General features: G+C 61.0%; 54 protein-coding genes and 1 riboswitch (1 of these 55 cut by a window edge). Of the genes, 14 read left to right on the forward strand and 40 right to left on the reverse strand.

The annotated features are described in order from the left end of the window. Positions 1-206: 206 nt before the first annotated feature. The 4 genes from QA646_RS17400 to QA646_RS17415 all read left to right on the forward strand — a co-directional run bounded on the left by QA646_RS17400 (position 207) and on the right by QA646_RS17415 (position 3,593). Positions 207-1,064: a sugar phosphate isomerase/epimerase gene (locus QA646_RS17400; protein ID WP_283056622.1), complete on the forward strand. Its 858-nt coding sequence runs from the start codon at positions 207-209 to the stop codon at positions 1,062-1,064. 403 nt (positions 1,065-1,467) lie between these two features. After that, on the forward strand, positions 1,468-2,259 hold the full coding sequence (locus tag QA646_RS17405; protein ID WP_283056623.1) for an EAL domain-containing protein: 792 nt from the start codon (positions 1,468-1,470) through the stop codon (positions 2,257-2,259). Positions 2,260-2,377: 118 nt separating this feature from the next. Continuing rightward, positions 2,378-3,001 (forward strand): helix-turn-helix domain-containing protein, encoded by a 624-nt coding sequence (locus QA646_RS17410; protein WP_283056624.1) that lies wholly within the window; start codon positions 2,378-2,380, stop codon positions 2,999-3,001. 91 nt (positions 3,002-3,092) lie between these two features. Beyond that, positions 3,093-3,593: a MucR family transcriptional regulator gene (locus QA646_RS17415; RefSeq protein ID WP_283056625.1), complete on the forward strand. Its 501-nt coding sequence runs from the start codon at positions 3,093-3,095 to the stop codon at positions 3,591-3,593. 76 nt (positions 3,594-3,669) lie between these two features. On the opposite strand, the gene QA646_RS17420 is transcribed toward QA646_RS17415, so the two are convergent. After that, the gene (locus QA646_RS17420) at positions 3,670-5,271 is read right to left on the reverse strand and encodes an inorganic phosphate transporter (RefSeq protein ID WP_283056626.1); all 1,602 of its coding nucleotides are present in this window, start codon (positions 5,269-5,271) and stop codon (positions 3,670-3,672) included. A gap of 270 nt (positions 5,272-5,541) precedes the next feature. Between QA646_RS17420 and QA646_RS17425 the strand changes: the two genes are divergently transcribed. Further along, positions 5,542-5,850, forward strand: a complete 309-nt coding sequence (locus tag QA646_RS17425; RefSeq protein WP_283056627.1) for a hypothetical protein — start codon at positions 5,542-5,544, stop codon at positions 5,848-5,850. A 140-nt stretch (positions 5,851-5,990) separates the two neighbouring features. Here the strand turns inward: QA646_RS17425 and QA646_RS17430 are convergent, their stop codons facing one another. The 3 genes from QA646_RS17430 to QA646_RS17440 form a co-directional block, all read right to left on the reverse strand. Next, positions 5,991-6,473, reverse strand: a complete 483-nt coding sequence (locus QA646_RS17430; RefSeq protein ID WP_349254262.1) for a hypothetical protein — start codon at positions 6,471-6,473, stop codon at positions 5,991-5,993. A gap of 187 nt (positions 6,474-6,660) precedes the next feature. Beyond that, a complete protein-coding gene (locus QA646_RS17435) occupies positions 6,661-7,401 on the reverse strand; it encodes a CbtA family protein (protein ID WP_283056629.1) in 741 nt (246 codons plus the stop codon). A 12-nt stretch (positions 7,402-7,413) separates the two neighbouring features. Next, complete coding sequence (locus tag QA646_RS17440) at positions 7,414-7,623, reverse strand: CbtB-domain containing protein (protein WP_107106508.1); 210 nt, start codon at positions 7,621-7,623, stop codon at positions 7,414-7,416. A 55-nt stretch (positions 7,624-7,678) separates the two neighbouring features. Next, positions 7,679-7,751, reverse strand: a riboswitch (cobalamin riboswitch). A gap of 99 nt (positions 7,752-7,850) precedes the next feature. Here QA646_RS17440 and QA646_RS17445 point away from each other — a divergent pair. Continuing rightward, on the forward strand, positions 7,851-8,414 hold the full coding sequence (locus QA646_RS17445; RefSeq protein ID WP_283056630.1) for a histidine phosphatase family protein: 564 nt from the start codon (positions 7,851-7,853) through the stop codon (positions 8,412-8,414). Between the two features lie 105 nt (positions 8,415-8,519). Here the strand turns inward: QA646_RS17445 and QA646_RS17450 are convergent, their stop codons facing one another. The 5 genes from QA646_RS17450 to cyoA all read right to left on the reverse strand — a co-directional run bounded on the left by QA646_RS17450 (position 8,520) and on the right by cyoA (position 13,582). Next, positions 8,520-9,299, reverse strand: a complete 780-nt coding sequence (locus QA646_RS17450) for an SURF1 family protein (protein WP_283058905.1) — start codon at positions 9,297-9,299, stop codon at positions 8,520-8,522. An 80-nt stretch (positions 9,300-9,379) separates the two neighbouring features. Then, a complete protein-coding gene (gene cyoD, locus QA646_RS17455) occupies positions 9,380-9,781 on the reverse strand; it encodes a cytochrome o ubiquinol oxidase subunit IV (RefSeq protein ID WP_283056631.1) in 402 nt (133 codons plus the stop codon). Continuing rightward, positions 9,778-10,407 (reverse strand): cytochrome o ubiquinol oxidase subunit III, encoded by a 630-nt coding sequence (gene cyoC, locus QA646_RS17460; RefSeq protein ID WP_283056632.1) that lies wholly within the window; start codon positions 10,405-10,407, stop codon positions 9,778-9,780. Before cyoC ends, cyoD begins: the two co-directional genes overlap by 4 nt. Positions 10,408-10,412: 5 nt before the next feature. Next, positions 10,413-12,416, reverse strand: a complete 2,004-nt coding sequence (gene cyoB / locus QA646_RS17465; RefSeq protein ID WP_283056633.1) for a cytochrome o ubiquinol oxidase subunit I — start codon at positions 12,414-12,416, stop codon at positions 10,413-10,415. Between the two features lie 47 nt (positions 12,417-12,463). Further along, positions 12,464-13,582 carry a ubiquinol oxidase subunit II gene (gene cyoA / locus QA646_RS17470; protein ID WP_283056634.1) on the reverse strand — a complete coding sequence of 373 codons (1,119 nt, stop codon included), beginning with the start codon at positions 13,580-13,582 and terminating at the stop codon, positions 12,464-12,466. Positions 13,583-13,976: 394 nt separating this feature from the next. On the opposite strand from cyoA, the gene QA646_RS17475 reads away from it, so the two are divergent. From QA646_RS17475 to QA646_RS17490, 4 genes are all read left to right on the forward strand, one after another. Continuing rightward, complete coding sequence (locus QA646_RS17475) at positions 13,977-15,314, forward strand: MFS transporter (protein WP_283056635.1); 1,338 nt, start codon at positions 13,977-13,979, stop codon at positions 15,312-15,314. A 212-nt stretch (positions 15,315-15,526) separates the two neighbouring features. Next, positions 15,527-16,543: an iron ABC transporter substrate-binding protein gene (locus QA646_RS17480; RefSeq protein ID WP_283056636.1), complete on the forward strand. Its 1,017-nt coding sequence runs from the start codon at positions 15,527-15,529 to the stop codon at positions 16,541-16,543. Between the two features lie 127 nt (positions 16,544-16,670). Beyond that, entirely contained in the window at positions 16,671-18,272 is a 1,602-nt protein-coding gene (locus QA646_RS17485; RefSeq protein WP_283056637.1) for an iron ABC transporter permease, read from the forward strand. Beyond that, a complete protein-coding gene (locus QA646_RS17490) occupies positions 18,269-19,327 on the forward strand; it encodes an ABC transporter ATP-binding protein (protein ID WP_283056638.1) in 1,059 nt (352 codons plus the stop codon). The genes QA646_RS17485 and QA646_RS17490 overlap by 4 nt, the downstream gene beginning before the upstream one ends. 178 nt (positions 19,328-19,505) lie before the next feature. Here the strand turns inward: QA646_RS17490 and QA646_RS17495 are convergent, their stop codons facing one another. From QA646_RS17495 to QA646_RS17535, 9 genes are all read right to left on the reverse strand, one after another. After that, the gene (locus QA646_RS17495; protein WP_283056639.1) at positions 19,506-21,299 is read right to left on the reverse strand and encodes an adenine deaminase; all 1,794 of its coding nucleotides are present in this window, start codon (positions 21,297-21,299) and stop codon (positions 19,506-19,508) included. Continuing rightward, complete coding sequence (locus QA646_RS17500; protein ID WP_283056640.1) at positions 21,296-22,219, reverse strand: nucleoside hydrolase; 924 nt, start codon at positions 22,217-22,219, stop codon at positions 21,296-21,298. Before QA646_RS17500 ends, QA646_RS17495 begins: the two co-directional genes overlap by 4 nt. A 4-nt stretch (positions 22,220-22,223) precedes the next feature. Then, the gene (locus QA646_RS17505; RefSeq protein WP_283056641.1) at positions 22,224-23,252 is read right to left on the reverse strand and encodes an ABC transporter ATP-binding protein; all 1,029 of its coding nucleotides are present in this window, start codon (positions 23,250-23,252) and stop codon (positions 22,224-22,226) included. Further along, complete coding sequence (locus QA646_RS17510; RefSeq protein WP_283056642.1) at positions 23,245-24,024, reverse strand: ABC transporter permease; 780 nt, start codon at positions 24,022-24,024, stop codon at positions 23,245-23,247. The genes QA646_RS17505 and QA646_RS17510 overlap by 8 nt, the downstream gene beginning before the upstream one ends. Beyond that, a complete protein-coding gene (locus QA646_RS17515; RefSeq protein ID WP_283056643.1) occupies positions 24,021-24,851 on the reverse strand; it encodes an ABC transporter permease in 831 nt (276 codons plus the stop codon). Before QA646_RS17515 ends, QA646_RS17510 begins: the two co-directional genes overlap by 4 nt. Before the next feature lie 74 nt (positions 24,852-24,925). Next, positions 24,926-25,948: a polyamine ABC transporter substrate-binding protein gene (locus tag QA646_RS17520; protein WP_283056644.1), complete on the reverse strand. Its 1,023-nt coding sequence runs from the start codon at positions 25,946-25,948 to the stop codon at positions 24,926-24,928. Then, entirely contained in the window at positions 25,945-27,024 is a 1,080-nt protein-coding gene (locus QA646_RS17525; RefSeq protein ID WP_283056645.1) for a LacI family DNA-binding transcriptional regulator, read from the reverse strand. Before QA646_RS17525 ends, QA646_RS17520 begins: the two co-directional genes overlap by 4 nt. Positions 27,025-27,206: 182 nt before the next feature. After that, positions 27,207-28,595: a M20/M25/M40 family metallo-hydrolase gene (locus QA646_RS17530; protein ID WP_283056646.1), complete on the reverse strand. Its 1,389-nt coding sequence runs from the start codon at positions 28,593-28,595 to the stop codon at positions 27,207-27,209. Positions 28,596-28,708: 113 nt separating this feature from the next. After that, positions 28,709-29,125: a MarR family transcriptional regulator gene (locus tag QA646_RS17535; RefSeq protein ID WP_283058906.1), complete on the reverse strand. Its 417-nt coding sequence runs from the start codon at positions 29,123-29,125 to the stop codon at positions 28,709-28,711. 446 nt (positions 29,126-29,571) lie between these two features. Between QA646_RS17535 and polA the strand changes: the two genes are divergently transcribed. Beyond that, positions 29,572-32,574: a DNA polymerase I gene (gene polA, locus QA646_RS17540; RefSeq protein ID WP_283056647.1), complete on the forward strand. Its 3,003-nt coding sequence runs from the start codon at positions 29,572-29,574 to the stop codon at positions 32,572-32,574. Positions 32,575-32,781: 207 nt separating this feature from the next. On the opposite strand, the gene phnN is transcribed toward polA, so the two are convergent. From phnN to phnG, 14 genes are all read right to left on the reverse strand, one after another. Beyond that, complete coding sequence (phnN, locus tag QA646_RS17545; protein WP_283056648.1) at positions 32,782-33,384, reverse strand: phosphonate metabolism protein/1,5-bisphosphokinase (PRPP-forming) PhnN; 603 nt, start codon at positions 33,382-33,384, stop codon at positions 32,782-32,784. Beyond that, positions 33,381-34,520 (reverse strand): alpha-D-ribose 1-methylphosphonate 5-triphosphate diphosphatase, encoded by a 1,140-nt coding sequence (locus QA646_RS17550; protein ID WP_283056649.1) that lies wholly within the window; start codon positions 34,518-34,520, stop codon positions 33,381-33,383. The genes phnN and QA646_RS17550 overlap by 4 nt, the downstream gene beginning before the upstream one ends. 16 nt (positions 34,521-34,536) lie before the next feature. Then, positions 34,537-35,223 carry a DUF1045 domain-containing protein gene (locus tag QA646_RS17555; RefSeq protein WP_283056650.1) on the reverse strand — a complete coding sequence of 229 codons (687 nt, stop codon included), beginning with the start codon at positions 35,221-35,223 and terminating at the stop codon, positions 34,537-34,539. Positions 35,224-35,409: 186 nt separating this feature from the next. Next, positions 35,410-36,756: a phosphonate ABC transporter, permease protein PhnE gene (gene phnE, locus QA646_RS17560; RefSeq protein ID WP_283056651.1), complete on the reverse strand. Its 1,347-nt coding sequence runs from the start codon at positions 36,754-36,756 to the stop codon at positions 35,410-35,412. Between the two features lie 8 nt (positions 36,757-36,764). Beyond that, complete coding sequence (gene phnE / locus QA646_RS17565) at positions 36,765-37,745, reverse strand: phosphonate ABC transporter, permease protein PhnE (protein ID WP_283056652.1); 981 nt, start codon at positions 37,743-37,745, stop codon at positions 36,765-36,767. A 248-nt stretch (positions 37,746-37,993) separates the two neighbouring features. Beyond that, entirely contained in the window at positions 37,994-38,899 is a 906-nt protein-coding gene (phnD, locus tag QA646_RS17570; RefSeq protein WP_283056653.1) for a phosphonate ABC transporter substrate-binding protein, read from the reverse strand. A 92-nt stretch (positions 38,900-38,991) separates the two neighbouring features. After that, the gene (phnC, locus tag QA646_RS17575; RefSeq protein ID WP_283056654.1) at positions 38,992-39,846 is read right to left on the reverse strand and encodes a phosphonate ABC transporter ATP-binding protein; all 855 of its coding nucleotides are present in this window, start codon (positions 39,844-39,846) and stop codon (positions 38,992-38,994) included. Positions 39,847-40,144: 298 nt separating this feature from the next. After that, positions 40,145-40,762 carry a DapH/DapD/GlmU-related protein gene (locus QA646_RS17580; protein ID WP_283056655.1) on the reverse strand — a complete coding sequence of 206 codons (618 nt, stop codon included), beginning with the start codon at positions 40,760-40,762 and terminating at the stop codon, positions 40,145-40,147. Next, positions 40,759-41,466, reverse strand: coding sequence for a phosphonate C-P lyase system protein PhnL (gene phnL, locus QA646_RS17585; protein ID WP_283056656.1), 708 nt, complete (start codon positions 41,464-41,466; stop codon positions 40,759-40,761). Before phnL ends, QA646_RS17580 begins: the two co-directional genes overlap by 4 nt. A 4-nt stretch (positions 41,467-41,470) precedes the next feature. Beyond that, positions 41,471-42,247, reverse strand: a complete 777-nt coding sequence (phnK, locus tag QA646_RS17590; RefSeq protein ID WP_283056657.1) for a phosphonate C-P lyase system protein PhnK — start codon at positions 42,245-42,247, stop codon at positions 41,471-41,473. Next, positions 42,244-43,125 (reverse strand): alpha-D-ribose 1-methylphosphonate 5-phosphate C-P-lyase PhnJ, encoded by an 882-nt coding sequence (locus tag QA646_RS17595; RefSeq protein ID WP_283056658.1) that lies wholly within the window; start codon positions 43,123-43,125, stop codon positions 42,244-42,246. Before QA646_RS17595 ends, phnK begins: the two co-directional genes overlap by 4 nt. Further along, positions 43,122-44,231, reverse strand: a complete 1,110-nt coding sequence (locus QA646_RS17600) for a carbon-phosphorus lyase complex subunit PhnI (RefSeq protein ID WP_283056659.1) — start codon at positions 44,229-44,231, stop codon at positions 43,122-43,124. Before QA646_RS17600 ends, QA646_RS17595 begins: the two co-directional genes overlap by 4 nt. Positions 44,232-44,235: 4 nt before the next feature. Further along, entirely contained in the window at positions 44,236-44,865 is a 630-nt protein-coding gene (gene phnH, locus QA646_RS17605; protein WP_283056660.1) for a phosphonate C-P lyase system protein PhnH, read from the reverse strand. Beyond that, positions 44,862-45,341, reverse strand: coding sequence for a phosphonate C-P lyase system protein PhnG (gene phnG, locus QA646_RS17610; RefSeq protein ID WP_283056661.1), 480 nt, complete (start codon positions 45,339-45,341; stop codon positions 44,862-44,864). The genes phnH and phnG overlap by 4 nt, the downstream gene beginning before the upstream one ends. Before the next feature lie 101 nt (positions 45,342-45,442). Between phnG and phnF the strand changes: the two genes are divergently transcribed. Then, positions 45,443-46,177 carry a phosphonate metabolism transcriptional regulator PhnF gene (gene phnF / locus QA646_RS17615; RefSeq protein WP_283058907.1) on the forward strand — a complete coding sequence of 245 codons (735 nt, stop codon included), beginning with the start codon at positions 45,443-45,445 and terminating at the stop codon, positions 46,175-46,177. A 209-nt stretch (positions 46,178-46,386) separates the two neighbouring features. On the opposite strand, the gene QA646_RS17620 is transcribed toward phnF, so the two are convergent. From QA646_RS17620 to QA646_RS17655, 8 genes are all read right to left on the reverse strand, one after another. After that, positions 46,387-47,022 (reverse strand): 2,3-bisphosphoglycerate-dependent phosphoglycerate mutase, encoded by a 636-nt coding sequence (locus QA646_RS17620; RefSeq protein ID WP_283056662.1) that lies wholly within the window; start codon positions 47,020-47,022, stop codon positions 46,387-46,389. Between the two features lie 123 nt (positions 47,023-47,145). Beyond that, positions 47,146-47,970 carry a 4-hydroxy-tetrahydrodipicolinate reductase gene (dapB, locus tag QA646_RS17625; protein ID WP_283056663.1) on the reverse strand — a complete coding sequence of 275 codons (825 nt, stop codon included), beginning with the start codon at positions 47,968-47,970 and terminating at the stop codon, positions 47,146-47,148. Between the two features lie 15 nt (positions 47,971-47,985). Further along, the gene (locus QA646_RS17630; RefSeq protein WP_283056664.1) at positions 47,986-49,779 is read right to left on the reverse strand and encodes an ABC transporter ATP-binding protein; all 1,794 of its coding nucleotides are present in this window, start codon (positions 49,777-49,779) and stop codon (positions 47,986-47,988) included. 115 nt (positions 49,780-49,894) lie between these two features. Continuing rightward, positions 49,895-50,698, reverse strand: coding sequence for a class D beta-lactamase (gene blaOXA, locus QA646_RS17635; protein WP_283056665.1), 804 nt, complete (start codon positions 50,696-50,698; stop codon positions 49,895-49,897). Between the two features lie 46 nt (positions 50,699-50,744). Continuing rightward, positions 50,745-51,770 carry a glucokinase gene (locus QA646_RS17640; protein WP_283056666.1) on the reverse strand — a complete coding sequence of 342 codons (1,026 nt, stop codon included), beginning with the start codon at positions 51,768-51,770 and terminating at the stop codon, positions 50,745-50,747. A 31-nt stretch (positions 51,771-51,801) separates the two neighbouring features. Continuing rightward, positions 51,802-52,179 carry a methylglyoxal synthase gene (locus QA646_RS17645; RefSeq protein WP_283056667.1) on the reverse strand — a complete coding sequence of 126 codons (378 nt, stop codon included), beginning with the start codon at positions 52,177-52,179 and terminating at the stop codon, positions 51,802-51,804. A gap of 118 nt (positions 52,180-52,297) precedes the next feature. Further along, positions 52,298-53,344, reverse strand: coding sequence for a penicillin-insensitive murein endopeptidase (gene mepA / locus QA646_RS17650; RefSeq protein ID WP_283056668.1), 1,047 nt, complete (start codon positions 53,342-53,344; stop codon positions 52,298-52,300). A 144-nt stretch (positions 53,345-53,488) separates the two neighbouring features. Continuing rightward, on the reverse strand, positions 53,489-54,058 hold the full coding sequence (locus QA646_RS17655) for a hydrolase (RefSeq protein WP_283056669.1): 570 nt from the start codon (positions 54,056-54,058) through the stop codon (positions 53,489-53,491). A 36-nt stretch (positions 54,059-54,094) separates the two neighbouring features. On the opposite strand from QA646_RS17655, the gene QA646_RS17660 reads away from it, so the two are divergent. Then, positions 54,095-54,730, forward strand: a complete 636-nt coding sequence (locus QA646_RS17660) for a TetR/AcrR family transcriptional regulator (protein WP_283056670.1) — start codon at positions 54,095-54,097, stop codon at positions 54,728-54,730. A 110-nt stretch (positions 54,731-54,840) separates the two neighbouring features. Continuing rightward, positions 54,841-56,658, forward strand: partial view of an extracellular solute-binding protein gene (locus tag QA646_RS17665; protein WP_283056671.1) — the 5' portion only. The gene runs 24 nt beyond the window's last position; the window shows 1,818 of its 1,842 coding nt (coding positions 1-1,818); the start codon lies at positions 54,841-54,843; its stop codon lies off the right edge, out of view.

Raw genomic sequence — 56,658 nt, forward strand, 5'->3', positions numbered from 1 at the left:
TAAAAATCATGGGCGTGCGGATCGGCGCATCCGAAAAGATGCGCTGGGCTCTCTCGCGGGCGCTGCCATCAAGCTCTTGACGCCCGAAGGATGCTTCACAATTATCCATTTAGTTACTAACGCTGTGCTTGGTTCAAGTTGTTTGAGGGACATCACGTTGGCGAAGGTCGCATGCCGTATATTTCTGGAACAGAGCGGAGAAGGCGATGGTTGCTGCCGTTGATGTCAAAGCCGCAAGAATGTCGCTGGCATTTTCGACACTCGGCTGTGCGGAGCTGGAATTGGACGAGGCTCTTGCTCTCGCAGCACGTCATGGCCTTGATGCGATCGAAATTCGCGCGCTTGGCGGTATGATCGATCTGCCGGCCTATTTTGCCGCGCGCTTTGGCACTCCGGCCGGCCTTGTCCATGCTCTCGAGCGTTCTCCCGTGGCCGTTTGCGCGCTCAACACGTCGATGCGCCTTGTCGGCGCGACGCCGCAAGCGAAGGAAGAGTTCCTGCGCTATCTTCCATGGGCCGAGGCGGCCGGCATAAAGGCGTTGCGTATTTTCGATGGCGGCAGCACTGGTGACGCCGGCGAACTTTCCGAGGCACTGTCGACGCTGGAATGGTGGCGCGAGACCGCCAGCCGCGAGGGTTTTGCCTCGGATATCATGGTGGAGACACACGACTTTCTGGTGCGCCCGGACGCGCTTGGCCGTTTTCTGGAAGCGGCACCCGATTGCGCCCTGCTCTGGGACACGCATCACACCTGGCGCAAAGGCGGACAAGATCCTGCCGAAACCTGGAAGCAGCTACGTCACAACGTCAGGCACCTTCATGTGAAGGACAGTGTCTCGAAGGCGAGCGGCAAGCTGCCATATAGTTACACGCTTCCCGGTGCCGGCGAGTTTCCGATGCCGGCACTGCTCTTTGCATTGGCCGCCGATCATTATGACGGCGTCATGAGTCTCGAATGGGAGCGGCTATGGCATGCAGACCTGCCGCCGCTCGATCATGCCCTGCGGGAAGCAAGGCAAGAGAACTGGTGGCCTCAGTCCGACGAAAGCGAGCTCCAACGGTAAGTAGGCCGGGATTTTGAAGCAAGCCTCGCCGGAAGAACTTGCCCGCCGGACGCATTCCTCAATATAGCGGCCTTATGGTTTACGGCCGAAGATTGTTGCTGCCCGCTTCGGCAATGATTGAATTAGTAACTCAAAAAACTCGTGTCAATTGAATGTTTGACGATACTAGTTTACATATTAGGAATATATTGATTCTAAATATGCTGTCGCCCCCGACGCGACATATTCTGCTTGCGGAAGGGAAACTCTAGTTACCTTGAGTTAGAAGGTGTCTCGCAGATGGAGAACGCGGCTTTCGGGCACCGGAAATCCCATGCTCCCAGCGCGTTTGCGTCATTTTCACATGCCGGCCTTTTTTTCCGAATTTCGGTTTGCTGCCTATCTTGCAGCCGTTGGAGGCTTGATGAGCGGTAGAGGAAACCGGATTGACAAGGGGCATAACGCCCTGATTTTGAAAGCAATCGCCAAGGGTGGTTTGAGCTTTGTCGTTCAGCCGATCCATGATGCCAAAAACATCGAAGAGATTCTTTATGCCGAGTGCCTGGCGCGTGTAACGGATGCCGAAGGCGTCGTTCACACCGCAGGCACCTTCGTGCCGCAGTTGGAGCGACTGGATGGTCGCTTCGACCTCGATTTCCGTATGCTGGACATGATTTTGACTGCCTTGATGGCCGATACGGCACTGACACTCGGCTGCAATCTGTCCGCAGCCACTTTATCCGCGCCGGATCGATTTGCCGATATTTTCAGCCGAATCAGCCATCACAAACCTGAGTTGACTTCCCGGCTTGTCGTTGAAATTACCGAGACCTATCCGCTCGTCGGCGCCGCCATCGAACGATTGAAAATGATACGTGCACTCGGTTGCCGCGTTGCGATCGATGATTTCGGCGCCGGCTTTGCGACCCCAGCGCACCTGCTGCAGGTCTCGGCCGATATCGTCAAAGTCGACGCGTCTTTTGTCCGCGATATCAGACCGGGCAGCGATGGCCGCGACAGCCTGTATCATCTGGTCGGTTTTGCATCCTGTCTTGCTCCCCTGGTTATCGTCGAGGGAATAGAAACCGAGGCGCAGTTGGAGGCAGCACGTTCGACCGGCGCGACGCATGCGCAAGGTTTCCTTCTGTCCAAGCCCGTAGCGCTTCAGCAGCTTCCACGGAAAAAGGGCAAATTCGGCCTGCGGGAGGTTGGATGAATACTCCATCCGTCGTCCTGCAAAGCTGCTCGGCAAAACGGACCCACGACTTGGAGTTCATCGGTGGGAGGCGCTGCTTGCCTGCCTCTCTTTCCGCCTCGACTGCGGAGGTGACGGCATGATCAAACATCCTTCCTTCCATCGGGATTATGATGTCTCCGCCGCCTCCACTGCGCGGGACGTACAGGCGCAAGTACGGCTTGACTTGCTGTTCGAGGAGCTGCAGGGCTTGTTCCCCGGCGCTCCCTATATCGACAGCCGGTTGCCGTTCACCCTTGTCGGTGGAGAGGAGCCGCATATCGTCATTCGCGACGCATCGGGCAATGTTTCCGGACGGGTCTCGATCGATGCGGAAAATGGCCTTTATGTCTTTTGTGAGCTCGACCGCGCCGCCGGCATCGTGCTGGCGACGGCGAGCGAAGAGCGGTTGATCGATGAGATCGTCGCGCACCTCTCCGCCTGCGACGACAGCCTTGCGCCGCATACCGTAAACACCGCCGTCGGTGTTCTGGTCGGCCAGACCGTGGAAGATGTCGAGCGCAAGCTCATCCTTCAGACGCTGCGCCACTGCAACGGCAATCCAACCTATGCCGCCTTCATGCTCGGCATTCCCCTCATCATTCTATGCACCAAGCTGGCTACCTACTTTGCAGATCCTGCAAAGGAATTTGCAGATCCCGCAAGGGACTTTGCGGATGCGACCGACGGTAGCGAGCCCGTGGCGGAGAAAGACCGGCAATGAGCGGGCGTCCTCATTAGGGATGCCGAAGATGCCGCAAACCAAAACCTGTGGAGTTTGAAAACCAATGCAAGATTCACGAATGGGTTTGTACATGAAGCAATCACGCGCGGCGGCGCATGCCAAGCCACACGAGACCCGGGAAACGATGATGGACGCTTTCGGCAGCAGGAGAGATCTGCCTCAGCCGCAATCGCATGTTCTGTTTGACGGCTGTGTGAAGATCGTTTCGGCCTATATCAGCCACAATCCCGTTCCTATCGGCAGCCTTCCGAAGCTGATCGCGGATGTGCATGAGGCGCTGCAGGCTCTGGATAGATCCACATCGCCGCAGGAGCAGGCGAGGCCCGTTCCGGCCGTCGATCTCAAGAAATCGGTGACGAACGACTACCTCGTCTGCCTCGAGGACGGAAAGCGCTTCAAGACGCTCAAGCGGCACCTGCGCGTTCATTACGGCATGACGCCCGAGGAATATCGCGCAAAATGGGGTCTTGCTCCCAATTATCCGATGGTCGCCCAGAATTATGCGAACCGCCGTTCGGAACTTGCCAAACTCTCCGGCCTCGGCGCCAACGGTAACAAGCCGCAAGAATAATGGCGCCCGCGCGGAGGACGCCAATCTCTTGACGATATTTTGCCGGCTAGCCAGTTCTATAGCCCGGCGACGCCGGTCAGAAGACCTGGCGAAGCAGGATGAAGAGTACGAATGCGAGCGCGATCGAGGCCGGCAAGGTGAGAATCCAGGCCATCAGCATGTTGCGCACGGTGGACCATTGCAGACCGGAACCATTCGCGGCCATGGTGCCGGCGACGCCGGAGGAGAGGACGTGCGTCGTCGAAACCGGCAAGCCGAGATGGTCTGCCGCACCGATCGTCAGCATGGCGACGACTTCGGCTGCAGCGCCCTGACCATAGGTCAGATGCGTCTTGCCGATCTTTTCGCCGACAGTCACCACGATGCGCTTCCAGCCGACCATGGTACCGAGCCCGAGTGCCAGCGCCACTGCAACCTTCACCCACAGCGGAATGAACTTGGTCGCGTGATCGACGGCGGCGTGATAGCTGGTGACGGCCTTCAGGTCGTCAGTGTTCATCGGCAGCAGCTTCTGCTTGTCTATCAGCTTCAGCGATTCACCGATCAGATAGATGTCGTTACGAACGTTGCCGACGAGGCCGTTCGGCAGCTTTTCGACGCTTGGATAGGCGGCGATCTCGGCACTGGTGGCATGGATATAGGCCTGCAGTGCCGGCGTGGTTGCGTCCGTCCAGGTCTTGCTCTTCACGGCATCGCTGACCGCAGCCTTCGGGTCTGCAGGCGTGGCAACGCCGGGCTTCACATACTTGCCGAGGACGGTCTCGACCTGCGCCGAGGCTGCCTTGTAGGCATCAAGGTAATTGACATCGGGCGTCCGGTTCAGTGCAAACGCAGTCGGTACGAGGCCGATAAGGATGAGCATGATCAGACCCATGCCCTTCTGGCCGTCATTCGAACCATGGGCGAAGCTGACTCCGGTGCAGGTGAAGATCAGCAGGCCGCGAATCCAAAGCGGCGGCGGCGCATTGCCTTTCGGCGCTTCATAAAGGTTCTTGTTGCGGATCAGAATTTTGGCGACCAGCAACAGCACCGCGGCCAGGCAGAAACCGATGATCGGCGATAGCAAGAGTGACATGCCGACGCTGCTTGCCTGCGACCAGTCGACGCCGCTCGTCGCGGACCCGGCCGGTGCGAGGAACTGATTGGCAAGGCCGACGCCGATGATAGAACCGACGAGCGTATGCGAACTCGACGCCGGCAGGCCGAGATACCAGGTGCCGAGGTTCCACACGATGGCGGCGGTCAACAGGGCGAAGACCATGGCAAGGCCGGAGCCGGAACCGACCTGAAGGATCAGTTCAACGGGCAGCAGCGCCAGAATGCCGAAGGCGACCGCACCGGAAGAGGTCAGCACGCCGAGAAAATTGAAGAAGCCTGACCAGATAACTGCAAACTCGGCCGGCAGCGAACGCGTGTAGATGACGGTTGCGACCGCATTTGCCGTATCATGGAAACCATTGACGAATTCAAAGCCGAGCGCGATCAGCAGCGCCAATCCGAGAAGGATCCACGGAACCGCAGCGGCATTGGCAAGATCGCTGCCAAGGGCATAGCCGACATAGACAAGGCCGCCGAGCACGACGATGCCAAAGATCGGCAGAAACCATTTTGCGGAAGCGCCTGTGCCGTGAATGGGGTGATTGCCACCCTCCGAATTGCTTGAAACGACGTCGACCATCTCAAACTCCCTTGTGGCAAAGTAAGGTTCTTCATGTAAGCGCCGTTAATGAAGCTCTCATGACGCAAAAGGGATGCTTATGCAGGCGCGGTTGTATCGGCGCTCGCTGGCAAATGTGCCTCGCGTTAAACGGCAACACATGGATTGTCGCCTCAACTTCACGTTCAACATCTTGATTTTGCCGTGAAAATGCCTTTTTCGGTTCACCCGGCATTCAGCCTGTAGGCGTTTAAATCCGCATGTAAGGGACTTGAATGGAGGATCATCACGATGAGATTGTCCGTGATTGCCGTTGCTGCCGTGCTTGGCAGCATCGCCGTATCTTCGGCAGACGCGATGCCCATCGCCGCTGTTGGCACCGTAGCCAAAGCACCGGTCATCAATGTCGATTATGCCTGCGGCCGCGGCTGGCATTTGACGCCTCGGGGCGTATGCCGGCCGAACCGCTGGGGACCGCCGCGCGGTTATGGTTGGGGATACTACAGACCGCCACCGCCGCGTTGGGGCTGGTATGGCCATCGCCCCTATTATCGTGACGGATGGGATGGTGGCTGGCGCGGCCGGCCGCGAGATTGGTAAAAGCCAGACACAGCGCCGTCCGGTGTCGGCGGATGTCGTCTAGAGCGGTTCAGCGTTTCACGGAATCGCTTTCCCGCTCTATCTCTTTGTTTTTACGCATTCCGGACGGAAAATCGCTGAGCACTTTTCCTGGAAATGCTCTAATCGGCAACAGCCGGTTTCGTCCGCAGGAGCCGCGCGGTCCACCACAGCGCGGCCACTGCCGTCATCAGTGCCAGCATCGTTGCGGCGAGGCTTTTGCCGTGCAGAAAGATGCCGGCAAGTCGCGGCCGGATGAGGTCGGCCGTATTGAAGCTCTCGCCGCTGAAACGGCAGAGAACAAGCGACAGGTTGTTGCGCACCAGTGCGCTGTCGATTTCGGAGACGAGGTCGCCGGCGGCCGCCCTTTCGTCCTTCATCTTGCGCATCTGCAGCAGCACCATCTTGGCGGCGGCGAGATAGGCATGCGAGCATTCGTTAAAGGGGCTGTCCTCATTCCCGGCACTTCCCGGCATGACACCCCAAAGGCAATAGGCGCGCTGGATCAGCGTGAAGTTCAACACGCGACGGAAGGCTTCGTCCGTGTCGGATGCCGATGAGGCCAGCGCAACGATCCGCCCGTAATAGGGAGCGATCACGGCCATCTCGCCATGGGTCAGGCTTGGTATCGGAATGCCCGCCTGACTTCCGGACGATCCGCTGGTATGCGCCTTTGCCTCTATTGGCAGGCTGAGGGTGCAAGCCAGGCAAAATATCGAAAATAGAATGGCTGATTTCAGCAAGTAAGTCCCACGCATGAAGGCACGCGTGGGACATGTCAGGCTTGCCATTTCAGGCCCGGCGCGCGGCTGTGCGACCGTAGCGAACCTGCGGCAGGTCGCGTTCGGCCCACGCGCCGAAGGCGAGGCCAAGGGTCGTCCACAGGATCGCGTGCATGCCGAGCGAGGCGATCCGGAATCGCCAGAGTACGACGGCAGAAAACTGCTCCGGCACTTCGTTGATTGTCGGCAGCAGGTATTGCACCAGGCCGATGAACACGATGTAGGCGATGCCGGCGAAGATCGCACCGTTCCATGATCCGTACCGCGCCGCCAACTGACGGGCGAGGGATACAGCGGCAACCATGGCGACGATGGAGGCCACGATCATCACGAAGAACAACTCGGTCCTGGCGCCGATCGTATCCGGATTTCCGACTGCCGGCGGATTGGCGGGATATTTGATGTCGGGAACCAAAGAGATGGCGATGAAGGCGCCGATCGCCAGCAATGCGGCAGTTCCGCGCGCGCCGAAGGGGCTGACGCGGCCATAGACATAGGCGAAAACGAGGGCAAAGAGCCCGCCTATTGCCGCGGCATACACTATGCTCCCGGCGAAGAGACCGAGGCCGGCCTGGGTGGCACGGCTGACGATTTCCGGTTCCGGCATTTCGCCTGCCGCCTGGGCAGCCTGCTCTTCAAACGCAATTGCCCGATCGACGAGCGGCTCGCCGAACGTATGGGCGAAAGCGAAAATGAGAATGCCGGCAAGCACTCCGACCAGCATGCCGCGGAGCAAAAGGCGTCCAACCATGGGCGTTGCCCCTTAGTGGCAGGGGAATCCGAGCAGGTGGCGCGCGTCATGCACGAATTCGTGCACATAGGATCCGGAGAACAGCGCCGTCGCGCCTTCTTCGGCGCCGATGAAATAGATCGCCAGCATGAGGAGAAGCCCGGCGAAGATCGCCCAGGGCAGGATTTCGCCAGCCGGGATCGGCGTTGGGATTGCGGTCGGTGCGAATGTGGTGTCAGACATTGTATTTCCCTCTTTGAATAACGCGTTCCATTTGCGGAAGGGGGTTACGGGAAGGGTCTGGCTTTCTAGGGGCGGTATCCGCCCTTCGATTACAGTGGCGCGACCGCGCCGGGATTTCACCGGCTTCCACACCCGTAAGCCTAAGTTTATATCTGGCTGCAAATATAGTTGTCAATCAAACGCCATCGCGATGCGAAATCGCGACAAGTATGGAGTTATCGAGCTGTATGAAAGGACGTCTGAGCTGGATTTGTCACGGGCCGACGCGCGCCAATCGTGAGGGATGCTTTCCCGACGACGAGCCGCTGGAGCCAAAAGCGCTCGAGCGAATTCAACCGACGTCCAGGTTCGGAACGGTCGATCGGGCATGGACGAGCCCGGCGCTCCGGGCCTGCCAGACGGCTGCGGCTTTGGGGCTTGAGTGCATGATGGAGCCGTCTTTCCGGGAATGCGACTACGGGCGCTGGCAAGGCAGGCCGATCACCGACCTCCATGAGACCGATCCGGAAGCACTGTCGCAGTGGATGCTGGACTTCGATGCGGCGCCGCATGGCGGCGAATCCCTGTCCGCCGTGCTCGCCCGCGTCGGCGATTGGATGAAGGCTCACATCGGCGATGGCGGTCATACGGTCGTCGTCACGCATGCGACGGTCATTCGCGCCGCCATTCTCCATGTGCTGCAGGCGCCGCCTCCGGCGTTCTGGACCATCGACATCGAGCCGCTCGGCATCGTGGAGATGACCAGCGACGGCCGTCGCTGGCAGCTTCGCTTTCCGAATGCCGCGAGGTAGCGCTCTAATGCATGTCGCGCAAAAGTGTGCGGCGGTTTTGCGAAAACGACATGCAAAAACAAAGAGCTAAAGTTTGGGAGCGAATCCGAAAGATCGCGACGAGCTTTAGCCGCGCGCCTTCGCCCGCTGCCGCTCGAAATAGATGAGATAGGCGGCAAGGCCTGACGTCATCACGGCAAGCCCGTACCAGGTGATGGCGTAGACGAGATGATTGTTGGGAAAGACGATCTGCGTCAGGCCGCCGACCGGCAGATCGCCCGGATTCTTCTTGTCGTCTGCATCGATAAAATAAGGCGCGACGTTTTGAAGGTTCCGCGCGGCGGCGATCGCTGCGATGTCCCGGGAATACCAGCGCTCTTCCGCCGGCACGTTGGAGCGCAGCAGCGTGCCCTTCGGCTCGCTGATCCGCAGCAGGCCTGTGACGGTCGCCTCGCCGGTTAGCTCGCCGGCGGGGCGGGTATTCGGATTGCGCTTGTCGGCCGGCACAAAACCGCGATTGACGATGATAATCGTACCATCAGGCTCCTTCATCGGCGTCAGCACCCAATAGCCGGGGCCGAGCGCGGTCGAGGCATACACTTGCGCTTCCTTGTCGTTGAGGAAGGTGCCGGTTGCCTGGACGTGCTTGTATTCATAGCCGGCGGCGTCGATCGCCGCCCATTCCGCCGGGCCGGGAGCGGCCACGGGCGGCGCATGCACGCGGGCATCGACGCGGGCGATCAGATCCAGTTTCCAGGACAGCCGCTTTACCTGCCATGTGCCGAGCGCAATCAGCCCCGCGGTCAACAGCAGAAGCAGGATCACCCAGATGGCAAGCGCGAGCGCGGAGCGCGGTTTTTCAGAAAGGGAGGGGGTCGGGATATGAGTCAAGGCGCAAAACTCCATCGGATGCTCGGCGCAGCTTCCCGGCGGCGCAACGCCGGAAATGACGGCGGGCATCCCTCAGGACGCCCGCCGCTTGGTCGTTACGGCATGTTGCGCATCATGTCGGGCGACATGGGCATCATGTTGGAATTGAGGTGGTGCATGACCCAGAGCGAGCCGGAGAGCGCAATGATCACCAGCACGATGGTGAAGATCAGCGCCATCATGTTCCAGCCGCCTTCCGACTTGGTGTTCATGTGCAGGAAATAGATCATATGCACGATGATCTGGATGGCGCCGAAGACCATGATCAAGGCCGCGGTGACGGTCGGGTCGGAGAAGACCTTGGCCATGACCAGCCAGAAGGGAATGGCGGTCAGGATGACGGAGAGGATGAACCCCGTCATGTAGCTCTTGAACGTGCCGTGTCCGGCCTCGTGGCCACCATGGTGGTGGCCGTGGGCGTCGGCGGAATGATGCGAAGGATTGGCGTTCGAGCTCATCCGATAACTCCCATGAGGTAGACGAAGGAAAACACGCCGATCCAGACGACGTCGAGGAAGTGCCAGAACATCGACAGGCACATCAGACGGCGCTTGTTTTCGACGATCAGCCCGCGCCGGCTTGTTTGGACCATCAGCGTGATCAACCAGACGAGGCCGCTGGTGACGTGCAGGCCGTGCGTGCCGACCAGCGTGAAGAAGGCCGAGAGGAAGGCGCTGCGCTGCGGACCGGCGCCTTCCAGGATCAGGTGATAGAATTCGTTGAGTTCGAAATAGATGAAGGCGGCGCCGAAGAGGCCGGTGATCGCCAGCCACAACAGCGTTCCCGACTTGTTGTTCTTTTCCATCATCAGCATGGCGAAGCCGTAGGTGATGGAGGAGAGCAGCAGCATCGTCGTGTTGAGAGCGACGACCGGCAGTTCGAACAGGTCGGCCGGCGATGGACCGGCCGCATAGTTGCGGCCGAGCACGGCATAGGTGGCAAAGAGCACTGCGAAGATCAGGCAATCGCTCATGATGTAGAGCCAGAAGCCGAGCATCGTGCTGCCTTCGGGATGATGCTCTTCCGTCATGTAGAAGGCGGGAGTTTCGCCATCTTTCAGAGCTGGTACGGTATGGGTCGTCATGGGTCTTATACCTGTCCTGCGAGCAGTTTCGTACGCTCGCCTTCGGTCTTCACGACCTCATCGGCGGGGATATGGAAATCGCGCTTATAGTTGAAGGTATGGCCGATCGTAATGGCGATCATCGCGACGAAGGTGATGGCGGCAAGCCACCAGATGTACCAGATCATGCCGAATGCGAAGGCGATGGACAGAGCGCCGAGGATGACGCCAGTGCCGGTATTCTTCGGCATGTGGATCGGAATGAAACCCTCGGTCGGCCGCTTGTAGTTGCGGTTCTTCATGTCCCACCAGGCGTCGTGATCGTAGACGATCGGCGTGAAGGCGAAGTTGTAGGCCGGCGGCGGCGATGAGGTCGACCATTCCAGCGTACGGCCGTTCCAGGGGTCGCCGGTCAGGTCGCGAAGCTCTTCGCGTTTCATGAAGCTGACGACGAGCTGGATGAGGAAGCTGGCGATGCCAAGAGCGATCAGCCCGGCGCCGAAGGCTGCAACGACGAAGTAGATCTGCAGCGACGGATCGTCGAACTGGCTCATGCGGCGCGTGACGCCCATCAGGCCGAGGATATAGAGCGGCATGAAGGCGAACCAGAAGCCGATCTGCCAGAACCAGAAGCTCATCTTGCCCCAGAAGGGGTCGAGCTTGAAGCCGAAGGCCTTCGGGAACCAATAGTTGACGCCCGCAAACATGCCGAAGAGCACGCCGCCGATGATCACGTTATGGAAGTGAGCGATCAGGAACAGCGAGTTGTGCAGCACGAAGTCAGCCGGCGGAACCGCGAGCATGACGCCGGTCATGCCGCCGATGACGAAGGTCACCATGAAACCGACCGTCCAGAGCATCGGCACTTCGTAGCGGATGCGGCCGCGATACATAGTGAAGAGCCAGTTGAAAATCTTCGCGCCCGTCGGGATCGAGATGATCATCGTGGTGATGCCGAAGAAGGAGTTGACGCTGGCGCCCGAGCCCATGGTGAAGAAGTGGTGCAGCCAAACGAGGTAGGAGAGGATCATGATCACGCAGGTGGCATAGACCATCGAGGCGTAACCGAAGAGGCGCTTGCCGCAGAAGGTCGCGACGACTTCCGAGAAGACGCCGAAGGCCGGCAGGACCAGGATGTAGACTTCAGGGTGACCCCAGATCCAGATGAGGTTGACATACATCATCGGATTGCCGCCGAGGTCATTCGTGAAGAAGTTCGTGCCGGCGTAGCGATCAAGGGTGAGCAGTGCGAGCGTCGCGGTCAGGATCGGGAAGCTCGCAACGATCAGGATGTTGGTGCAGAGCGAGGTCCAGGTAAAGACCGGCATTTTCATGAAGGTCATGCCCGGCGCACGCATCTTGACGATGGTGGCGATCAGGTTGATGCCCGAGAGCGTCGTTCCGATACCCGCGACCTGCAGACCCCAGATGTAATAATCGACACCGACGTCGGGACTATAGGCGATGCCGGAAAGGGGCGGATAGGCCAGCCAGCCGGTCTTGGCGAATTCGCCGACGAAGAGCGAGATCATGACGATGATCGCGCCTGCCGTCGTCATCCAGAACGAGAAATTGTTGAGGAAGGGGAAGGAGACGTCGCGCGCGCCGATCTGCAGCGGTACGACGAGGTTCATCAGACCGGTGACGAAGGGCATCGCCACGAAGAAGATCATGATGACGCCGTGGGCGGTAAAGATCTGGTCGTAGTGATGCGGCGGCAGGTAGCCGTCCGAGCCGTTGAAGGCGATCGCCTGCTGGAGGCGCATCAGCAATGCGTCGGAAAAGCCGCGCAGCAGCATGATCAGCGCCAGCACGACGTACATGATACCGATCTTCTTGTGATCGATGCTGGTGAACCATTCCTTCCAGAGGAAGCCCCAGAGGCGGAAATAGGTCAGCAGGCCGAGAACTGCGATACCGCCGATGGCGACGCCGATGAAGGTCACGACGAGGATAGGCTCGTGATAGGGAATCGCGTCGAGCGTCAGCCGACCGAAGATGAATTTATAGAGGTCCGGGTTGGAAAACATGGATTTCCTCTGTCCCTTATGAATGTCTTGTTATTGAGCGCACCGGATCAATGACCCTGATGCTGCGCCGAACCGGTCGACGAATCGGAAGAAGAGCCGTTGCCCATATCCATGCCTTGCATGGAGTTGTCTCCATGCTGCATGGTCTGGCCAGCACCGCCATCAGCCTTGACGGGCGTGACTTCGGCGGAGTTGGCATCCCGATTATCGTAGATCAGGCGCTCGCGGTTTTCCTGGCTGTCCTTGCCGGCGCCGCCCTTGGCATCGATATGCATCATCTCGCCCATGCACATCTTGCTGGGATCGGCACACATATTGAGGATGGCGTCATAAAGGCCATCGTCCACCGCATTGAAGTAGCGCACCGGCTCCCTTTCGCTCGGCTTGGCGAGCGCCAGATATTCTTGACGGCCGAGAGCCGTGCCCTGGCTCTTCACCTTCTGGACCCATTGGTCGAAGTCGGCCTGGCTCAGGCCATGGAATTTGAAGCGCATATGCGAGAAGCCGGCGCCGCTGTAGTTGGCGGACAGACCCTGATATTCGCCGGGATGGTTGATGACGGCGTGCAGCTTCGTCTCCATGCCCGGCATGGCGTAGATCTGGCCGGCAAGTGCCGGAATGAAGAAGGAGTTCATCACCGAGGAGGCGGTGATCTTGAAGTTGATGGGCGCATCCACCGGAGCTGCCAGTTCGTTGACTGTGGCGATGCCGAGATCGGGGTAGAAGAACAGCCATTTCCAATCGAGCGCCACGACTTCGACATTGAGGGGCCTTGTTGCAGTCGTCACCGGCTTGCCGGCGTTGACGCGATCGAGAGGCCGATAGGGGTCGAGCTGGTGAGTGCTGATCCACGTCACCGCGCCAAGCGCAATGATGATGGCCAGCGGTGCCGACCAGATCACCAATTCGAGGCGGGTCGAATGATGCCAGTCCGGATCATAGGCAGCCTCCGTGTTCGACTGGCGATATTTCCAGGCAAAGAACAGGGTAAGGAAAATCACCGGTACGATGATCAGCAGCATCAGGACGGTAGAGACGACGATAAGGTCGCGTTGCTGTACGGCGATGTCGCCGGAGGGAGCCATCACCACCATATCGCAGCCCGAGAGCAGCAAGATGAGCGGTAGGACGGATAAACGGCTGAAAATCTTCGATAGTCTTGGCACGTTTCAAGCTCTTTTTGTTATTGACCGTACCGCGACTAAAGGACGGCGGTCAGGAACGGTATGAGGTGTTTCGTCGCACCGCAGCAAGCTTGGATGCAATGCGGTATCAGGTGCAACTTCACCTTTCGCGAAAATCTTGAGAAATCCAGAAGGTTTTCCAACGGCCGGTTGCCTTTGCCGTGGCTAATATAACGAGATCGGCGGATATGGCTACTGGCTGGCGCGTCGCCAAGCCGGCATTGTGCCGGCAAAAGGCGGAATTTGGCCGGATCCAATTGCTAATTAGCGAATTATTCCATGCACGATACTTGATAAGTTCGTAAGTTTGATAAAACATCTTACTGGTACGCGATTTCGTGGAGGAATTCGCGTCCGGAGAGGGAGGCTCCCGCATATGGCCAGCGCCACGCATGAATCACTAAATCCAACGTCCACAGGTTTGGAACGCGATGCCCGCAACATGCATGCTCGCGCTACCGTCGACCCCGGTAATATTGCCATCGGCGTGATCATCGGTCGCACGTCCGAGTTCTTCGATTTCTTCGTTTACGCCATCGCATCAGTCCTGGTCTTCCCGAAGCTGATCTTCCCCTTCGCGGATCCTCTGCAGGGCACGCTGCTTTCCTTCCTGGTTTTTTCCCTCGCCTTCATTGCCCGTCCGATCGGCTCGTTCATCTTCATGGCGATCGACCGCACCTATGGCCGCGGCGTAAAGCTGACGATCGCGCTGTTCCTGCTCGGGGGTTCCACGGCGTCGATGAGCTTCCTGCCCGGCTACAATGAAGTCGGCGTCTACGCGATCGTCCTGCTCGCCATCCTGCGCATCGGTCAGGGCCTTGCGCTCGGCGGCGCCTGGGACGGTCTTGCCTCGCTGCTGGCGCTCAATGCGCCGACTGATCGCCGCGGGTGGTATGCGATGATCCCGCAGCTCGGCGCGCCGACCGGCTTCATGCTGGCAAGCGCTTTGTTCGCATATTTCGTGACCAGTCTCTCGACGTTCGATTTCTTGGACTATGGGTGGCGCTACCCGTTCTTCTGTGCCTTCATGGTCAATGTCGTGGCACTGTTTGCCCGGCTCCGCCTGGTCGCGACGCCGGAATTCGGCGCGTTGCTGGAGCGCCATGAGCTGGAGCCGGTCAGGATGACGGAGCTTCTGCGCGTGCATGGCCGCGACGTGCTGATCGGCGCTTTCGTGCCGCTGGCAAGCTTCGCGACCTTCCATCTGGTCACGGTCTTCCCGCTCGGTTGGGTAACGCTTTATAGCGCGCAAACCCCCGGTTCGTTCCTGTTGGTGGAATTCCTCGGTGCCATCTGCGGCATCGTCGCGATCGTCTGTTCCGGCCTGCTCGCCGACCGTATCGGCCGCCGCAACCAGCTTGCCGTCGGCGCCGTGCTGATTGCGATCTTTGCTTTCGTTGCACCCTGGCTGCTCGATGGCGGGGTCACCGGCCGCCATATCTATGTGGTTCTCGGCTTCACGCTGCTCGGCCTCTCCTTTGGCCAGGCCGCCGGCGCCAGCGCCTCGCGCTTCAGCCAGAACTATCGCTATAGCGGCTCGGCATTGACCTCGGACCTCTCCTGGCTGATCGGCGCCGGATTCGCGCCCTTCGTCGCGCTGGCCCTCTCCAGCCAGTTCGGCCTGGTCTATACCAGCCTCTACCTGCTCTCGGGCGTCGTTTGCACGCTCGTCGCGATCTTCTTCAGTAAAACGCTGGAGACACGCGACAACTGATCGAGCCTTCGGAACATTGGAAGCCGCGGTGTGAGAGCGCCGCGGCTTTTTCGTACGCGGCTGGACCTCGCCGGCGAGTGGCTTCCTAAATCTTGACTCCCTTTTCAAACTTTTGTGATAAAAAAGGACACGCTGAAACTTGAAAAACATAGTCAAGAAAAATATAGGCTACCGCACCACCGTTACGGACAGGTTTCAGCGAGAGGACGCCTATGACTTTTTCCTTTACCCATCTCACCAGCGCCTTGGCGCTTGCTGCAGCTCTTGCGGTTGCGCCGCTGACGGCCAATGCCGCCGATTCCGAAGGCATCGTCGTCTATAATGCGCAGCACGAGGGCTTGACGCAGGCCTGGGCAGATGGCTTCACCAAGGAAACCGGCATTAAGGTAACGATCCGCAACGGCAGCGACATGCAGTTCGCCAACCAGATCGTCGAAGAAGGTGCGGCATCTCCTGCCGACGTGTTCCTGACGGAAAATTCTCCCGGCATGGCGCTGGTTGACGCCAACAAGCTCTTTGCACCCGTGGATGCCGATACGCTGGCGCAGGTGCCGGAAACCTTCAAGGCAGCCGATGGCAATTGGGTCGGCGTTGCCGCCCGCTCCACGGTTTTCGCCTATGACAAGACCAAGTTGAAGGAAAGCGAGCTGCCGAAGTCGCTGCTCGACCTCGCCGATCCCGCCTGGAAGGGCCGTTGGGGTGCATCGCCCGCCGGCGCCGACTTCCAGGCGATCGTCAGCGCGCTTCTTGAACTGAAGGGCGAGGACGTCACCAAATCCTGGCTGAAAGCGCTGAAAGCAAATGCGACCCCCTACAAGGGCAACAGCGTTGCCATGAAGGCCGTCAATGCCGGCGAAATCCAGGGCGCGGTCATCTACCACTACTATTGGTTTGGCGATCAGGCGAAGACGGGCGAAAACAGCAAGAACGTCGCGCTTCACTATTTCAAGAACCAGGATCCAGGCGCTTTCGTCAGCATTTCCGGCGGCGGCGTTCTCGTCTCCAGCCAGCACAAGAAGGAAGCGCAGGCATTCCTGAAGTGGATCACCGGCAAGGGCGGCCAGGCCGTTCTGCGCGACGGCGATTCCTATGAATATGCCGTCGGCAATGGCGCTCAGTCGAACCCGAAGCTGGTGCCGCTCTCCGAGCTGCAGGCGCCGAAGGTCGAGCCTTCCAAGCTGAACAGCAAGAAGGTCACTGAACTCATGACCGAAGCCGGTTTGATCTAAGTCCTTGCATCCGGTCCGCATGCCCTGCTAGGGGCATGCGGATGGCCAATTCGGCCATTTCGATCCCGGCAATCGCCTTCCAGCGGCGGTTGTCTTCCTATTTCAGGGCGTGAAAGGCAGCTAAGACTTGCTGCAGAAGAACACATATGCCGCGCCGGCCAGTCAGGCCGCTGCCCTGCGATTGCCTCCGTTGACCGCTGCGTCCGGTGGCCGTGTTCCGCACGCTTCCGTCATTGCCCTTGCATCCATCGTCGCGCTTCTGAGCCTGGTGCCGCTCGGCTTCATCGTCTGGGTCACGGTCGATACCGGCTGGGGCGAAGTCATTGCGCTCGTTTTCCGCAGCCGCGTCGGCGAGCTGCTGACCAATACGGTCCTTCTTGAAGCCTGTACCATCCCGCTTTGCATCATGCTTGCCGTTACGCTCGCCTGGCTGACAGAGCGTACGAATATCCCAGGTGCCCGCATCTGGTCCTGGCTGGCGGTCGCGCCGCTTGCCGTGCCGGCCTTCGTGCACAGCTATGCCTGGGTCAGCTTGTTGCCGGGTATGCGCGGCCTCTGGAGTGGCGTGCTGGTATCGGTGCTTGCCTATTATCCCTTCCTCTATCTGCCGGTGGCCGCACAACTGCGCCGCCTCGATCCGGCGATCGAGGATGCCGCCGCCTCGCTCGGCCTTGGCCCCTGGCGCGTCTTCTTCCGGGCGATCCTGCCGCAGCTTCGTCTCGCCATCTGCGGCGGTTCGCTGCTGATAGGCCTGCATCTGCTGGCGGAATACGGTCTCTATGTGATGATCCGTTTCGATACTTTTTCGACGGCAATCGTCGATCAGTTCCAATCCGCCTATAACAGCCCGGCCGCCAATATGCTGGGCGGCGTTCTCGTCTTCTGCTGCCTGCTGCTGCTCGCCATCGAGGTTTTGGTGCGCGGCAATGAGCGTTACGCGCGTGTCGGTTCCGGTGCAGCCCGCCCGGCGGACCGCCGCCGTCTCGGCTGGCTCGTCATCCCGGCCACTGCGCTGCCTTTGGCAGCGGCCGTGCTGACGCTCGGCGTGCCGTTCGTGACGCTGGCACGCTGGCTCTATCTCGGCGGCGCCGGTATCTGGCGGATGGATACGGTCGGCTCGGCTTTGCTGCAGACGATCGCGCTTGCCGTTGCGGGCGGCTTGCTGGCCACCATCGCCGCCGCTCCGATGGCCTGGCTCTCTGTGCGCGCGCCGGGCCGGCTGCAGCGTATCCTCGAAGCCTGCCACTATTATGTCGGCTCGCTGCCGGGCGTCGTTGTGGCGCTGGCGCTGGTGTCGATCACGGTGCGGCTGGTGCTGCCGCTCTATCAGACCTCTGCAACGCTGCTGCTTGCCTATGTCCTGCTGTTCCTGCCGCGCGCCATGGTGGGCTTGCGCGCCAGCATCGCCCAGGCCCCGGTCGAGCTTGAACGCGCCGCCATGGCATTGGGACGCACGCCAAGCCAGGCCGTGCGGCAGATTACGATGCGCCTTGCCGCTCCAGGTTTTGCGGCGAGCGTCGCCCTTGCCGCCCTCGGCATCACCAATGAATTGACGGCGACGCTGATGCTGTCACCCAACGGCACGGAGACGCTGGCGACGAAATTCTGGTCGCTCACCAGCGAGATCGACTATGTCTCGGCCGCGCCCTACGCCTGCATGATGGTAGTGCTGTCGCTGCCGCTCACCCTTCTCCTCTATGCGCAATCCAAGCGGACGGCCGGACAATGACCTTTCTGGCGATTAAAAACATCGGCAAGCACTATGGCCCGGTGCACGCGCTTGACAACATCGATCTCACGGTCGCGGCCGGCAGCCGCACCGCCATCGTCGGCCCTTCCGGCTCCGGCAAGACGACGCTGCTGCGCATCATCGCTGGTTTCGAGAGCCCGGATGTCGGCCAGGTGCTGCTGGAAGGACATTTGCTGGCGGATGGGCCGGCCGTTATACCCGCACACCGCCGCGGCATCGGCATCGTCTCGCAGGACGGCGCATTGTTTCCGCATTTGAGCGTGGCGGAGAATATCGGCTTCGGCATGGAGCGCGGGCAGGCGAACCGCGCCGAACAGATCAACGCGCTGATCGACATGGTGGAGCTCGATCGCGGCATGCTCGATCGCCGCCCGCACCAGCTCTCCGGCGGCCAGCAGCAGCGTGTGGCTCTCGCCCGCGCGCTCGGCCGCAAGCCGAGGCTGATGTTGCTGGACGAACCTTTTTCCGCGCTCGACACGGGCTTGCGCGAAAATATGCGCAAGGCGGTTGCCCGCGTCCTGCAGAATGCCGGCATCACCACGATCCTGGTGACGCACGATCAGGCGGAAGCGCTCTCCTTCGCCGATCAGGTAGCGGTGTTGCGCGAGGGGAAATTGGTGCAGGCCGGAACGCCGCAGACGCTCTATCTCAATCCCCGCGACCGCGAGACTGCCACCTTCCTCGGCGATGCCATCCTGCTGTCCGCCGAACTGGGCGAGGGCTTTGCCGATTGCGCGCTTGGCCGCATCCAGACGGATGCAAACGGCCGCCGCGGGCGGGCGGAAATCATGCTGCGCCCCGAGCAGTTGCGGTTCACCATGATCGATGGCTCTGCTTCCGATGCCCTATGTACCGGCAATGTCATCGATGTCGAATTCGGCGGTGCCGTCTGCACTGTGACGCTTGCCCTTGCCAATGCCGAGAGCGCCGCATCGCTTACCATCAAAAGCTCCAGCGTCGGCCTGCCGGAGATCGGCAGCACCGTGCGCGTCAGCGTGCTCGGCAAGGCGCATGTCTTCGATGCGGTAAGCTGATAGCTTTTTCCTGTCGAAACTCGGTCTGGATGAAAACACCTTCGCCCCAGCGGGGAGAAGGTCGAGCGAAGCTCGGGTTGAAGGGGCGTTGCACCGTCAGGATCACTCTTAACGTTCGGAATGCTCGGAGCTACCGCTCCTCGCGCCCTCCTGAGCTTGTTGAAGGGGCAGGCTCCCTCTACCCGAGGGCGGAAGGCAATACCGGCGTCTCCAACACTCGCCCCGTCACCACATCGGCAATGCCGCGATCCGTCTGGTGCGGTCCGATGTTGCAAGCGAGCGTCGCGCCGAAGCAGGCTTTGAAGACGAGGTAAGGCGGCCGCCATTTGGTGATTTTCTCCATCGCTTTACGGACGGCGCGGAAGGCGAGGGCGGTTTCTTCGAGGGGCATTGCGGCCACCAGCCCGGATAGGGGCAGGGGCAGCAGCATGTCGACTTGACCGTTCGACACAACGGCCATCCCGCCGCCGGCAGCGATGACGGCGTTGGCAGCAACCGTCATATCCCTGACATTGCCGCCGAAAACCGTCAGATTGTGGCTGTCATGCGAGACCGTTGTACAGAAGGCGCCGCGCCACTCGCCCCAACCGGTGAGAAAGCCGACGCGCGGTCGTCCGTCCGCTTTGCCGTGGCGGTGAGCGATGGCGATCATCGTGGTCCCGGCAGGCGGCACGACGAATCCGTCCATGACATCAGCCTCTATCTCGCCCCATTGCGTGAAGCGCGGCTGGTCGATCGTCGCCAGGCGCACACGATTGCCAGCGGCCGGCACACCAAAATCGTCTTCGCTGAAAGGCGCGAGTTTGACCGAATTCTGCAGCGGCGTGGTGTCGACATGAGCGATCGTGCCGGTGATCCTGCCAGCCTCGGCAACGATCCTGCCGTTGGCGATCACCAGCTTCGCCTTGAAATCCTGAAGGTCCTCAAAAATGGCGATGTCGGCGCGGCGGCCGGCGGCGATCAGGCCGAGATCGTTGCGGCCGAGCCGCATCGCGGCGTTCAGCGTTGCCGCCCTTAACGCCCATTCGGGCTTCAGCCCGTCGCGCACCAGGCGGCGGACGACATCGTCCAGGCCACCGTCGAAATGCAGCTCGTCCGGAAAGACATCATCGGTGCAGAGCGTCACCGTCTGCGGCATGAAGCCGAGATTTTTGATGACATCAACGAATTGCTTGAGCAGGTGGTCATGCGAGCCGCGCAGCTCGATCGTCATGCCGGCGGACAGTTTGGAGAGGAGATCGGCGCCGGATGTCAGCTCATGGTCGGAGGAGACACCGGCCGCCATGAACGCGTTGAGATCGGCGCTTTCCAGTCCCCGGGCATGGCCGCAGACGAGCTTGCCGGATCGCAGCCCGGCATTGACGATCGCACTTGCGCGCGGGTCGCCGTCGATAACGCCGCGCATGGTCATGACCTCGGCAACACCGGCAATTTCGGGCCAGGCCAGCATGTCGGCCATGGCGGAAGCATCGAAATCGGCGCCCGCCAGTTCCAGCCCAGGGGCGGAGGGTACACAGGAAGGCGCAAGCGGGATCACGCGGAGCGGCAGCGATCGTGTTGCCTCGATCGCCCAGCGCACGCCGTCGAGGCCATGTACATTGCCGAACTCATGCGGATCCCAGACGACCGTCGTCACCCCATGCGGCAACACGGCTTCGGCATAGGTCGCCGGCGTCACCATCGAGCTTTCGATGTGCATGTGCGTATCGATCAGGCCGGGAGAGAGAAAGGCGCCGCTGGCGTCGATCGCGCTGGTGGCGTCCGTTCGGCCGCCCGGCGCATGGACGCTCGCGATCAGCGCACCGACGATGCCGATATCGGCGGCCCGGATCTGACCGGTCACCATGTCGACCAGACGGCCACCCGCGATCAGCAGGTCGAAAGGTGCATCGCCGCGGGCAGCAGCGACCGCACGCGCGCGCAGGTCGGGCAAATTGAGATCGGCGGGCTCGCTTGGGGAATGTCGGATCATCGGCGTGCCTCGTTGATCAATGCACCGAAAATGATGGCGCGCGCCATGTCGGCGTCGATCTCGGCTGCAAAATGGGCATTGAACTCCGCATGTGACGCGCGCGTCTCGACGACGGTGCGCCCGCGGGTGTGCCGCCCCTGCAGCTCGACATCGATCCGGGCATGCTGAAGTGTGACTATCTCGGGGGCGATGAAGATGGCGGCAGCGGTCGGATCATAGATCGCCATGGCGGGACGGCCGCGGCTGATCCCGATGTTGACGTAGCCGCCCAGGAGATCGCCAAGCAGTTCGGCGTTTTTACCGGCAGCCTGGCGCACAAGGTCGACATCGTCAGGCCGCGCCAGTACCTTGCGGCAGATATCGAGATCGATCATTCGCAGCGGCAGGTGATGGGTAAGCACGATGGCAAGCGCCTCCGGATCGGCATAGGCATTGAATTCGGCGGAGGCTGTATGGTTGCCGGAGGTCAGGCCGCCGCCCATCCAGGTGAGCTCGTCGATGCGGGCGGCAAGATCGGGCCGGGCCAGCGCCAACGCAGCGATATTGGTGAGCGGCCCGAGCGCCAGGATGCGCTTCGGCTCTGCGTCGCGCTCCAGCCAGTCGCAGAGGGCGGTAAAGGCATCGCTTGCCGGCAATTCATTTGCTGGCGGCAGGCTCTTGCCCATGGTTGGCATGCCGCTTTGCCCGAGAACGCGCTGCGCCGTTTCCAGCTTGCAAAGCACCGGCAATTTGCGGCCCGTGTAGATGGGAAATTCCCAGCCGAAAGCCGCGGCGGCACTGGCGGCGTTGTGGCGCACCTGCGCAAGCGGCACATTGCCGCTTACCAGCGAAACGCCGTCGATCGTCAGGCTCGAATGCGCCACCACCAGAATGGCGGCGATATCGTCGAACCCCATATCGGTATCGATCCATATTCCCATGGCCCTATCCGTGTTTTGCCAGCGATGCTGCGGCTGCGACCGGCAGGTCGAAGGCGAGCTCGCTGCCCATGGCGTGAACGGCCGCGGCCGCGTCCACTTCGGCTCTGATCGGCCCGAGCGGCGTGTCGAGCAGATATTCGCGGCTGTCGCCGGCGAAAGACGTGCCGCGCACGGTACCCCGAAAAGGACCTGAACCCAGGGTCACCGCGCGCGGCCGCCAGGCCATGCCCGCCGCAGACGAGGGCGCAGGGGATGAAAGCGTAACGGCGCCGTTCGCCGTCTTCAGCCTGCCATTCTCCAGCGCAAAGACATTCTCGAAGCCGACGAAATCGGCAACGAAGGCCGAAATCGGCCTGTTGTAGATATCCTCCGGTGTGCCGATCTGCTCGATGCCGCCGTTCACCATGACGACGATGCGGTCCGCCAGCGCCAGCGCCTCCACCTGATCATGGGTGACGAAGATCATCGTTACGCCGGTTTCCTTCTGCACCCGTTGCAGCTCGGTACGCATTTCCAGGCGCAGGCGGGCGTCGAGGTTCGACAGTGGTTCGTCGAGCAGCAACACCTTCGGCTCCATCACCATCGATCGCGCCAGCGCCACGCGCTGCTGCTGGCCGCCGGACAATTCGCCGGGCTTACGGCTGGAGAAGCTGGCGAGACCCACCGATTTCAGGCCGGTACCCACACGGGTATCGAGATCATGGCCTCGCATACCCTTGAGACGTAGGCCGAAGGCGACGTTTTCATAGACGGTGAGGTGCGGAAACAGCGCGTAGGATTGGAAGACGAGGCCGACGGCACGCTTGTTGGCGGAAACGCGGGTAATGTCGGCGCCATCGAGCCAGATCTTGCCGGATGCTGGCGCGAGCAGTCCGGCAATCGCCCGCATCGTCGTCGTCTTGCCGCAGCCGGAGGGCCCGAGCAGGGCCACAAGCTCGCCTTTGCCGATCGACAGATCGAGGTCCTTGACCGCGACCGTATCGCCATAGGCGAGCGTCAGTCTGTCCAACGTAAGGTAGGAGGGGTCAGACATAGCGCGAAAATCCCAAGAAACGTTCGGCAAGGAAGACGATGCCGATGGAGAGGAAGGCAAGCAGCGCCGATAATGCCGCGACGGAAGGATCGTAGGTCGTTTCCATATAGCCGAGCATGTCGATCGGCAGCGTCTGTACGCCCGGCCTGGCGAGAAACAGCGATACCGGTACCTGATTGAAGCTGGTGACGAAGCCGAGGATGAAGGCGGCGAGCACGCCGCTGCGAATATTCGGCAGCACCACGCGGAAAAATGCGCCGAGCCGCGACGAACCGAGGAGAACCGCCGCTTCTTCCATATCGGAGCGCAGATTGTTGAGGCTGGCCGAGACTACGCGGACGGCATAGGGAAGCACCAGTGCCGTATGCGCGAAGAATAGCGCCAGCGTGATGTCGAAGGAGAAAGGCACGACGAGATAGCGCAGGATCGCCAGGCCGACGACGATGCCCGGCACGATGATCGGCAGGGAAACCATCGTGCGGACCGTCTCGCTGCCGGGCAATCTATAGCGCGACAGCGCGTAAGCCGCCGGAACGCCGAGGATCAGCGCGAAGAGCGTGCCGCCGATCGCCAGAAACATCGACATGGCGAAGCTTTCGCGGAAGCTGTCGATGGTGAAGACCTTTGCCACCCAGCGCAGCGACAGGCCCTGCGGCGGAAAGGCCAGCGTCTCGCCGCCGGACAGCGACGCCGCGACGATGATGACGAAAGGGCCGATCAGGAAGACCAGCAGCAGGAAAAGGACGAGCGGAGAAAATAGGCGGCGCATCATGCCTGGCTCCTCGCGGTCGCGAGCCGCTTCAGCACCAGATTGGCGCCGAAACTCATGACGATGAGGATGAAGGCGATGACGCTGGCCGAAATAAAGTCGTTGGAAACCGAGATGCGCTGATAGAGCAGCGTTTCCAGCATCAGCACTTTCGAGCCGCCGAGAATGGCCGGCGTAATATAGGCCGTCAGCGAGCCGGTGAAGACCAGCGTGCCGCCGATCACCAATCCCTCGCGTGTTAGCGGCAGCACCACTTTCCAGAACACCTGGAACCAGTTGGCGCCAAGGACCCGGGCGGCAGGAACGGCATCTTTCGGCATGTTCTCAAGCGCGCTGATCAGCGACAGGATCATCAACGGCAGGAAGAGCTGCAGAAGGCCGATGAAGACAGCGGTCTCGCTGAATAGCAGGCGCAGCGGCTCGTCGCTCAAGCCGAGGCCCAGAACGGCACGGTTCACGATGCCGGTGCGCCCGAGAATGACGATCCAGGCATAGGTTCGCGCCACAGGCGAGATCATCAGCGGTAGGATAACGAGACCCACCAGGCGGCCCTTGCCCTTCGGCGGCAAGTTGACGATGGCGAAGGCGCTGGCATAACCGATGACGGCGGAAACGGCAGTAACCTCGACGCCAAGCCGGAGGGTGCGCAATAAGACCGTCTGGTTCAATGCCTCCGAAAAGAAGCCGATATAGGCCGAAAGAGTCCAACCGCTGGAGGCGGTGTGAAAGCCCTCCGAGAGCAGGATGATCACCGGGGCCAGGAAGACCACTGCGACGAAGACTGCCGCAGGCAGGGCAAGCGCCAGAGCTTCGGTCCTATTGTGGAACATTAAGGCTGACCTTCATGAAAATGGAAAAGGTGGATATCCGGATGCGGCATTCGGGATATCGTCTCGATATGGCTTTATTGGCCAACCTTGTCATTCCATTCCTTGACCCAGCTATCGCGCTGGTCGAGGGCGACCGCGGAGGGGATCAGCTTCAGGCTTTTTGCCGTGTCTTCGCCGTAAGTCAGGTTTTTGGCGACATCGTCGGGCAGCTTCACATCCTTGTTCGCCGGGCTGTCGATGAGCTTCGCGGCAAGCGCCGTCTGCACCTCCGTCGAGATCCAGAAGTCCATGAACTGCAAAGCGAGGTCCTGGTTCTTCGAGCCCTTGGTGATGACCATGACGTTCATTCCGCCGGTCTGGCCCTCCTTCGGCATTGCCCAGGCGACGGGTGTGTCGAGCTTGGTGAAGCCCGCCCAGGAGAAGCGGCCGACCGGCGCGGCCCAGATTTCCTCCTGCTGCATCAATTGCACGAGCTGCGAGGATTTTTCGTAGAAGGTGACGATATCGCTCTTGTGTTCGCCGACAGCGGCGATCGGGGCAGCGAGGTCAGGCGTATTCTTGCCAAGCGCAAGGCCCAGCATATAGAGCGCCGGCGGACCCTGATTGGTGGTAATGTTCGGCCATGCAACATGACCGACATAGTCCGGCTTCAGAAGATCGGCCCAGGAATCGATCTTCATCTTGTCCGCCCGATAGGCGATCGAGGTGGCATAGAACGTATAGCCGACGCTCATGCCGTCGCCGTTCGGGTCTTTGGCGACGTCGTAGAGTTTGTTGAAGTTGCTGAGCTTCGACGTGTCGATCTTGTCGATCAGGCCGGCGCGGGAGGCCTGCAGCGCGTCCGCCATGGAGACGGCTGCCATGTCGACGACCGGACTGGCCTTGTTTTCTTGCATCTTCGCCAGGCGCTCGACGCTGTTGCCGGTTTCGACCACCAGCTTGCAACCGCATTTGGCTTCGAAAGGATCGTAGACGAGCTTCTTGTAGTCGTCCTGGGCGAAGCCATAGACCGAAATGGTGAGCGTTCGTTCCTGTGCCTGTGCGCCGAGCGATGAAAGGGCAAACAAGGTGACCGAAGCCAGGAGCAATCGTTTCATGTCAGGAGTTCCCCCGCTGAAAGGTTCGTTTTTGCCAACCCGAGCGGGCCGGTGGATTGACGGACGATAAGCTGCATCGGCACCCGGGATTTCTCCGCAATGACGAGCCGGCTGCCGGACAATGGCTCGTCCACAGACCCCTTCTTGATCCGTCCGCCATTTTGGATAGCGCTGACCAGTGCGGTGATGGCGATCTCGGCAATCGCCGTTATATCCATGCGTATTGTGGTGAGCGCAGGGGTTACGACCGGCGACCAGATGAGATCGTCGAAGCCGGTGACGCTCGCGCTGTCCGGTACGGCGATGCCGGCCCGTTGCAATTCGGTGAGCGCGCGCAGGGCATGCAGGTCGGAAACGGCGGCAAAGGCCGTAAAGCCCTGCTGCACCTTGTCCGCCAATCCCAGCAGACAGCCGGGTCCGTCCCGCTCCTCCAGCCTTTCGATCCAGAGAACCTCGGTCTTTATGTCCGCGTCGAGGGCGGATTTGAAGCCGTCGATGCGATCGTTCTGCACGCTTGAGGCGCTGCTGGCGCCGATCAGCAGGATCTTGCGATGTCCTAGATTGCGCAGATGCCTGGCGATTTCGCGACCGCCCTGCCAGTGGTCGGCGGAAACGGTGTTGCCCGGCGTCGAGGGCGTGTCGATGACGGCCACGGGACAGTCGGCATCGGCGATGCGCGTGCCACGCCGCGGCACGATCACCATGCCGTCGACACCGCGCTCCACCAGCCGGTGAATAGCCTCCGTCTGCATGTCGACGTCACCGCGCGAATCGGCAATCAGCACACCATAGCCGGCGACGGCGGCAGCATGTTCGATTGCCTGGGCGATCTGCGGGAAAAGCGGATTGGAGATATCGGGCAGAACCAGGCCAAGAACGCCGCTGTGCCCGGTCCTCAGCGCACGGCCCGCCTGGCTCGGTATATAACCCAGCTCCGCCGCTGTGGCGCGGATGCGCTCTACCAGTTCAGCCGAGACCCGCCCCTTGCCGGAAAGGGCATTGGATACCGTGGCAACGGAGACACCGAGCGAGGCGGCGATCCTGCTGAGATTGGGGCCGGGGCGCGCGGTTGCCATCTAGTCTTGCTCTGAATAAATGAAGTGATTAATCGTTTAATCACCCCTATAAGAAATGATGGGTTTTGTCGAATCCAAATTGACGTAGGTGGGTACAATCTTATGCCGGCCACGTCGGTGGCACGTGGCGGAAAATGGCGGGAGGGAGCGCGATCTCGCTCGCGCGCCCTCGTCTGAAAAGCTTAAGCGGCAAGCGCGTCGAGGATGCGGATCCAGGAGCGGATGCCCTTGTGATAGGATCGCAGCTCGTATTTCTCATTCGGCGAATGGATGCGATCGTCGGCGAGGCCGAAACCGACCAGCAGGGATTCCATGCCGAGCATCTTCTGGAAGTCTCCGACGATCGGGATCGATCCGCCCATGCCGATAACGATAGCCGGCTTCGGCCACTCGCTGGAAAGTGCATTCTTTGCCTTGGTCAGCACCGGCGAATCATAGGCCAGTTGGATTGCCGGCGAGGCGCCGTGGGCATGGAATTCCACCGAGCAGTCGGCTGGAACTTTCGAGCGGACGTAAGCGCGGAAACTGTCGCGGATTGCATCGGGGTTCTGCTGCCCGACAAGGCGGAACGATACCTTCGCCGATGCCTTGGCGGCAATCACGGTCTTGAAGCCAGCCCCGGTATAGCCCCCCGTGATGCCGTTGACCTCGGCCGTCGGCCGCGCCCAGGTGAGCTCCATCACCGAACGGCCCTTTTCGCCCGAGGGTATCGAGAGGCCGACTTCGCCGAGGAATTTTTCGGTTGTCATGCCGAGTGTTTCCCAGGAAGCCTTGATGTTTCCCGGCGTCTCTTCGACGCCGTCATAGAAGCCATCGAGCGTGACGCGGCCGGTCTCGTCATGCAGACCGGCGAGGATGTCGGTGAGGATATGGATCGGATTGGCGGCCGCGCCGCCGAACATTCCGGAATGCAGATCGCGGTCGGCGGCATTGATGATGATTTCTTCGCCGACGAGGCCGCGCAGGCCCGCCGAGATCGCCGGCGTATCGCCGTCCCACATGCCGGTGTCGCAGACCAGCGCATAGTCTGCCTTCAGCTCGGCGGCGTTGGCTTCGAGGAAAGGCTTCAGCGACGGTGAGCCGGATTCCTCCTCGCCTTCGAACAGGATGGTGATGCGGACCGGAAGCGCGCCCCTGATTTCCTTGTAGGCCCGGACGGCTTCAACAAAGGTCATCAATTGGCCCTTGTCGTCGGAGGTGCCGCGGCCGGTCAGGATCTTGCGGCCATTGCCCATGTCCTTCACGGCAGGCGCGAAGGGATCGCTCTCCCAAAGCTCGATCGGATCGACCGGCTGCACGTCGTAGTGGCCGTAGAACAGCAAATGTGGCGCGTCTGCAGGCGCCGCGTCATGGTGGGCAACGACCATCGGATGGCCGGGCGTGTCGCGCACGGAGGCGGTGAAGCCGAGCGAGGTCAGGTAGGCGACCAGCCATTCTGCCGCCTTGCGGCACTCTGCCTTGAAGGCCGGATCGGTCGAGATGGATTTGATGCGCAGCAGGTCGAACAGATTGTCGAGACTGGACGGAAGGTTCTGATCCGCACGGTCGAGAACGGGCGATACATCGGTCATATCCGACTCCTTACGTGAAAATTGGCCGGACGATAGACCAAAGCCAGCCCGGTTTCGAGGCAGGAAAATCGAAAATTTCCGAATATCTGGTCAATGAATCGAGACGCACGATGCTAGAGATGCTTGGCGTTTTCCAGGATGCGCCTGATATATTCGAGCAGCAGCTCGCGCTCGAAGGTGCGGAAACCGCGGAACAACTCTTTGTCCGCGGCCATCGCCGCTTCGACGGCTTCGCTCTGCATGGCAGCGGCCTTGCCGGTCAGGAAGACCAGTTGCGCGCGTTTGTCGGAGGGATGCGGCCGGCGTTCCACCAGCCCGTCGCGTTCCATCCGCGACAGCGTATTGGCCATCGTCGCCTGCTCGATATCGACGCGCTCAAGCAATTGCTTCTGCGTCAGCCCGTCTTCGGACCACAATTCGAGCAGGATCGGAAATTGACCAGGGGAAAAACCAAGCCCCGCCGCTCGTTGTTGCAACGAGCGGGCAAATCCCTTCGCCATCTGATTGGCAAGGTAGGCCGCAGAGTCCATGCGATTAAATCCCATGATTGCAAGTATGCCCGTATTTTGGAGTAAAACAATCATCAAATCTTGGGTGGAATGCGGCTGATGCGGGTTAAATTCTGGTAATATTTTGCGGTTTGTTTTGCTGGCTATGTGAATGAATTCTAATAGAAAAGCCGCCATGGCCTGGAGGTGGGACCATGGCGGCTCTAAAGGGGGGACAAAGGCCCGGAGAGGGGGATAGGCCTTTGTCCAAGTCTGACATGGCGGGGGACAGGCCGGTTGCCAGACCCTCGGCGTAATCAATCGCCGGTGAGTATGAGATGAGGCTGCAAATATGGTTTTTCAAGGGAATCCGCAGATTAGATTGATTAAAAATTGGTAACGTTCGAGTGAGAAATTTGGCCGGTCTGCACAGCGCCTGATGGAACTTTATATGGACGTTGGAAGTGCGCCACGCTATCCATGCTTCCATGAAAAAAGGTGATCATCTCTTCCTCGTCGACGGCTCCGGTTTCATTTTCCGGGCCTTTCATGCCCTGCCGCCGCTGACGCGCAAATCCGATGGATTGCCGGTCGGCGCCGTCTCCGGTTTCTGCAACATGCTGTGGAAGCTGCTGACCTCGGCGCGCGACACTTCGGTCGGCGTCACCCCGACGCATTTTGCCGTCATCTTCGATTATTCCTCGAAGACATTCCGCAAGGATATCTATGGAGCCTACAAGGCAAACCGTTCGGCACCGCCCGAAGAACTGATCCCGCAATTCGGGCTCATCCGCGAGGCGACGCGCGCCTTCAATCTGCCTTGCATCGAGACAGACGGCTTCGAGGCGGACGACATCATCGCCACTTACTCCCGCCAGGCCGAAGCGATCGGCGCCGACGTCACCATCATCTCCTCCGACAAGGATCTGATGCAGCTCGTCACCCCCATGGTCCACATGTATGACAGCATGAAGGACAAGCAGATCGGCATCCCCGATGTCATCGAGAAGTGGGGTGTGCCGCCGGAAAAGATGATCGACCTGCAGGCCATGACCGGCGATTCCGTCGATAACGTGCCCGGCATTCCCGGCATCGGCCCGAAGACGGCTGCGCAGCTTCTGGAAGAGTTCGGTGATCTCGACACGCTGCTCGCCCGCGCCGGCGAGATCAAGCAGCAAAAGCGCCGCGAAAACATCGTCGCCAATGCCGAACTCGCCCGGATTTCCCGGCAATTGGTGACGCTCAGGACCGATGTGCCGCTGGAACTGCCGCTCGAGGCATTGGTGCTTGAGCCGCAGAACGGCCCGAAATTGGTCGGCTTCCTGAAGGCGATGGAATTCACTTCGCTCACGCGCCGCGTCGCCGATGCCTGCGATTGCGATGCGGCTGCGATCGAACCGTCCGAGGTCAAGGTCGAGTGGGGCGAGGCCGCCCATGGTCCCGACCTCGATGTCGGCGAAAATGTCGATCTCGTTGCCGGTGGCGAGGTGTCTGCCGAGGGTGCTTCCGTGCCTGCGCCGGCCGTCAAGGCGCGTATGGCATCCGAGAGCGCCGCAGAGCCGGCCGAACTCGCCAAAGCGCGGGCGGCAAGCTTTGCCACGGCGCCGATCGATCATTCGACATATGTCACCATCCGAGATGTGGCCGCTCTCGACCAGTGGATCGCAGACGCGCGCGAGACCGGCATCGTTGCCTTCGATACTGAGACGACCTCGCTCGACGCCATGCAGGCCGAAATTGTCGGCTTTTCGCTGGCGATCGCCGATAACCGGAACGATCCTTCCGGTGCGGTCATCCGCGCCGCTTACGTGCCGCTCGGCCACAAGAACGGCGTCGGCGATCTGCTCGGCGGCGGACTGGTGGACAATCAGATTCCGCTGCGCGATGCCTTGCCACGGTTGAAGGATCTGCTCGAAGACCCCTCCGTCCTCAAGATCGCGCAGAACCTGAAATACGACTACCTGCTGATGAAGCGTTATGGCATCGAACTCAAGGCCTTCGATGACACCATGCTGCTGTCCTACGTGCTTGACGGCGGTGCCAATGCAGTCCACGGCATGGACAGCCTGTCGGAGCGCTGGCTCGGCCACAAGCCGATCGCCTATAAGGACGTCGTCGGAAGCGGCAGATCCAACGTCACCTTCGATCTCGTCGATATCGACCGGGCCACGGCCTACGCCGCCGAAGATGCCGATGTGACGCTGCGGCTTTGGCTGGTGCTGAAGCCTCGGTTGGCGGCGGAAAAGCTCACCAGCGTCTATGAGCGCTTGGAGCGGCCGCTGGTGCCGGTTTTGGCCCATATGGAAGAGCGCGGCATCACCATCGACCGGCAGATCCTGTCGCGCCTCTCCGGCGAGCTGGCGCAGGGTGCTGCCGCGCTGGAGGATGAGATTTACACGCTGGCCGGCGAGCGTTTCAATATCGGGTCACCGAAGCAGCTCGGCGATATTCTCTTTGGCAAGATGGGCCTTGCCGGTGGCAACAAAACCAAGACGGGGCAATGGTCGACCTCGGCGCAGGTGCTGGAAGATCTGGCCGCCGCCGGCTTCGAACTGCCGCGCAAGATCGTCGACTGGCGCCAGCTCACCAAGCTGAAATCCACTTATACCGACGCTTTGCCGGGCTACGTCCACCCCGAGACCAAACGGGTCCATACCTCCTATTCGCTGGCCTCGACCACGACCGGACGGCTGTCCTCCTCCGAGCCTAACCTGCAGAACATTCCGGTTCGCACGGCCGAAGGCCGCAAGATCCGCACGGCTTTCATCTCGACGCCGGGTCACAAGCTGATCTCGGCCGACTATAGCCAGATCGAACTCCGCGTGCTGGCGCATGTCGCTAATATTCCGCAGCTCGAACAGGCCTTTGCCGACGGCGTCGATATTCACGCTATGACGGCCTCGGAAATGTTCAGCGTGCCGATCGAGGGCATGCCGAGCGAAGTGCGCCGTCGCGCCAAGGCGATCAACTTCGGCATCATCTACGGCATTTCCGCCTTCGGCCTTGCCAACCAGCTTTCGATCGAGCGTTCGGAAGCCGGCGACTACATCAAGCGGTACTTCGAGCGCTTCCCCGGCATTCGCGATTATATGGAAGGCACCAAGGCTGCCGCCCGCGACAAGGGATATGTCGAGACCATCTTCGGCCGCCGCGTGCATTTTCCGGAAATCCGCTCCTCCAACCCGTCCGTGCGAGCCTTCAACGAACGCGCCTCGATCAATGCGCCGATCCAGGGCTCGGCCGCCGACGTCATCCGCCGCGCCATGGTCAAGATGGAGCCGGCGCTTGCGGCCGCCGGTCTTGGCGATCGCGTGCGCATGCTGCTGCAGGTGCACGACGAACTGATCTTCGAAGTCGAAGACGCCGATGTCGAGCGCTCGACGCCGATCATCGTCTCGGTCATGGAAAATGCCGCCATGCCGGCGGTCGATATGTCCGTGCCGCTGAAGGTGGACGCGCGCGCGGCTCACAATTGGGACGAAGCACACTGAGGCAATCCGGGCATAGCCAGAAGGTCAGCCCCCATAGTGAGGCGGCCCCCTCATCCGACCCTTCGGGCCACCTTCTCCCCGAGGGGAGAAGGGAAAATGGAGCGTGCCGCAAATCCCTACCTTCTCTCCAGCGGAGAGAAGGATGCGCGAAGCGCAGGTTGTGGGGGCGTTGCACCGTGAGCTTCCGCAGGTGCGGCACAAGCCGCCTTATCTTGCAATCAACGCTTCCAGCTCGGCGATGATCGCGCGTTCGGCCTCTTCAAGGGTGCCGCTGTTGTCGATATTAGCAACGTCATAGCTGCCGTTGACGGTGAGCGAGCCGCGTTCCAGCCGCTTCAGCACGTCCTCGCGGCTCTCGCGGCCGCGTGCCATCAGCCGCTCGGCTAGTACTTCGCGCTGCGCCGTGATGTTGATGACTTTCAGCCGCGGAAAGGCGGTCTGGAAACGGTCGAGCACCGAGCGCGAGCCGTTGGCGATGACGAGATGGCCGAGGGCAAGCTCATCGCGGACCGCTGCCGGAATTCCGTATTTCAGGCCATGCGCTTCCCAGGAAACAGCAAAGGCGCCGGCGCGCTGCAGGGCGTCGAAATCGGCATCCGAGACGCTTTTGTGATCCTCGTTGCCGGCATCGCCTTCACGGGTGATGATGCGGCGGACGAAATGGACATCCGGCCGGCCGGCGAGATGCCGGGCGGCGAGATTCATCAGCGTATCCTTGCCGGCACCGCTGGGTCCGACCACCACGGCCATAATGCCGGCTGTGTCGGACGCCAAGTTCTTAGCCGGCTTTCTGTTGGCCTCGACCGTCATGCGACACGCCGTCCCTCTCGCCAGACAGAGCGCGTCACCGGCACGCCATGATCGCGACGGACACGCACGAGATCGGCGCGCAGGCCCTCGGCGATACGGCCACGGTCGTTCAGGCTGACGGTCTTTGCGGGAGTTGCGGTCACCATGGCGATCGCCTGCGGCAGGGAAATGCTCTCGACCTCATCCGCAAGGATGAAGGGCGCATGCAGTAGGCTGAGCGGCACATAATCCGACGACAACACATCGAGCACGCCGAGTTCGGCGAGATCGCGGGCGGCGATATTGCCGGAATGCGACTTGCCGCGGACGATGTTTGGCGCCCCCATCAGCACGCTCATGCCCGCGCCGTGCGACGCCTTGGCGGCGTCGATGCTGGTCGGGAATTCGGCAAGGCGAACGCCGTAATTGATGGCTTCGTCGACATGCGCAAGCGTCGCGTCGTCATGGCTGGCGATCGTGATGCCGCGTTCGGCGCAGACCTTGGAGATGGCATCGCGATGCGGCGTTGCGTATTTGGCCGATTCTTCCTGGCGCTTGGCAACGAAACGGGCAAAAGCCTCGTCGCTCAGGCCGCGCTTCTTCTGATAGTAGAAGATGTATTGATCCATGGTCTGGAACTGGCGTTGGCCCGGCGCATGGTCCATCAGTGAAACCAGACGGACGTAAGGGTCCTTCTCGAAATCCTGGAAATGATCGAGGACATTGTCGGAGGAAACCTCGCAACGCAAGTGGATCAGGTGTTCGGCGCGCAACCGGTCCTCGCGTTCCGCCGCCTGGATAGCATCGGCCATGTCGCGCATTTCGCCGCGCTCGAAACCGCCGTCTTCATCCGAGCCCATGCGCAGGCAGTCGAATACGGTGGTGATGCCGGAGGTGACGACCTGGGCGTCATGCGCCTGGATGGCCGCCGTCTTGTTCCAGCGCACGCCTGGGCGCGGCGAATAGTGAGCTTCCAGATGGTCCGTATGCAGCTCGACGAGACCGGGGATCAGATAGTCGCCCTCGAAATCCTCACCGATGGCGGACTTGCCTTCCGAAATGCCGGCAATACGACCGTCACGGATCAGCACGGAGCCTTCGACGATCTTATCTTCGAGGACGATGCGGGCGTTGGAAAGGACGGTTTCTTTGGTCATGTCAGGTCTTTCGCTATTAGGCGCCGGAAAGCGGCAGCCAGGAACGGACGGTAAAAGGAGCGCCGCGCTCTTCTTCGATGAAGACGGCGAGGCCGGAAACGGCGAGCGCCTTGCCGATATGGTCGGCGAAGCGGTCGCGCAGGACGTCGTGCATGTCGGCTTGACGTTCGGTTGGAACGCGCCCGGTCAACGTCATATGGAAACGGAACTCGTCATTGACGTAGGGATAGCCCCAGCGCAGCAGATTGGCGCGCTGCGGCTCAGTCAAGCCTTCCGGATTGCGCCGGGTGATATCATGATCCGAAAGCGGCGCGCGGAACGGTTCGAAGGTCTTGACCACCCGCGAGGCAAAATCCTGTAGCGGCTGGTAAAGCGAGCCGGGTACCAGCGCGAAGAAATGCCCGAGCTGGCCAAGCACCAGTTCCGGAATCGTAAAAGCCTTGGTGCGGGCGGCGAACTCGGCGGCGACATCGAGAAGATCGCGCTCAGTCACCGAGCCGGCAAGCTCGAACGGCGCCTTCAGCGTGGCGTGAAAGCCATATCGGCGCGGATCGGCGGTCAGTTCGGCATGGCCTTCCGGCACGGGACCCATGGCCCTGTCGGAAAAGATCTCATCGGAAAATGCATCGCGGCCGAGCCAGCGAGCGGCAAGCGCGGTCAGCGGATCGTCTTTGGGCGGCGTGAAATAGAGAGCATAGCGCAAGGCTGCATTCCTTGGAAAATCGGCGCGAGACACTGTTGGGTGATTTGCGACAAACCGCAAGAGCAGCAAGGCAGCAGCGGTTCGAATCCGGCTAAAGCGAACTCGAGCAATGTTGTCTTGCCGACCTGCGCTACCGGATTCCCGTGACAAAATGATGATGCGCCGCGTTTTTTTTCCGAAGGCTTCCTACCTGTTTTGCGTGCCCATCAGACGCGAGCGAAGTGCGTTGGAAGCGGCGTCGAACAGGAAGACGACGATCAGGATCAAGAGCACCATATAGGCGACGTTTTCCCAATTGGCATTGGTGCGCATCGCCTCCCAAAGCTTCAGGCCGATACCGCCGGCGCCGACAGCGCCGATGATGGTGGCGCCGCGCACATTCGATTCCCACTGGTAGAGGGTCTGGCTGACGATGACCGGCACGATCTGCGGCATGATCCCGTAGCGATGCACGAGAACTGTCGAGGAGCCCGTCGATTTGACGCCTTCGCGTGGCTTGTTGTCGATGTTCTCCAGCCCTTCGGAGTAGAGTTTGCCGAGCGTGCCGGTCTCCGTGAGGAAGATTGCGCCGCTGCCGGCGAGCGGGCCGGGGCCGAAGGCTCGGGTCAGGAACAGCGCCCAGATCAGCATGTCGACCGAACGCAGGAAGTCGAAGAAGCGCTTCAATATCTGATTGACCAGCCGGTTCGGCGTGATGTTGCGCGCTGCCATGAAGGCGAGCGGAAAGGCCGCGAGGGAACCGAGCAGCGTGCCGAGGAAAGCCATGACGATGGTCTGGAACAGCTTGGTCCAGACATCGCCATGCTGCCATGCGCCATTGTTCCAGATATTGTCGAAGGCCAGCGAGAGATTGGACTGGTCGGGCTCAAGCCGCGGCCCTGAAACGATCAGGCTGATGACTTCGCTCGCCGGCTTATCGAAGAAGGGCGAGTGCGTATCGAAGACGAAATTCGCCCAGCCGATGAAACGCTTGCGGATCTTCACGCGATCGGTGGAAATGCTGACGTCGCCGGCAAAACCCATATTGGCGAGGATATTGTCGTCATAAACCGTAATCCACGACGGCAGTGGCTCCGAGCCGAGAACCTTCGGCGAAGCGCCGGTGAAGTCGATCGGAACGGTGACGCCATGCGCGGTCAGGATCGCTTGCGTCTTGGTAATCGTCACGCTGCGGCTGGTGCCGCTGACGGAGACCGTCAGGCTGCCGTCGGGATTGTTCGTCACCCAGTCCGGATGCGGATTATCGCCTAGCGGCGAAAAACGCGGATATTTGACCTTGATGTTGTCGCCGGAAACGCGGAACTCCGGCTGCACGTCGTAGCTGACCCATTCGCTGAGATAGATGCCGACGCGCTCCCAATGCGCTTCCGCGATGATCTTCGGCAGGTCGAAGAACCAGACAGCGTAGATGCCGTAAAGGATCACGCCGAGAAAGATCATCAGCGCGCCGAAACGCTGGCGGAACGATCGGTGCAGGATTTCCGGGTAGCGGGCTTCGATTTCCTGCATGCGGCCGGCGGCGATGACGGACATGGGCAACCTCAGTGTTGCAGAAGGAAGGCATGTTCGCCGACAAGACGGCGACGGAGCCATGCGGAAAGTTGATCGACGGCGATGATCGTCACGAAAAGCAGCAGCACGAGCGCCACCGTCTTGGCGCCGAAGCCGCGCGAGATCGAAAGCTTCAGCTCCTCGCCGATACCGCCGCCGCCAACGGCGCCGATAATGGTCGAAGCGCGGACGTTGATCTCCAGGCGCAGCAGCGCATAGGATATGAAATTCGGCAGAACCTGCGGCAGGGCGGCGAAACGAACGCGCTCCGTCCAGCTTGCGCCGACCGCTTTCATGCCCTCGTCCGGCTTCATGTCGATATTCTCGATCACCTCGTAGAAGAGCTTGCCGAGCGCGCCGATCGTATGCAGGCCGACGGCGATGATGGCCGCGATCGGACCGATCGACAGGATCGCCGAAAACAGCCCGGCGATGACGATCTCGGGAAAGGCGCGCAGCAATTCCATGAAGCGTTTGGTCACCAGGCGAAGCGGATGCGACGGCGACATGTTGCGCGCGGCAAAGAAGCTGAGAGGCAAGGCGACGATGAAGCCGATGAGCGTGGAGACCAGCGCCACGTTGATCGTGATGATCATCAGCTCGAAATATTCCGGGATATAGAAATCGCCCCAGACATAGACGCGGCCGAGCGGGAAATTGAATTCCTCGCCGCCGACGCCGTTTGCGCCGTTGGGGCTCGGCAGGTCGAAGAGCGCGCGATAGACGTCGGCCCAATCCTTGGGGATGAGCCAGCTCAGGAAATCGAAAAGATGCGGCAGGCGGTCGAAGAAATGGCCGGCATTGCTCTCGTCGGCAAAGCGAACGGAACTGACGAAAGCGAGGATCAGGATCAGCAGGCCGATGCCGGTATAGAGGCGGCGGCGCGCCACCATCCTGCTCCAGGCGTCGCCGATATCCTTGGCGCTCTGAGGAGTGCCTTGCGTCTGTAGCTGAGTATCGGCAATCGTCATGAGATCATCGTCTTTGAAAAAGAAATCTACCTTCTCCCCGGCGGGGAGAAGGATGCCCGCAGGGCAGGTTGAGGGGGCGTTGCACCGTAAGGCGACCTTGAAATATGCTGCGTCCCCGGTCCCGTGTTCCGGTTCTGGCGGAGGTGGAGCGCACCACGCCCCCTCATCCGTCACTCACGATGTCGCTGCGCTCTATCGCTCGCGCCACCTTCTCCCCGACGGGGAGAAGGGGTTGATTGATGAGCCGATCAGCCGCCGATGGCAGCCTTACGAACTTCGACAACGGCCTTGTAGAAGTCCTGGTTCACCTTGACGTAGCCCTTGAAGTCGCCGCCTTCGATCGCGGAGAAGCACTTGGCGTCGGCGGTCGGGAGCTTCATGAAAAAGTCGGTCAGCTTGGCCTGCCATTCGGTGCCGAGAGCGTTGCGAACGACGAGCGGGCCGTTCGGGATCAGCGGCGAGCGCCAGACTTCGACGAGCTTGTTCGGATCGACAGCGCCCTTGTCGACTTCCTTGCGGAAGGTACCGGAGGTGTAGCCGTCCTTGAAATCGCCGAGGCCCGAAGAGTCGTCAACGGCAACGTCGACCTTGCCGTCATAGGCGGCGAGCAGGTTGTTTTCGTGACCGCCGTTGAACTGGGTCGAAGCGAAGAACTTGTCGTTCGGCATGCCGGTGGTCTTCGGAATCTGCGTCAGCGGAACGAGGTAGCCCGAGGTGGAGTCCGGATCGGCGTAGCCGAGCTTCTTGCCCTTGGCATCAGCGATCGTCTTGATGCCGGAGGACTTCAGCGCGAGACCGATCGAGTAATAGCCGGTCGAACCGTCAGTCTGCTGCGTGGTCAGGATCGGGGTAACGGCCTTCGGATCCTTGATGTAGGTGGCCGCATAGCCGGAAGCGCCGAGTTCGGCGAAGTCGAGCGTGCCGCCGAGCAGGCCCTGGATGACGCCGTCATAGTCGGCAGCCGGGAACAGCGATACCTTCTCGAAACCGAACTCCTTCTTCAGGTGGTCGGAGAGGCAGGCATAGTTGCGCAGGCGGTCGGCTTCGTTTTCGCCACCGAGAATACCAACGCGGAATTCCTTGATGTCCTGAGCGGCAGCGCCGCCAGCGAGCGCGAGAAGCGCCGTGGCTGCGAGAAGGGTCTTCTTCAACATGGGTTCGTCTCCTGATTAGCCGGTGTCCCCGGATGTCTTCGGTCTAGAAGAAATGCGCCCTTGACGCGGGCCTTCGATCGCGGCCGTCTCCCTCAGAGACCGGCCAGTGCCAGCGGTTGCAGGCCGGCAGATGCGTTTGGCGCGGCTTGCGCGGGCTGATCGGAAAGAGTGATGGCGGTGGATGTCATCGTCTCGTCGACGCCGGCGCCATCCTTGCCGGTGCCGTAGATTTCCTTGACGGCCGCGGCCGTCAGTTCAGCCGGCTTGCCGTCGAACACGACACGGCCGGCTGCCATGCCGACGATGCGTTCGCAGTAGTTGCGTGCCGTATCCAGCGTGTGCAGGTTGGTGATGACGGTGATGCCCTCGCGCTCGTTGATATCGCGCAGCGCATCCATGACGATCTTGGCGTTCAGCGGATCGAGCGAGGCGATCGGCTCGTCGGCGAGCATCATCTTCGGCTGCTGCATAAGGGCGCGGGCGATGGCGACACGCTGCTGCTGGCCGCCCGACAGCGTGCCGGCCATCTGCAACGCCGTCTGCTCGATGCTGAGGCGTTCAAGCGCCGCGATGGCTTCGATGCGCTCTTCGCGGCTGAAGATGGACAGCAGGCTGAGCGCCGTCGAGCGCTGGTTCAGGCGCCCCAGCATGACATTGGTGAGCACGTCGAGGCGGGGAACCAGGTTGAACTGCTGGAAGATCATGGCGCAATCGCGCTGCCAGTTGCGCAACGCCCGGCCACGCAGTTTGGAAACTTCGATGCCGGCGAAATGAATCGAGCCGGAGCTTGGATCGGCAAGACGGTTGATCATGCGCAGCAGCGTAGACTTGCCGGCGCCCGAGCGGCCGATGACGCCGACCATCTGTCCTTGCGGAATGTCCAGCGTCACGGAATCGACAGCGAGCTTGTTTCCGAATCGGCGCGAGACATTCTTCAGCTCGAACATGAAGCCTTCCCTTTCGCGGCTGCCCGGCTCCGCAACAATCGTTGACGTTGGCGCAGCGGAAACCTGTTGGACGAGCGCACGGACTTTCGCTTCGAAGAAAATTTCGAAGGGCCATGCGCTGGAGCATAGGCAACGCATTAGTCCCCGTTCGTGAAGCTCCAATGTCAGAATTATGTAACTGCTGTTACAATCCTCTATGTTTGCGCCCTTCCGTCACGGCATGCGAAAGCCCGAAAACCGCAGGAGTTTTCGGGCTTCGAAAGGCATTCGCGTAAGGATTGTGCGGCCCGCAGTGGCGTCAGGCGCCGTAGCGGATCAGGAATTCCTCGGCCGAAAGGGCGCGGAAGTCGTCAAGCGCAGTGCGTAATGTGGCGTGATCCCAATCCCACCAGGCAAGCTTGTCCATGCGCTCGCCGACCGCTTCGGTGAAGCGTTGGCGGATGAGCTTGGCCGGCACGCCGCCGACGATCGTATAGGGGGAGACATCCTTGGAGACGACTGCGCCGGCGCCGATGACTGCACCGTTGCCGACGGTGACGCCCGGCAGGATGGTGGCGCCGTGACCGATCCAGACGTCATGGCCGATAGTCACGCGGTTGTTGCGCCGCCAAGTGAAAAAATCCGTCTCCATATCGGCATCCGGCCAATAGTCGGCGGCGCGATAGGTGAAATGATGCAGCGTCGCCCGCCAGGTCGGGTGGTTGGTGGCGTTGATGCGTACCGCGGCGGCGATGTTGACGAACTTGCCGATCGTCGCGCACCAGACCGCGCCATCCTGCATGATGTAGGAATAGTCGCCGATCTCGGTTTCATCGATCCGGCAGCGATCGGAGACTTCGGTATAACGGCCGAGCGTCGAATTGCTGACGCTGGCCGAGAGGCTGATGAAGGGCGTCTCGCCCAATTTGCGGCTCATGCGGCGGACTTTCTCGGTGAAAATTGCGACACATCGAGAATGCGGCTGCCGACGGCTTCGCGCACCTCCTCGTCATGGAAGATGCCGAGCAGGGCGACGCCCGCCTTTTTTTTCTTTTCGATCATGTCGACAACGACGGCACGATTCCTGGCGTCGAGAGAGGCGGTCGGCTCGTCGAGCAGCAGAATGGCATGATCGGTGATGAAGCCGCGGGCGATATTGACGCGCTGCTGTTCGCCGCCGGAGAAGGTGGCCGGCGGCAATTGCCAAAGCTCTTCCGGCAGGTTGAGTTGCGCCAGCAGGCTACCCGCCCTTTCGCGGGCGATGTCGGCACTTGCGCCACGCGCCAACAGCGGCTCGGCAACCACGTCGATCGCTGCCACGCGCGGTACGGTGCGCAGGAACTGGCTGACATAGCCCATGGTATGGCGGCGAACTTCCAGCACGGTGCGCGGATCGGCGGCGGCGAGATCGATGATCCTTTCCTTATGCATCACCAGGATTTGGCCGCTATCGACGGCGTAGTTGCCGTAGATCATCTTCAGAAGCGAGCTCTTGCCGATGCCGGAAGGGCCACCGAGAACCACGCATTCGCCCGATGCGACCGAGAAGGAGACATCGGCGACGACCGGCAGGCGGATGCCGTCGCGCAGGTGCATGGTGAAGCTCTTGAAGACTTCGGAAACGACGAGGGGAGTTGCCATGGCTTTAAACCTGCAGGATCGAGGAGACGAGCAGTTGCGTATAGGGCTCGCGCGGATCGTCGAGCACGCGATCGGTGAGACCATGCTCGATCACCACCCCGTCCTTCATCACCATCATGCGGTGCGACAGCAGGCGGGCGACGGCGAGGTCATGCGTGACGATAACGGCCGACAGACCGAGATCGTTGACGAGGCCGCGGACGAGGTCGAGCAGGCGGGCTTGCACGGAAACGTCGAGGCCGCCGGTCGGCTCGTCCATGAAGACGAGGCGGGGGCCGGTCACCAGATTGCGGGCGATCTGCAGGCGCTGGCGCATGCCGCCTGAGAAGGCGCGCGGCTGATCGTCGATGCGGTCGGCATCGATTTCCACGCGCTCCAGCCAGTCGATGGCAGTATTGCGGATATTGCCGTAGTGCCGGTTGCCGATCGCCATCAGCCGCTCGCCGACATTGGCGCCGGCAGAAACCGTCATGCGCAGGCCATCGGCCGGGTTCTGGTGAACAAATCCCCAGTCGGTACGCATCAGGAAGCGCCGTTCGGCCTCGTTCATGCGGAAAAGCTCGCGATAGGTCTCGTCGCGCATATGGTATTCGACGCTGCCGGTGGTCGGCAGTAGCCGGGTCGAAATGCAATTGAGCAGCGTCGTCTTGCCGGAGCCGGATTCGCCGACGATTGCCAGCACTTCACCGGGCCAGAGATCGAAGGACACGTTGCGGCAACCGATGCGGCTGCCGTAGAATTTCGAGATATCCTTGACCTTGAGGAGTGGCGTGTCGCTCATTCGGCGGCCTCCTGGTTGGGTGCCAGCATCGTGCCCACATGGCCATGGGCGCGGCGGTCTTCGCAGAAATCAGTGTCGGAGCAGACGAACATCCGCCCGCCCTTGTCATCGAGGATCACTTCGTCGAGATAGACCTGCTCGGCACCGCAGAGAGCACAGGGTTTGTCGAAGCGCTGCACTTCGAAGGGATGATCCTCGAAATCAAGGCTGACGACTTCAGTATAGGGCGGCACGGCATAGATGCGCTTCTCGCGGCCGGCGCCGAAGAGCTGCAGCGCATCCGACATGTGCATTTTCGGATTGTCGAATTTCGGTGTCGGCGACGGGTCCATCACGTAACGGCCGGCGACCTTCACGGGATAGGCGTAGGTCGTGGCGATATGGCCATTGCGGGCGATGTCCTCATAGAGCTTCACATGTATGAGGCCGTATTCCTCGAGCGCATGCATCTTGCGGGTCTCGGTCTCGCGCGGCTCCAGAAAACGCAGCGGTTCCGGAATCGGCACCTGATAGACCAAAACCTGGTTGGGTCCGAGCTTGCCTTCCGGGATGCGGTGGCGCGTCTGGATGATGGTTGCTTCGTCCGTGCGGGTGGTGACGGCAACATTCGCCACCTTCTGGAAGAAGGCGCGGATAGAGACGGCATTGGTCGTGTCGTCGGCGCCCTGGTCGATGACCTTGAGGACATCGTCCGGCCCGATGATCGCGGCGGTCAATTGCACGCCGCCGGTGCCCCAGCCATAGGGCATCGGCATTTCGCGCGAGGCGAATGGCACCTGATAGCCGGGAATGGCGATCGCCTTCAAAATGGCGCGGCGGATCATCCGCTTGGTCTGTTCGTCGAGATAGGCGAAATTATAGGTAGCGAGTTCGGTCATTCGGCAGCCTCCGTGAGGGGATCCTTGCCTGCATTTTGTGCATTCTCGAAGTCGCGGCGCATGCGGCGCACCAGGTCGAGTTCGGCCTGGAAGTCGACATAATGCGGCAGCTTCAGATGTTCGACGAAGCCGGTCGCCTGCACGTTGTCGGAATGGGAGATGACGAATTCCTCGTCCTGGGCGGGTGCGACGATATCCTCGCCGAGTTCGTCGGCGCGGAGCGCCCGGTCGACCAGCGACATCGCCATGGCCTTGCGTTCGCTCTGGCCGAAAACCAGGCCATAGCCGCGGGTAAACTGCGGCGGCGCCTTTGCCGAACCCTTGAACTGGTTGACCATCTGGCATTCGGTCACCTGAATGCTGCCCAGCGAAACGGCGAAACCGAGTTCCGGCACGTCCAGCTCAACCTCCACTTCGCCGATACGGATTTCGCCGGTGAAGGGATGGGTGCGGCCATAGCCGCGCTGGGTCGAATAGCCGAGCGCGAGCAGGAAACCTTCGTCGCCGCGGGCCAGCGCCTGCAAGCGCAGATCGCGGGTCATCGGAAATTCCATCGGCTCGCGCGTCAGGTCGCCGGTCTCATGGTCGATCGGCATCTCGCCATCGCCTTCGATCAGCCCTTCCTGGCTCAGGATTTCGGAGACGCGCATCACGCGGCCTTCTTCGGCCGACCGCTGCATGGGCTCGTCCACCGGCGTATCCGTGAGCAGGCTCGGGTCGAGCAGGCGGTGCGTATAGTCAAAGGTGGGGCCGAGAAGCTGGCCGCCCGGCAAATCCTTATATGTCGCCGAGATGCGGCGTTCGATCTTCATCGCCGAGGTATCCAGCGGCTGGGAATAGCCAAAGCGCGGCAGCGTCGTGCGATAGGCACGCAGCAGGAAGATCGCTTCGATCATGTCGCCGCGCGCCTGGCGCACGGCAAGCGCGGCCAGCGTGCGGTCATAAAGCGAGGCTTCGGCCATGACGCGGTCGACGGCGAGCGCCAGTTGCGCGACGATCTGGTCGATGCCGATGGCCGGCAGCGAACGATCGCCGCGGCGGCGATCGGCGAGCAACCGGTGAGCATTGGCGATGGCGGCTTCGCCGCCTTTAACGGCAACATACATTGCGTCACATCTCCGTCGCGATGATCTTGGTGGTGCGCGGCAGGCAAAGGAATTGCCGTTCCGCCGTCAGAACGAGATCGACGCCGCGCGGGAAAAGCGCGCGATTGTCGTTCCAGATGCGCAGGAACGTATCGGGCAGGCCGATCGGCGCGATCGTGCGAATACCGGCAATGCCGGGACCGGAGAGCGCCAGTTCCTTGCCGCCCTCGAGGGCTGCGATTTCCAGCACCAGCGTCGTCGAGCGGTCGGGATATTCCTGCGTGCCGACGGCGAACTGGTTGAAGGAGGAGAGCGCCATGCCGGCCTCGACGAAGGCAAAACGCGCTTCGATCCTTTCCGGTGTCACCGATGTGCCGGTGTGAAAGCTCAGCCACGCCGGCATGGCCGATTTGGCGAGACCGGTCGACAGCCAGACTGGCGTATCATGATCGCAAAGCGTAAGGCCGATCGCGCCGGCCGCGATGCCGAGCGGGGCGGGCGGAGCGATATCGGAGGTGACCGTCTGGACGATGCCCGGCCGCGCCATGGCATCCATCATCATCTTGAAGACGCTCTGGGCGTCGAACACCGGATCGGCAAAGCCGCCGGTCAGCGCCTCGTTGCCGGCTGTCATGGAAGGGGTGGAAAGGCTCATTTGTCTTCTCCGCGGACCATGGTGAAGAAATCGACGCGGGTGGCAGCCGTTTCCTCGGCGCGTTTGCGGTCGTATTCGGCAATCCGATCGGTAACCGGAAGTAGGATCGCCTTTTCCACGAATTCCTTGGTGGCCGGCTGATGCCAGAGCGCATCGAAAATCGCCGCAAGCCGCACCTTTTCGCGGTCGGTGCCGAGCGCATGCGCATGGCCGATCGCACCCGAGGCCAGCTTGACGGTGGCGCGCGTCACGGTAACTTCGCCGAGATTGAAGGGTGAACCGCCGCCGCCGATGCGCCCGCGCACCATGACGAGCCCGGTTTCCGGACCTCGTACAGGCTGGACTACGGGTTTTTCGGGGAGTGCTTCCCAGGCCGCGTCAAGCTCGTCGCGTTCGGCCCGCGCCAAAAGATCGGCGGCGCGCTTGCGTTCCCGGCGCTCCTGCGCCGCAGCCTCTTGCCTCTGTGCTGCATTCATCGTGTCGTCCCCAAAATGTCTATTGATATAGACAACTATACAAGGTAGTTTTATATTTATTAGCGAGACGTGACAAGCGTGTGACATTGGCAAGCGGCGATATGGCGGGGCAGAAGGTACAAAGACAGACGGGCGTGGCGCTCTGGCGGCAGATTGCCGACCGTATTCGCACATCGATCAACCACGGCGATTTTGACGATACGGGCATGGTGCCGCCGGAAACGGTGCTGGCACTACAGTTCGGCGTCAACCGCCACACGATCCGAAGCGCGCTTGCAGCATTGGCGCAGGAAGGCATCGTCAGGGCCGTGCAGGGGCGCGGCACGCTGATCGAGCGGAAGGAGCGCCTGAGCTTCCCGATTTCGAAGCGGACGCGATTTTCGCAAGGGATTGGCGATCAGGTGCGCGAGACCCGTAGCGTCCTTCTTGCGACCAGCGAAGAGGCCGCGAGTCCGGAAGTGGCCCGGCAGCTCAAGGTCAAGTCCGGTACCCGGCTGGTGCGCCTGGAAACCCTCGGTCAAGCGGATCACCGCCCGGTTTCGCGCGCCACAAGCTGGTTCCCGGCCGATCGCTTCGGCGCTATCGCCGAGATTTATCGAGCGACCGGATCGATCACCAAGGCATTTCGCGAGCTTGGCGTACTGGATTATGTGCGCGTCGTCACCGAGATCACCGCGACGCATGCCGACGAAGGCGATCTGGCCGATCTGCAACTATCGCCTGGCGCCATCGTACTGGTCGCCCAGGCGCTCAATGCGGATCTCGACAATATTCCGGTGCAATACTCGATTTCCCGCTTCGCCGCCGATAGGGTGCGTTTCACCGTCGAGAATTGAGGTGAGGCTCGGCCCCTCATCCGGCCCCCTGAGCTTGTCGAAGGGCGGCCACCTTCTCCCCGTTTTGACGGGGAGAAGGGGATGGGCGATCCTACAGCCTTCCCTCTATTAACCTGTCGAGACGAGGGTACGAAGGTCGTCCCCTCTCCCCGTAAAACGGGAGAGGGCTAGGGTGAGGGGCTTTTCGGAGATAATTAGTTAGACGCCGCTCAATGCGCGCCGGACATATCGCCGAGCACTTCCTTGGAAGCGACGGTGGAGTCGGCTTTGAGCTTGTAGACCATCGGCACGCCGGTCGCGAGGTTGAGCGACAGGATCTGTTCCTTGCTGAGCCGATCGAGGACCATGACCAGCGAACGCAGCGAATTGCCGTGAGCGGCGACCAGTACCTTCTGGCCGGCGAGCACGCGCGGCAGGATTTCCGTGAGGTAATAAGGCCAGACGCGGGCGCCGGTGTCGCGCAGGCTCTCGCCGCCGGGAGGCGGGACGTCGTAGGAGCGGCGCCAGATGTGCACCTGCTCTTCGCCCCACTTGGCACGGGCGTCGTCCTTGTTCAGGCCCGAGAGATCGCCGTAGTCGCGCTCGTTCAGCGCCTGATCCCTGATGGTTTCGAGACCGGGCTGGCCGACTTCATCGAGGATGATCTTCAGCGTGTGCTGGGCGCGCGTCAGCGCCGAGGTGAAGGCGACGTCGTATTTAATGCCGTAATCGGCGAGTGCCTTGCCGCCGGTCTTGGCTTCTTGGATGCCAAGTTCGGTGAGGTCAGGATCCTTCCAGCCGGTAAAAAGATTCTTCAAATTCCAGTCGCTCTGCCCATGGCGAACGAGGACGAGAGTACCGCTCATAGATATTCCTCCTTGATAGAGCAATTCCAGGAAAAGTGCCTAGCGGGTTTCCGTCCGGAATTGCGTGAGAACAAAAGGTTGGAGCGGTTCAGCAGCTTCATGCTGAACCGCTCCAGGATGGGATCAGCGTGTGGAAAGCCCGAGAACGTCGAGCATGGAATAAAGGCCGGGTTTCTTGTCGCGCGCCCAGAGCGCGGCCTGAAGCGCGCCGCGGGCAAACAGCGAGCGGTCGCCGGCGCTGTGAGACAGTGTCAGGCGTTCGCCTTCGCCGGCGAAAATGACGGAGTGGTCGCCGATGACGCCGCCGCCGCGCAGCGTGGCGAAACCGATGGCGCCTGCCGGCCGCGGACCGGTATGGCCGTCGCGCACGCGCACGGAATGATCGTCGAGATCGATGCCTCGGCCCTTTGCCGCTGCCTGGCCAAGCAGGAGCGCCGTGCCGGAGGGGGCGTCGACCTTGTGCTTGTGGTGCATCTCCAGCACTTCGATGTCCCAATCGGCTGGCGGGAGCGCGCGCGCCGCCTGCTCGACAAGGACGCTCAAGAGGTTGATGCCGAGGCCCATATTGCCCGATTTTACGATGCGGGCGTGACGGGAGGCCGCCTTGAACTTGGCTTCGTCTTCCGCCGAGCAGCCGGTCGTGCCGATGATGTGGACGATGCGTGCCTGGGCGGCGAGGCCTGCAAAGGTGACGCTGGTTGCCGGCGTGGTGAAGTCGATCACGCCTTCGGCATGCAGGAAGGCTGAAAGCGGATCGTCGGTGACGGGAACGCCGATCGGCCCAAGCCCGGCAATTTCGCCGGCATCCTTGCCGATGAAAGCGGAGCCTGGACGTGCGACAGCGGCATGCAGGGTGGCGCCTTCCGTGGCGTGGATCATGCGGATCAGGGCCTGTCCCATGCGTCCGGCCGCGCCCACCACCACCAGCTTCATCGCATCGTCGCTCATGTCTTCTCTATCGTCTCATTTACGGGAAGTGCCGGAAACGGCCGGCCGCTGCAGGTTGTTGAGGCGAGCGTAAAGGCCATTGTCGGCCGTCGCAAGCGTCTCGTGGTTGCCCTCTTCGACGACGCGGCCGTTCTGCATGACAATGATCTTCTCCGCGCGCACGACCGTCGACAGGCGATGGGCGATGACGACAACGGTGCGGCCGCTCATGGCTTCGTCCAGCGCCTTCTGCACGGCTGCTTCCGACTCGGTATCGAGCGCCGAGGTCGCTTCGTCCAGAAGCAGGATGGGCGCGTTGCGCACCAGCGCGCGGGCGATCGACAGGCGCTGGCGCTGGCCGCCGGAAAGCGTCACGCCGTTTTCACCGACCGGCGTGTCATAGCCCTGCGGCTGCGCCTGGATAAAGTCGTGGGCATAGGCGAGCCTTGCGGCCTCTTCGATTTCAGCATCCGTCGCCTCTGGGCGGCCATAGCGAATATTGTCGCGGATCGTACCCTCGAAGAGGTAGGGCTGCTGCGAAACATAGGCGAGCTGTTCGCGCAGCGACTGCTTCGTGACATGCGCTATATCCTGCCCGTCGATGAAGATGCTGCCGGCTTTGGGATCGTAGAAGCGCGGGATGAGATTGATGACGGTGGACTTGCCGGCGCCGGAAGGGCCGACCAGTGCTGTCGTCTCGCCGCCCTCGGCCACGAAACTCACTCCGGATAGAACCGCCTCGTCGCCATAGGCGAAGTGAACGTCGCGAAACTCGATCCGGGCCTCGCTGACGGCAAGCGGCTTGGCATTGGCCATGTCGCGCTGACGCGGCTCCATGTCGAGCAATTCGTAGATCATGCGCGCATTGACGACGGCGCGCTCCAACTGCACCTGTAACTTGGCCAGGCGGCGGGCCGGATCGTAAGCGAGGAGAAGGGAGGTCGCGAAGGAGAAGAAGGCGCCCGGCTGCACATTGTAGTAGATCGAACGATAGGCGGCGTAGGCAAACACGCTCGCGATCGCAAAGCCCGCAAAGCTTTCCGTCAGCGGCCCATTGCGCTCGGAAAGGCGAGCGATGCGGTTCTGCCGGTGTTCGGCTGCCGTGATCAGCTTGTTGATCTTGCGCTCCAGCTCGTTTTCCATCGTGAAAGCTTTGACGATGGAAATGCCCTGGATGGTCTCCTGCATTGCACCGAGGACGTGGCTATTCAGATTGACCGCTTCACGCGTTGCGGCACGCAAACGCTTGGAGACATAGCGCAGCGCCAGGAACAGCGGCGGCGCCACGGCGAAGACGGCGAGGCTCAGCAACGGGTCCTGAATGATCATGACGCCGAGCAAGAAAATAAAGGTCAGAAGGTCTCGCGCCGTGGACGTGATGGTCAGGTTCATCACGTCGCGGATGCCGGAAACGTTCTGACTCACCCGTGCGGCGATCTGGGCGGAACGGGCCTCGCTGAAGAAGCCGACCGACAGTGTCATCAGGTGCGAATAGAGCCGGCGCTGATAGCGGGCGATGATATTGTTGCCGATCTTGGACAGAATGACCGATTGGAAATAGCCGGCGAAACCACGCACCACGAAAGCGACGAAGATGCTTGAGCAGATCACCCAGACGACTTCGGCGCGACGCTCGACGAAAGCCTCGTTGATGACTAGCTTCATGATGTAGGCGATATAGGCCGTCGATGCTGCCACAAGGATCAGGCAGATGATGGCGATGGCGTAGCCCCAAATGTGATCACGGCCGTTCTCGGCAATGATGCGCTTCAGCACGCCGGTAATGGCTTCGCTGTCGACGCTGTTGTTTTTGGTGTCGGGCGATTTCAAAAATCGGCTTCCTGTCTCAAACCAAGCGAGCCGCATATGGCACGTGCTTTCGCGGGTCTATAAAGAGTTGGGACGACTTTGGCTAGATATGGCCTGTTGCACTGGTTAAAGCAGGTCATGGAGCCAAGCTCATTATAAGGGAAGGCAGCTCCACCAAAAAAGCGTCGCGTGTCCTTGCGCCCGTTGCTCCCTGCTCCTTCTTTTCGTCCTGGGTGAGCCGTGCGAAAACGAGCTTGCGATCGCCCTTCACCGCCCATCCGACGAACCATCCATAGGGGTAGGCCTTATCGTTGGCTCCTCCCGGACGAGATGAGCCGGTCTTGCCGTGAATATCCCAACCGTTGGGCAGGGCCGCAACTTCGGTGATGCGCTCCGTCATGTCGAAAGCCTGCGGGCTCACGGGCAGTCGTCGGGTCACCAGCTTTCCGAGAAAGGCGACCTGTTCGAGCGGGGAAATCTTCAGCGAGGAGCCAATCCAGGAACGGTCCAGCCCATTGTTCTTTCCGGGGTCGCCGGAGACGTCGGCATTGCCGTAGTGGAACTTGACGGCGTAGTCGTGCAGCCGTTCCGTGCCAAGCGCGTGCGTCACCTGCTGCGAGAACCAGACCACCGAATATTTGATCCATCGAGCCGGGTCCGTCGGCTGGCGCCATTCGGCACCGCGCCAATCGACATAACCCTTACGATAAGGCAGCAGTGGCGTATGCTCATCCTTCAGGAAGCCAGAATCGAAGCCCATCAGGCTGATCGCGATCTTGAAGGTGGAGGCCGGCGTGACGCGGGTTGCGCAATCGCCTTGCTGCAACAACACCTTTCCGTCTGCCGCATTCGCTACCACCGTGCAGAGGATTCTTGCATCAGCGGTGGAGATCGAAAGCGTGGCCGCAAGCAATGCCAGCGGAAGGAAGCGATAGTTCATCTGGTTCTCCCGCGACGGCATCTGGCGACGCGTTGCTCTATCCTGGTCAACGCCGCCAGCGGCGGCCGTCCGTCGCCAGGCCGAAATTGGCCGGCATGCGGGCGTAGCCCGAGAGGCCCGCCAGTGCGGCGAGCGGGTGGGTGACCACATGCGTCGGGATCAATTTCAGCAGCGCAGAATGCGGCGCCTTATCTTCGAAGGCGGCGCGGAATTCCGGCTTCTGCAGCGCCGGCAGGATTTTTTGCGAGATGCCGCCGGAAAGATAGACGCCGCCGCGCGCCATGAAGATCAAGGCGATATCGCCCGCGACGCGGCCGAGATAGGTGACGAACAGCGTCACGGTTTCTTCGGCCTGGACGTTGGTGCCGGCAAGCGCATGGGTGGTGATATCAGCCGGTTGCGTCAACACAGGCTCGATGCCATCTGCCTTGCAGATCGCGTGATAAAGATGCTGCAGGCCGCGGCCGCAAAGGACCTGCTCGGCGGAGATGCGGCCCTCGATGGGCTCCAGGTACGGCCAGATCTGAAAATCGCGCGCGCTACGCGGCCCGAGGTCGATATGCCCACCTTCGCCGGGCACAGGAATCCACGCATGCTGGGCATGAATGAGGCCTGCGACGCCGAGGCCTGTGCCCGGCCCGAGTACGGCGCGCGATGCGATCATGCCTTCAGAGGTTTCACCGATGGTCTCGCGATGCTCCTCGGAAACACCGGCGATCGCCAGCGCCTGCGCCTCGAAATCATTGATGATCAGTACATCATCGAGGCCGAGATTGGTAATCATCGTCTTCGGGCGGATCACCCAGTCGCAATTGGTCAGCGGAATTTCGTCGCCGCGAACCGGCGCCGCAACGGCAAGGATCGCCGAACGCGGCTGCACGGCCGTCTTGTCGAGGACGCCCTGCTGGATCGCCTCGTCGATCGTTTTGAAATCGGCGGTATGGACATTCGGGAAATGCTTCGGCTCGGCATAGGCGTCGACGAGGATTGAAAAACGTGCGTTGGTTCCGCCGATATCGCCGATCAGGATCGGAAAGGGCAAGGGGGCTTCGCTGTGAGTAAGCTTGGGCATGGCGAGGTCCGTGGTCTGCCGCCGAGGCGGATTAATGGTTCAGTGTTTTGATCAGTCGTTCTGCGGTGGCTTCATTGAGAGCCATGGGAATGTCATAGAGAACGGCAAGCCGCGTCAATGCCTTCACGTCGACATCATGCGGCAGGGGAGTCATTGGGTCGATGAAGAAGACGAGCACATCGATCTCGCCTGTGGCGATCATGGCTCCGATCTGCTGATCGCCGCCGAGCGGACCGCTCTTCATACGGGTGACCTTCAGGCCGGGGCAGACATCGAGCACCCGGCCGCCGGTCGTGCCCGTGGCGACGATATGCCAATCGGCGAGAGCCTTCTGGTTGCGGCGTGCAAATTCCGCCATTGCATCCTTTTTCTGATCATGCGCGATCAGCGCGATGCATTTGCCGGCCATGAAATTCCTGCTCCGCCCAAGACTTTAATCGATTTATCTGCCTTCTATACCAAGAGACAGGCCTTTGAAAGACGGCCTTTGAAAGACGGACGGAGTCGGTCGAACCGGCCCAGCCGCTTTACTGCTGCGGGACGTTGCCGGGCGGTGTGCTGCCCGTATCGGCACTGGAAACCGGCATCGCGCCGGTTGTGGCGCTGACCGCCGAGGCCTTTGCGCCGAAGGTGGCGGCGCGAACCGAGGCGACGGAAGGTTCATTCAGCACGGTTTGGCACGCCTTCGGCAGATCGGAAACCATGACTTCGCGCGGCTTTGCCGGCGGTTTCGCGCCAGGCTTCGGCTTGGCCCAGGGTGCGGGTGTGAACCACCAGGCGAGGGACTTGTCGCAGCCATCGCCAGCGCCAACGGGTGCCTGAGGCGTGCAGCCGACCGAGCCTAAGGGGCAGCGGATGCGGATATGGAAATGCGAGTCATGGCCATATTCCGGGCGCAGCTTGCCGAGATTGGTGCGATCGCCGGTCCATGTGTCGCACATCTTCTTCTTGATCGCCGGATTGACGAAGATGCGTTCGACTTCGGGGTAGCTCGCGGCGCGCATCAGGAGGCGGGCATGCTCCGGCGTCCAAACCTTGTCGTTGATCGTCAGGAACTTGTCCTTCGCCAGCATGCTGGTGAAGGGCAGGGTTTCGCGCTCGGCCGTTGTCAGCGTGCGGGAAGGCATCGGCGTCAGCCACACATCGGCGTCGAGGCCGATCTGGTGTGAGGCATGACCGTTGAACATCGGCCCGCCGCGTGGCTGCGAGATGTCGCCGACCAGGATGCCCGGCCATCCGTCATATTTGGCAGCGTCGCGCGACAGACGCTCGAGCAGTGCGATCATCTCCGGCCGGCCCCAGCGGCGGTTGCGCGACAGGCGCATCGCCTCCCAGGTCGGTCCGTCGGCTGGCAGCGCCACGGCGCCGGAAAGGCAGCCCTTGGCGTAAAAGCCGATCGATTGCGGTGGTCCCTGCGTCGGCAATGTCACGGCGCCGAAGATCGCCTTGGCGCTGCCGGGCGTCGGGGCCGCCTGCTGCGCCAGCGCATCGCCGCTGATGAGACCCGCGCCGATCATGGCGGCGAGGGAAAGTTTGCTGAACGTATCGAGGGTCCGAACCAGGGCAGAAATCATGTGGTTCCCTAAGAAGCTGCCGGCGATGGCCGAGGTGATTTGCGCGCGAATCTACCTTGAAAAGCGATTTTGGTGAATCCGTGTTTTATTGATCGAGCCTAATGAACGGCCGCAAATCACCTGCCCGGACCGCTAAGTGCATGATCAGGAAGTCAGAATTTCCGCCGTCTTGCGGATGCGCGACAGCCGTGGCAACACCTTGGTGCAGGAAAAAACGTGCATTTCCTGCGAAAAGGTCGTCACCGCGTCCTCGGCGACGATGATGGAATAATTGGCCGCATAGCCGTCGCGAACGGTCGATTCGACACCGAAATTGGTGGCGATGCCGGTAAGGATCAGCGTTTTGATGCCGCGGCGGCGCAGTTGCAGATCGAGTTCGGTGCCATAAAAGGCGCTCCATTGGCGCTTAACGATGGCGATATCGGGCGTCAGTGCTGCGATTTCGGCGGGTGCGGCGAGAGCTGTCGGCGGCAAACCTCCCTCTGGAAAGCTGAAGGTTTCGTCGACGGGCTGGTTGACAGCATCGGCATAGTCCGCGGAAAATCCCACGGTCACAAAGACTGTGGTTCCGCCGTCCGCTTTCAATTTTTTGGCGATGGCGGCGGTATTCTCGACGATCTGTTGCGCAGGGTGGGGTGCGAGCGGGCGGCTGAGAAGCAGGCCCTGCAGATCGATGGAGACAAGTGCGGTGGTTTGGGGATCGTAAAGAGGCATCAGGGGGCTCCGGAGAAATATGAGGGTATCCTCACAATGACAAATATGAGGGAATCCTCGCAAAAATCAAGTGGGGAGCCGCAAACGCGTATTCCGAAGCGCCGCCGCGGCCATGACCGCGTTGCCGTGCTTCTGGAAACGGCCGCAAAAATCTTCGTTCAAAAGGGCTATGACGCTGCGACGATGACGGAGATCGCCGCCGAAGCGCACTCGTCGATCGGCTCGCTCTATCAATTCTTTCCGACCAAGCCACTGCTTGCCGAAGCGCTGCATGTCGATCGGCTGGAGCGGCTGAAAGCGGTGCTTCAGGATATCGCGGAAAAGAGCGGCGGCCGTTCGGCTGCCGATAGCGGCGAGGCGATCTTCGACAGGCTCGGTGCCTTCATCGAGGAGTTTCCGGAATTTCCGGTGCTTGCCGCCCGCCGCGACGTGCCGAAGGACCGCAAGATGCGTTCGCGGGCGGAGCTGAAGGAGCTGATTTCCTCTATCCTGCGGCGCGCCGAGCCGCCGATCACGGACGATGTCGCCTTGATGTCAGCGATCATTCTGGAACTGCTGCGTATTGCCGTCGTTGCCGCCAACGAGCCGGAAGCGGCCGGCGACCGGCGTCTTGTCCACGAATTGCGCCTAATGCTGCGCAAGCGTCTTGAAGAAGCTGCGGCAAAAGCCTGATTTCATGGAGCAGCAATCGGCCGGTTTGCGAAAAGATGAGCAATTCCGTCCTGCTTTTCGCCCTCATTTGGCCTATGCTTGATTCCCATCAAAGCATCAGAGGATCATGAATGGCATCGTCGCGGTTGAAAGCAGGCTTGGTTGCTTCTCTTTTCTGCCTGCTGATCTTGCCGGCGCCCTCCAACGCCGACGAGTTACAGTTCCGTATTGGCACGGCCATTCTCGGTGATCTGAAATACCAGCCCGGCTTCAAGCATTTCGACTACGTCAATCCGGATGCACCGAAGGGCGGCGAGTTGAAGCTTTCAAGCAACGGTACGTTCGATACGCTCAATCCCATTTTGCTGAAGGGCAATCCGGTCACCGGAATTGGACTGGTTTTCGATACATTGCTGAAATCGGCCGACGATGAAATCGCCTCGGCTTATGGGCTGCTGGCGGAAGGCGTGTCCTATCCTGACGACATATCGAATGCGACGTTCCGGTTGCGGGCGGAGGCGAAATGGGCTGACGGAACCCCGGTGACTCCGGAAGATGTGATCTTCAGCTTCGAAAAGGCTAAAGAACTTAATCCGTTCATGACGAGCTACTACGCGCATGTGTCGCGGGCTGAAAAGACTGGCGACCGCGATGTTACCTTCACGTTCGACGAGAAGAACAATCGCGAACTGCCGTTCATTCTGGGACAGCTTCTTCCCATCGTGCCGAAACATTGGTGGGAAGGCACCGGGCCGGACGGCAAGCTGCGCGACATTTCGCGCACGACGCTGGAGCCGGTCATGGGTTCTGGCCCCTACAAGATCGCGGCCGTCTCGCCGGGCTCGACCATCCGCTATGAGCTCCGCGACGACTATTGGGCCAAGAACTTGCCCGTGAATGTCGGCGAGAACAATTTCGGAGTGATCTCGTACGCCTATTACGCCGACGACGATGTGGAATTCGAAGGGTTTCGCGGCGGCAATGTCGATTTCTGGCAGGACAATAGCGCCAGCCGCTGGGTAACGGGCTATGATTTCCCCGCAGTCAAGGATGGCCGCATCAAGCGCGAAGACGTGCCCAATCCGCTGCGCGCGACCGGCGTGATGCAGGCGCTGGTTCCAAACATGCGCCGCGATCAGTTCAAGGATCAAAGGGTACGCGAAGCGCTCAACTACGCCTTTGATTTCGAGGAGATCAACCGCACGGTCGCCTACGGTGTGTATCACCGTGACGACAGCTATTTCTTCGGCACCAAACTCGCTTCCTCCGGTCTGCCTCAGGGGGAGGAGTTGAATATTCTGAACGAGATCAAGGACAAGGTGCCGCCTGAGGTCTTTACGACGCCCTACAGCAATCCCGTAGGTGGCGATCCGCAGAAATCTCGTGACAATCTTCGTAAAGCGATCGGGCTTCTCAAGGATGCGGGCTATGTCATCAAGGGCAACCAGATGGTCAACGCCAAGACCGGACAGCCCTTTTCCATCGAAATTCTCCTCGGCAGCCCATTTGTTGAAAAATGGGTGCTGCCCTACGCGCAGAACCTGAAGAAGATCGGCATCGACGCAAGGGTTCGAACCGTCGATTCATCGCAATACATCAATCGTGTCCGTAGCTTCGACTATGACATGATCTGGACCGTTTGGGCTCAGACACTCAATCCGGGCAACGAACAGATCGACATGTGGGGCTCGGCATCCGCCAATCGCCAAGGCTCGCGTAACTATGCCGGCATAGCCGATCCCGGCATCGATGCGCTGATCACCAAGGTCATTCTTGCCAAGGATGTCGCAGAGAAAGATGCTGCGGCGAAGGCGCTCGACCGCGTTCTGCTCGCCCATCACTACGTCGTTCCATTGTTCTATGCCACGAGCTTCCACATTGCCTATTGGGACAAGTTCGAACACTCCGCAAATCTGCCGGAATACTCGATGGGCTTTCCGGAGACATGG

It is taken from the genome of Rhizobium sp. CB3090, from assembly GCF_029714285.1.
In the GTDB taxonomy this organism is placed as follows: domain Bacteria; phylum Pseudomonadota; class Alphaproteobacteria; order Rhizobiales; family Rhizobiaceae; genus Rhizobium.

Coding starts and splice junctions, on each gene's coding strand:
- phnL (WP_283056656.1), bottom strand. CDS start 41,466: ATGGCAACTCCCCTCGTCGTTTCCGAAGTCTTCAAGAGCTTCACCATG.
- phnK (WP_283056657.1), bottom strand. CDS start 42,247: ATGAGCGACACGCCACTCCTCAAGGTCAAGGATATCTCGAAATTCTAC.
- phnE (WP_283056652.1), bottom strand. CDS start 37,745: ATGACGATTGCCGATACTCAGCTACAGACGCAAGGCACTCCTCAGAGC.
- QA646_RS17410 (WP_283056624.1), top strand. CDS start 2,378: ATGATCAAACATCCTTCCTTCCATCGGGATTATGATGTCTCCGCCGCC.
- phnD (WP_283056653.1), bottom strand. CDS start 38,899: ATGTTGAAGAAGACCCTTCTCGCAGCCACGGCGCTTCTCGCGCTCGCT.
- QA646_RS17655 (WP_283056669.1), bottom strand. CDS start 54,058: ATGCCTCTTTACGATCCCCAAACCACCGCACTTGTCTCCATCGATCTG.
- phnG (WP_283056661.1), bottom strand. CDS start 45,341: ATGAATGCAGCACAGAGGCAAGAGGCTGCGGCGCAGGAGCGCCGGGAA.
- QA646_RS17475 (WP_283056635.1), top strand. CDS start 13,977: ATGGCCAGCGCCACGCATGAATCACTAAATCCAACGTCCACAGGTTTG.
- polA (WP_283056647.1), top strand. CDS start 29,572: ATGAAAAAAGGTGATCATCTCTTCCTCGTCGACGGCTCCGGTTTCATT.
- QA646_RS17600 (WP_283056659.1), bottom strand. CDS start 44,231: ATGTATGTTGCCGTTAAAGGCGGCGAAGCCGCCATCGCCAATGCTCAC.
- QA646_RS17530 (WP_283056646.1), bottom strand. CDS start 28,595: ATGACCGATGTATCGCCCGTTCTCGACCGTGCGGATCAGAACCTTCCG.
- QA646_RS17440 (WP_107106508.1), bottom strand. CDS start 7,623: ATGTCTGACACCACATTCGCACCGACCGCAATCCCAACGCCGATCCCG.
- QA646_RS17415 (WP_283056625.1), top strand. CDS start 3,093: ATGAAGCAATCACGCGCGGCGGCGCATGCCAAGCCACACGAGACCCGG.
- phnN (WP_283056648.1), bottom strand. CDS start 33,384: ATGACGGTCGAGGCCAACAGAAAGCCGGCTAAGAACTTGGCGTCCGAC.
- phnF (WP_283058907.1), top strand. CDS start 45,443: ATGGCGGGGCAGAAGGTACAAAGACAGACGGGCGTGGCGCTCTGGCGG.
- cyoB (WP_283056633.1), bottom strand. CDS start 12,416: ATGTTTTCCAACCCGGACCTCTATAAATTCATCTTCGGTCGGCTGACG.
- QA646_RS17505 (WP_283056641.1), bottom strand. CDS start 23,252: ATGTCTGACCCCTCCTACCTTACGTTGGACAGACTGACGCTCGCCTAT.
- cyoC (WP_283056632.1), bottom strand. CDS start 10,407: ATGACGACCCATACCGTACCAGCTCTGAAAGATGGCGAAACTCCCGCC.
- QA646_RS17450 (WP_283058905.1), bottom strand. CDS start 9,299: ATGGAGTTTTGCGCCTTGACTCATATCCCGACCCCCTCCCTTTCTGAA.
- cyoD (WP_283056631.1), bottom strand. CDS start 9,781: ATGAGCTCGAACGCCAATCCTTCGCATCATTCCGCCGACGCCCACGGC.
- QA646_RS17645 (WP_283056667.1), bottom strand. CDS start 52,179: ATGGCCGGCAAATGCATCGCGCTGATCGCGCATGATCAGAAAAAGGAT.
- QA646_RS17520 (WP_283056644.1), bottom strand. CDS start 25,948: ATGAAACGATTGCTCCTGGCTTCGGTCACCTTGTTTGCCCTTTCATCG.
- QA646_RS17535 (WP_283058906.1), bottom strand. CDS start 29,125: ATGGACTCTGCGGCCTACCTTGCCAATCAGATGGCGAAGGGATTTGCC.
- QA646_RS17435 (WP_283056629.1), bottom strand. CDS start 7,401: ATGGTTGGACGCCTTTTGCTCCGCGGCATGCTGGTCGGAGTGCTTGCC.
- QA646_RS17595 (WP_283056658.1), bottom strand. CDS start 43,125: ATGACCGAACTCGCTACCTATAATTTCGCCTATCTCGACGAACAGACC.
- QA646_RS17660 (WP_283056670.1), top strand. CDS start 54,095: ATGACAAATATGAGGGAATCCTCGCAAAAATCAAGTGGGGAGCCGCAA.
- QA646_RS17480 (WP_283056636.1), top strand. CDS start 15,527: ATGACTTTTTCCTTTACCCATCTCACCAGCGCCTTGGCGCTTGCTGCA.
- QA646_RS17425 (WP_283056627.1), top strand. CDS start 5,542: ATGAGATTGTCCGTGATTGCCGTTGCTGCCGTGCTTGGCAGCATCGCC.
- QA646_RS17445 (WP_283056630.1), top strand. CDS start 7,851: ATGAAAGGACGTCTGAGCTGGATTTGTCACGGGCCGACGCGCGCCAAT.
- QA646_RS17430 (WP_349254262.1), bottom strand. CDS start 6,473: ATGGCCGTGATCGCTCCCTATTACGGGCGGATCGTTGCGCTGGCCTCA.
- QA646_RS17640 (WP_283056666.1), bottom strand. CDS start 51,770: ATGCCCAAGCTTACTCACAGCGAAGCCCCCTTGCCCTTTCCGATCCTG.
- phnE (WP_283056651.1), bottom strand. CDS start 36,756: ATGTCCGTCATCGCCGCCGGCCGCATGCAGGAAATCGAAGCCCGCTAC.
- QA646_RS17420 (WP_283056626.1), bottom strand. CDS start 5,271: ATGGTCGACGTCGTTTCAAGCAATTCGGAGGGTGGCAATCACCCCATT.
- QA646_RS17510 (WP_283056642.1), bottom strand. CDS start 24,024: ATGATGCGCCGCCTATTTTCTCCGCTCGTCCTTTTCCTGCTGCTGGTC.
- dapB (WP_283056663.1), bottom strand. CDS start 47,970: ATGAGCGACGATGCGATGAAGCTGGTGGTGGTGGGCGCGGCCGGACGC.
- QA646_RS17500 (WP_283056640.1), bottom strand. CDS start 22,219: ATGGGAATATGGATCGATACCGATATGGGGTTCGACGATATCGCCGCC.
- phnC (WP_283056654.1), bottom strand. CDS start 39,846: ATGTTCGAGCTGAAGAATGTCTCGCGCCGATTCGGAAACAAGCTCGCT.
- QA646_RS17620 (WP_283056662.1), bottom strand. CDS start 47,022: ATGAGCGGTACTCTCGTCCTCGTTCGCCATGGGCAGAGCGACTGGAAT.
- QA646_RS17400 (WP_283056622.1), top strand. CDS start 207: ATGGTTGCTGCCGTTGATGTCAAAGCCGCAAGAATGTCGCTGGCATTT.
- phnH (WP_283056660.1), bottom strand. CDS start 44,865: ATGAGCCTTTCCACCCCTTCCATGACAGCCGGCAACGAGGCGCTGACC.
- QA646_RS17580 (WP_283056655.1), bottom strand. CDS start 40,762: ATGAGCCGCAAATTGGGCGAGACGCCCTTCATCAGCCTCTCGGCCAGC.
- QA646_RS17405 (WP_283056623.1), top strand. CDS start 1,468: ATGAGCGGTAGAGGAAACCGGATTGACAAGGGGCATAACGCCCTGATT.
- QA646_RS17490 (WP_283056638.1), top strand. CDS start 18,269: ATGACCTTTCTGGCGATTAAAAACATCGGCAAGCACTATGGCCCGGTG.
- QA646_RS17525 (WP_283056645.1), bottom strand. CDS start 27,024: ATGGCAACCGCGCGCCCCGGCCCCAATCTCAGCAGGATCGCCGCCTCG.
- QA646_RS17550 (WP_283056649.1), bottom strand. CDS start 34,520: ATGACCAAAGAAACCGTCCTTTCCAACGCCCGCATCGTCCTCGAAGAT.
- blaOXA (WP_283056665.1), bottom strand. CDS start 50,698: ATGAACTATCGCTTCCTTCCGCTGGCATTGCTTGCGGCCACGCTTTCG.
- mepA (WP_283056668.1), bottom strand. CDS start 53,344: ATGATTTCTGCCCTGGTTCGGACCCTCGATACGTTCAGCAAACTTTCC.
- QA646_RS17515 (WP_283056643.1), bottom strand. CDS start 24,851: ATGTTCCACAATAGGACCGAAGCTCTGGCGCTTGCCCTGCCTGCGGCA.
- QA646_RS17495 (WP_283056639.1), bottom strand. CDS start 21,299: ATGATCCGACATTCCCCAAGCGAGCCCGCCGATCTCAATTTGCCCGAC.